The following is a 57,671-nucleotide window of genomic DNA, read 5'->3' on the forward strand; positions in this document are numbered from 1 at the left end:
CAGCAGCAGTACCAGCCGCAGCAGCAATACCAGCCTCAGCAACAGCAGTACCAGCCGCAGCAGCAGCGTCAGCAGTACGCGCCGCCGCAGCAGCCTCAGCAACCCCAGCAGCCTGCTCAGCGCCCGCCCCGCGAGCCCAGGCAGCGCAGCGCCAACCCGATGAAGATCCCCGGCCTCGGCTGCCTCAAGGGCTGCCTGTTCACGCTGGTCCTGCTCGTCGTCGCGAGCTGGCTGATCTGGGAACTCACCCCGCTGAAGGACTGGATCGGCCAGGGTGAGAGCTACTGGCACGCGATCAGCGACGCCGCGAGCCAGGTCAGCGACTGGGTCTCGGCACTGGGTGGCAGCGGCAACTGACGGGACAGGACGGGGCGCCGCCGATCCGGGCTGGACGTCCCGTCAATTCTGTAGCTATATCGACTTCTGCGAACCAAATCCACGGCAATTCGTACGCAGAAGTGAAGGTTGGCGCCATCCAGGGCACGCAACCCCCCGATCGCCGCGTAACTTTGTCGACCGGGGGTTGTTGCGCGAGGGCCCAATCGCCAGCCGCTGAGGGAGCAGTCTTGGCACGGAATATCGGCAGCCGGTACACCGCCCACCAGATCCTGGGGCGCGGCAGCGCCGGCACGGTGTGGCTCGGCGACGGCCCCGAGGGGCCCGTCGCCATCAAGCTGCTCCGCGAGGACCTCGCGTCCGACCAGGAACTCGTCGGCCGGTTCGTCCAGGAGCGCACCGCCCTGCTCGGCCTGGACCATCCGCACATCGTCGCCGTCCGCGACCTCGTGGTGGACGGCAACGACCTGGCGCTGGTCATGGACCTGGTGCGCGGCACGGACCTGCGCACCCGGCTCGACCGCGAGCGCAGGCTGGCACCGGAGGCCGCCGTCGCGATCGTCGCCGACGTCGCGGACGGCCTCGCCGCCGCGCACGCCGCCGGGGTGGTCCACCGCGACGTCAAGCCGGAGAACATCCTGCTCGACATGGAGGGCCCGCTCGGGCCCGGCAACTCCCACCCCGCGCTGCTCACCGACTTCGGTGTGGCCAAGCTGATCGACACCCCGCGCCGCACCAAGGCCACCAAGATCATCGGGACGCCGGACTACCTGGCCCCCGAGATCGTCGAGGGCCTCCCGCCGCGCGCCGCCGTCGACATCTACGCCCTCGCGACGGTGCTGTACGAGCTCCTCGCCGGCTTCACGCCCTTCGGCGGCGGCCACCCCGGCGCCGTACTGCGCCGCCACGTCACCGAGACCGTCGTCCCGCTCCCCGGCATCCCCGACGAGCTGTGGCAGCTGCTGGTCCAGTGCCTGGCCAAGGCCCCGGCCTCCCGGCTGCGCGCCTCCGAGCTGGCCGCCCGGCTGCGCGAACAGCTCCCGCACCTCGCCGGCATCCCGCCGCTGGACGTGGACGAGCCGGACGACGAGCCCGAGCCCCAGCAGCACGGGCAGGGCTACGACGAGCAGCAGTACACCCCGGCAGCCGAGGAGCCCCGCCGCCGGGGCGCCGTCCCGCTGGTCCCCGGCTCGTCCCCCGACTCCAACCGGGACACCCACACGAGCATGCGCGTCCCGGCCCCGGACGAGCTCTCCGGCGGCCCCCGCGGCACCGCCCGCGCCCCACGCGCCCCCGGCCGGCCCCGCCCCGGCTCGGCCCGCAACAAGTCGGCGGCCATCCGCAAGCGCCGGATCACCCTGGGTGCGGCGGCACTGATACTCGTCGCGGCACTAGGTGTCGGCGGCTGGCTGGCGATGAGCGGCGACGACGCGGGGGCGAACCCCCAGGACACCCGGAATTCGGCCCCCGGCACGCCCTGAGCGAAGGGGTGGCGGGGTGGCGATGACGCGGCCCGAGGAACGTCCGCGCCGACAGCCGTTACGCTGGACCCGTGGCAGTCGTCGATATTTCCGAAGAGCTGAAGTCCCTCTCCTCGACCATGGGGTCGATCGAGGCCGTCCTGGACCTGGATGCGCTGAGGGCGGACATCGCCGCGCTCGAGGAGCAGGCGGCGGCGCCGTCTCTCTGGGATGACCCGGAGGCGGCGCAGAAGATCACCAGCAAGCTTTCGCACATCCAGGCCGAGGTCCGTAAGACGGAGGCCCTGCGCGGCCGCATCGACGATCTCGAAGTCCTCTTCGAGCTCGCCGAGGACGAGGGCGACGCCGACGCGCTCGCGGAGGCCGAGTCCGAGCTGACCTCCGTGAAGAAGGCGCTCGACGAGATGGAGGTCCGCACCCTCCTCTCCGGCGAGTACGACGCCCGCGAGGCGCTCGTCACGATCCGTGCCGAGGCCGGTGGCGTCGACGCCGCCGACTTCGCGGAGAAGCTCCAGCGCATGTACCTGCGCTGGGCCGAGCGGCACAACTACAAGACCGAGGTCTACGAGACGGCGTACGCCGAGGAGGCCGGCATCAAGTCGACCACCTTCGCCGTGGAGGTGCCGTACGCCTACGGCACGCTCTCCGTCGAGCAGGGCACCCACCGGCTCGTCCGGATCTCGCCCTTCGACAACCAGGGCCGCCGCCAGACGTCCTTCGCGGGCGTCGAGGTGCTGCCGGTCGTCGAGCAGACGGACCACGTCGAGATCGACGAGTCCGAGCTCCGCGTCGACGTGTACCGCTCCTCCGGCCCCGGCGGCCAGGGCGTCAACACCACGGACTCCGCGGTCCGGCTGACCCACCTGCCGACCGGTATCGTCGTCTCCTGCCAGAACGAGCGCTCGCAGATCCAGAACAAGGCGTCCGCGATGAACGTCCTCCAGGCGAAGCTCCTCGAGCGCCGCCGCCAGGAGGAGCAGGCGAAGATGAACGCGCTCAAGGGTGACGGCGGCAACTCCTGGGGCAACCAGATGCGCTCCTACGTCCTGCACCCGTACCAGATGGTCAAGGACCTGCGTACGGAGTTCGAGATGGGCAACCCGGAAGCGGTCTTCAACGGCGAGATCGACGGTTTCGTCGAGGCGGGCATCCGCTGGCGCAAGCAGAACGAGAAGTAGCCTCACTCGCTGAGCAGTTGAGCCCGGACGGTCATCACCGTCCGGGCTCCTTCGCGTTCCGGGCGGGGAGTTGAGGGGATGGCGTGGTGAGTGCGTCACAGTCCGGATGCCGAATGAAGGTCAATTGGCTCCAAAACGCCGCACATTGCCTGGATCGGCCTTGACGTAGTCCTTAACTCTGGACAGGCTGCTGGAGCAGCATGCGTATGTCTGGGACGGGTGTGATCGGGGGCGGGCGGCACGGCCGCGGTACTACGCCGGCCGGCGTTCGGAGCAAACCCCGCAGGGCCGTGGCCCCGCATATGGCTGCTCCATTGACGAGAACAGCTACTGGGGGTAGCAGCACATGACGAAGAAGACGCGCGTACGCGTCGCGCGGATAGCCGCGAGTGCGGTCATTGCCGCAGGTGCCTCGCTCACCGCCGCCGGTGCGGCGCAGGCCTTCACCGGCGGGGGCGACCACGCCGGTGTGAGTACGAAGGACGCCGAAGGCGATGACGGCGGCCTGCTCGGCGGCCTGCTCGGCGGCGTGGACGCCGGTACGGATGCCGGTACCGACGCCGGCACGGACGCTGGTACGGATGCCGGGACTGACGCCGGTACCGACGCTGGTACGGATGCCGGGACCGACGCCGGTACCGATGCAGGCACGGACGCCGGTACCGACGCTGGCACGGACGCCGGTACCGACGCCGGGACCGACGCCGGTACCGATGCGGGTACGGACGCCGGTACGGATGCCGGGACTGACGCCGGTACCGATGCGGGTACGGACGCTGGCACCGACGCCGGTACCGATGCGGGTACGGATGCCGGGACCGACGCCGGTACCGATGCGGGTACGGACGCCGGGACCGACGCTGGCACCGACGCCGGTACGGATGCCGGAAGCTCGACCAACGGCTCCAGCAACGGCTCGACCAACGGTTCGAGCACCGGTTCCACCACGGGCTCGACCACCGGTTCCAGCGGTTCCACCGGATCCACGGGCTCCACGACGGGTTCCGCGGGTTCCACCGGTTCCACCGGGGACGCGGGCACCTGCACCGTCGACCTCAACGGTGCCGAGTGCGCCGACAACACCGACACCGACTCGGTCGGCAACCAGCCGGCCGAGCAGGGCAAGGGCAAGGACGAGCTCGCCGAGACCGGTGCGGCCGAGACCACGTTCCTGCTCGTCGGCGCCGCGACGATGATCGCCGGAGGCATCGGCTTCCGGATCCTCCCGCGCCTGGTGAACGGCCGCACGGCCGCCTGACGGCACTGAGCGGTACGTGAACGACCACAGGGACCCGGTCCGCCTCGGCGGGCCGGGTCCCTGTGCGTGTCACTGGGCCCGCTTGCGTGCCGCAGGCCCTCCGTGCCGCCTGAGAGCCCTCGGGCGTGCTCTGCCGTAGGAGATCGCCCACCGGGCGCCGTCCCGCTGCGGGAACCGGCAGCAAGGGGCGTCCCGGGGCGACGGGAGCATGCGGTGGCCCGGCCACCGCGGGGTTCAGGCAGCGGCTCGGTCGCTCCCGGTCACGCCGCCTGGTGGGCGAGCAGCGCCAGCGCGCACAGCAGCACCACCAGCAGGGCGATCAGCATCATGGGGTTCATCCCGCCGAAGGGGCCCTGGCCCTGTCCCTGCTCCTCCAGCCGCGCACGGCTGGCCCGGCACACGGGGCAGCGGCCCTCGGCCACGGGCGCCGCACAGTTCGCGCACACCAATCGGTCATAGGTCATGCGCTTTCCTCCTCCCGCGCGGCGGAGCCGCACAAGCCTTCTCTCCGCACAACGCTCACGGAAACGCGACCGTTCCCCCTACCACTGTGCCAGCTCGCGAGGATTTCGGCGCGGCCCGCCGGACAGGTCACGGAAGCTCCCGGTTCGCGCTCGCTTGCGTTCCGCCATAAATCGCCCATCCCGGTACGCGCGCCTGCACGCGTCAGTCCGGTTCGCGTATGGTCACGCTCACCTACTCCCGGCCGACCGTGGTGCATCCGTGATCCGATTCGACAACGTCTCCAAGACCTACCCCAAGCAGAGCCGTCCCGCTCTACGGGATGTGTCTCTCGATATCGAGAAGGGCGAGTTCGTCTTCCTGGTGGGCTCCTCCGGCTCCGGCAAGTCCACCTTCATGCGACTCATCCTCCGTGAGGAGCGCGCCAGTCAGGGCATGGTCCACGTCCTGGGCAAGGACCTCGCGCGCATGTCCAACTGGAAGGTGCCGCACATGCGCCGCCAGCTGGGCACCGTATTCCAGGACTTCCGGCTGCTTCCCAACAAGACCGTCGCGGAGAACGTGGCGTTCGCCCAGGAAGTGATCGGCAAGCCGCGCGGCGAGATCCGCAAGGCGGTCCCGCAGGTCCTCGACCTCGTCGGTCTCGGCGGCAAGGAGGACCGGATGCCCGGTGAGCTCTCCGGTGGTGAGCAGCAGCGCGTGGCGATCGCGCGGGCCTTCGTGAACCGGCCCATGCTGCTGATCGCGGACGAGCCGACCGGCAACCTCGACCCGCAGACCTCGGTCGGCATCATGAAGCTGCTGGACCGGATCAACCGGACCGGCACCACCGTGATCATGGCGACCCATGACCAGAACATCGTCGACCAGATGCGCAAACGCGTCATCGAGCTCGAGCAGGGCCGTCTCGTACGCGACCAGGCGCGCGGCGTCTACGGCTACCAGCACTGAGCACCCAGCACTGAAAGGACGCCATGCGCGCCCAGTTCGTCCTGTCGGAGATCGGCGTCGGCCTCCGTCGCAACCTCACGATGACCTTCGCCGTCGTCGTCTCCGTCGCCCTCTCGCTTGCCCTGTTCGGCGGCGCGCTGCTCATGCGCGAGCAGGTCAGCACGATGAAGGACTACTGGTACGACAAGGTCAACGTCTCCATCTACCTGTGCGGCAAGGGTGATGCGGAGACGGTGGTGCAGTGCGCCAAGGGTGCTGTCACCGCGCAGCAGAAGAAGGAGATCGAGGGCGATCTCAATAAGATGGACGTCGTCGAGACGGTGACGTACGAGTCGTCCGACGAGGCGTACAAGCACTACCAGGAGGAGTTCGGCGACTCCCCGATGGCCGGCAACATCACGCCGGACCAGATGCCGGAGTCGTTCCGGGTCAAGCTGCACGACCCGACGAAGTACAAGGTCGTCGCCACCGCCTTCGCCGGCCGCAACGGGGTGCAGTCCGTCCAGGACCAGAGAAGCATCCTGGACAACCTCTTCGGGCTGATGAACGGCATGAACGTCGCCGCGCTGTTCGTGATGGCGCTGATGCTGGTCATCGCGCTGATGCTGATCGTGAACACGGTCCGGGTGTCCGCGTTCAGCCGACGGCGTGAGACGGGCATCATGCGGCTCGTCGGCGCCTCCGGCTTCTACATCCAGATGCCGTTCATCATGGAGGCCGCGTTCGCCGGCCTGATCGGCGGCGTGCTGGCCTGCGTGATGCTGCTGGCCGGGCGCTACTTCCTGATCGACGGCGGTCTCGCGCTGCAGGACAAGCTGAACCTGATCGACTTCATCGGCTGGGACGCGGTCCTCACCAAGCTGCCGCTGGTACTGGCGATCGGCCTGCTGATGCCCGCCGTTGCCGCGCTCTTCGCGCTCCGCAAGTACCTCAAGGTGTGACGTGCGCCCCGTGCGGCGCGCGGCCAACAGCCCGTGCGCCCCGGGGCGCTTGTCCTAGACTCGGCGCCATGTCTGGCCCTGTTCACCGTGTAGGGCCCCGCGGACTCTGCCGCGGGGCGGCCCTGACATTGGTTTTCGCGAGTGTGCTCGCCACCGGCGCCGCCACCGGTGCGCTGCCCCGCGGCGACGGGCGGGGCCGGGACACCGGCACCCGGCCCGTCGCCTCCGTCGCCGACCGCGACGCGGTGGCCGACGCAGCGGCCGAGGCGGTGGCGGACGGCAAGTCCGGTACGGAGGCGGCCGAGGAGGTCGTCAGCCGCAGCGGTGACCGCTGGGGCGCGGTCTACGACGAGCGGGCGTACCAGGAGTTCGAGCAGGCCCTCGACGGCTCGTACACGGGCGTCGGGATCGCCGCCAGACGCTCCGCCGACGGGCTGGTCGCCGTCGCCCGGGTCCAGCCGGGCAGCCCCGCCGACCGGGCCGGTGTCCGCTCGGGCGACCTGATCCGCACGGTCGACGGCAGCCGGGTCGACCGGCGCCCGGTCTCCGACGTGGTGGCCCTGCTGCGCGGTGACCGTACGGGCGCCGCCGCCGGGAGCCCCGTCGTGCTGGGGGTGCAGCGGGGATCCGTCAGCCGGACCGAGACGCTGCGCCGGGCCCGGCTCACCACCGAGACCGTCACCGTGCGGCGGCTCGGCCCTGCCCGGACCGGTGCCGGCGCGGCCGTCCTGATCGAGGTCGGCTCGTTCACCAAGGGGTCGGGCGCCCGGGTCCGTGACGCGGTCCGGGACGCACCGGCGGGCGCCGGGGTGCTGCTGGACCTGCGCGGCAACTCCGGCGGCCTGGTCACCGAGGCGGTCACCGCGGCCTCCGCCTTCCTGGACGGCGGCCTGGTCGCCACCTACGACGTGCACGGGGAGCAGCGAGCCCTGTACGCGGACGGCGGGGGCGACACCGCGCGCCCCGTCGTCGTCCTGATCGACGGCGGCACGATGAGCGCGGCCGAGCTGCTGACCGGCGCGCTGCAGGACCGGGGCCGCGCGGTCACGGTCGGCTCGCGCACCTTCGGCAAGGGCTCCGTGCAGATGCCGAGCAAGCTCGCGGGCGGTTCGGTGGCCGAGCTGACCGTGGGCCACTACCGCACTCCGGCGGGCCGCAGCGTCGACGACCGGGGCATCACACCGGACCTCGCGGTGAGCTCGGGGGCCCAGAAGAGGGCCGAGACGGTATTGAGTGGCCTCGGGGGTGGGTCGTAGTGCGAAAATGGCCGCACTATGGCTAAGGAAAAGGACCCAGAGCGCAAGATCATCGCGCAGAACAAGAAGGCGCGCCACGACTACACCATCCTCGACACCTACGAGTGCGGCCTCGTGCTCATGGGTACCGAGGTCAAATCGCTGCGCATGGGCCGGGCCTCCCTGGTGGACGGCTTCGTGCAGATCGAAGGCGGCGAGGCGTGGCTGCACAACATCCACGTCCCCGAGTACGTCCAGGGCACCTGGACCAACCACTCCGCCAAGCGCAAGCGCAAGCTGCTGATGCACCGGGCCGAGATCGACAAGCTGGAGTCGAAGTCCCAGGAGACCGGGCACACGATCGTGCCGCTCGCCCTGTACTTCCGCAGCGGCCGGGTCAAGGTCGAGATCGCGCTGGCGAAGGGCAAGAAGGAGTACGACAAGCGCCAGACGCTGCGCGAGAAGCAGGACACCAGGGAGACGAACCGGGCGATCTCGGCGGCGCGCCGCCGCCAGCGGGCCGCCTGACCGGGCCGGACACGGGGCCGGCGGCCGGTCCGCCAGGAATACGCTGGCATCGGCGCACGTTGGTCACGTACGATGGCACTGCACCCCACGGGGTGTGTACCACCTTTGAAAAATCAACATGGGGATGATCGGTTTCGACAGCGGATGTCGAAGCAGGGGAAGCGAGTCGAGGAAGCGGCAATGATCTCGTTAACCATATGTCGCAACCAATAATCGCCAATTCCAAGCGCGATTCCTCCGCCTTCGCCCTCGCTGCCTAATTAGCAGCTAAGCGAAGACTCTGCGGAGTGTCAGCCCGGGGGTGATCCCGACCCGGATCCTGGCATCATTAAGGGATCTAAACTTCTAGGCCCGGTCACGGGGCCCTGAAGGAAATCAAACAGTGACTGGGCCTGTCGGAGGCTTGTTCGCGTGACCTCCGGGGCCGAGAAAAGCGCAGCGAACTGCACTCGGAGAAGCCCTGATTCCGCACCGTTGGACGCGGGTTCGATTCCCGCCATCTCCACAATTCCCATGTGAACGAGGACCCCGTTGCCACCGGCAACGGGGTCCTCGTTTTTGGCTGTCCGGAAGGCCCGCAGGCCACGACCGGCGCGCGGGGGCGCGCGTTCCGGAGTGCGGCGGAGTGCGAGGTAGAACAGGTGCACCCCTCACGATGAACAACACCGGACAGTAGGGTCGCGGCGTCCTCGGCGTGCGCTACATTCATCGTCCGGGTGCACTGTGGTGGGGGCGCGTGGACAGGGTGGGGGCCCGGTCCGGCGGCATATAACCGGTCAGTTGCGCGCACCCGATCTTGAGTGGGGGAAGTGCGTACAACAGTGGAAACTTGGCGTGAAGGTGCCCATGCGGGGCACACACACGAGCCGAATGAAGTCACCATCCAACTTGACGGTCTGGGACGCCAGCTCTCCGAGCTGCTCCCGGAACCCGGCGCTCCGGAAGGCTCCGACGGCCCTGTCTTCGTCGACGAGAGCGGGCGCCGGAGCAAGACACTCCGGCGCTTCGGCTGGGTGATCGCGGCGATCTGCGTCTGCTTCGCGGCGACGCTTGTCGCCACCGTGCTCGGCGGCAACTCCAGCGCTCCGTTCCTGCCGCTCTCCGGCCAGGAGGAGCACAAGACGGCGGACGAGGTCCAGGTCTCGCCCGTGCCGGACGCGAGCGTGAGCGCCCCGGTGACACCCGGCACGACGGCCGGCTCCTCGCCGTCCGCACCGGTGGCCGGAAGCAATGCCCCCGTGGTGCCGGGCAGTTCCGCCGACGCCGGCGCCCCGGCGTCCGGCACCGGCTCCTCGGCACCGGACGCCGTCGTACCGGCCGGGAACCGGTCCGAGTCCGCCGCCGGTGGCACCGCGCCGTCCTCCGGCACCACGGCATCCGCCCCGGCCACCGACGACACCGCACCGCCTCCCGCCGATACCGAGGCACCGCCGTCGGACCCCACGACACCGCCCCCCGCCGAGTCCTCGCAGCCCCCTGTGGAAGAGCAAGAAGGCGTCCAGTAAATGACCACCCCCGTCACACGGGGCAGGCACAACCGCAAGAAGCAGACCCGGCGGCGCAGGCTTCCCATGCGTTATCTGCTGCCGTTCCTGCTCCTCGTCGCCCTGCTCGCCATGCTGATGCTGCGCGGTTACGTGCACAGCGAAATCCTTGCCGACCACCGGATCCAGCCACCGGCGGCGACCGACCAGGTTCCCGAGCAGGTGCTCGAAGGCGGACCGGTCATCGACGCGCGCAGCGCGACCGAACCGGCCAAGACCCTGCGCATCCCCGACCACCGCATCGTGCTGACCTTCGACGACGGCCCGGACCCGGAGTGGACGCCGCGCGTGCTCGACAAGCTCAAGGAGTACGACGCGCACGCCGTCTTCTTCGTCACCGGCACCATGGCCTCGCGCTACCCCGAGCTCGTGGAGCGCATGGTCAAGGAGGGGCACGAGGTCGGGCTGCACACCTTCAACCACCCCGACCTCTCCTACCAGTCGCACACCCGCATCGACTGGGAGCTCTCGCAGAACCAGCTGGTGCTGGCCGGTGCGGCCGGAATCCGCACCTCGCTGTTCCGGCCGCCGTACTCCTCGTTCGCCGACGCCATGGACGACAAGTCGTGGCCGGTCACCCAGTACATCGGCAGCCGCGGCTACCTCACCGTCGTCAACAACACCGACAGCGAGGACTGGAAGCGCCCCGGCGTCGGTGTCATCAGCAAGAACGCCACACCGAAGCAGGGCAAGGGCGCCATCGTCCTGATGCACGACTCGGGCGGCGACCGCTCCCAGACCGTGGCGGCGCTCGGCCACTTCCTGCCCAAGATGCAGGCGAAGGGCTACGAGTTCGCCAACCTCACCGACGCCCTCGGCGCCCCCAGCGCGCACACCCCGGTCACCGGTCTCGCGCTGTGGAAGGGCAGGGCGTTCGTCTACGCGGTCGGCGTCTCGGACCACATCACCGATGTCATGGTGGCCGGTCTCGCCGTCATCGGTGTACTGGTCATCTCCCGCTTCGGGCTGATGCTGCTGCTCTCCTTCGCGCACGCCCGCCGGGTCCGCAGACGGGGCTTCGGCTGGGGCGAACCCGTCACCCGCCCGGTGACCGTCCTGGTGCCCGCGTACAACGAACGCGAGTGCATCGCCAACACGGTGCGCTCCCTGGTGGCAAGTGACTATCCGGTCGAAGTCATCGTGATCGACGACGGCTCCACCGACGGCACCGCCGACATCGTCGAGGCGATGTGGCTGCGAGACGTCCGGGTGGTGCGCCAGCGCAACGCAGGAAAGCCCGCGGCCCTCAACAACGGCATCGCGCACGCCCGCCACGACATCATCGTGATGATGGACGGCGACACCGTCTTCGAGCCGTCCACCGTCCGCGAGCTCGTGCAGCCCTTCGCCGACCCGAGGGTCGGGGCCGTCGCGGGCAACGCCAAGGTCGGCAACCGGGACTCGATGATCGGGGCCTGGCAGCACATCGAGTACGTGATGGGCTTCAACCTCGACCGCAGGATGTACGACCTGCTGCGCTGCATGCCCACCATCCCCGGCGCCGTCGGGGCGTTCCGCCGGGACGCGCTGGACCGGATCGGCGGCATGAGCGAGGACACCCTCGCCGAGGACACCGACGTCACCATGGCCCTGCACCGGGACGGCTGGCGCGTCGTGTACGCGGAGAACGCCCGTGCCTGGACCGAGGCGCCGGAGACCGTGCAGCAGTTGTGGTCGCAGCGCTACCGCTGGTCGTACGGCACGATGCAGGCCATCTGGAAGCACCGCCGCGCGGTCGTCGAGCGCGGACCCTCCGGCCGATTCGGGCGCGTCGGGCTGCCGTTCGTCGCCCTGTTCATGGTCGTCGCCCCGCTGCTCGCCCCCCTCATCGACGTCTTCCTGCTGTACGGAATCGTCTTCGGGCCCACCCAGAAGACGATCGTCGCCTGGCTCGGCGTCCTCGCCGTACAGGCGGTCTGCGCCGCGTACGCCTTCCGGCTCGACCGGGAACGCATGACGCATCTGATCTCGCTGCCCCTCCAGCAGATCCTCTACCGGCAGCTCATGTACGTGGTGCTGCTCCAGTCCTGGATCACCGCTCTCACCGGCGGCCGGCTGCGCTGGCAGAAGCTGCGCCGCACCGGCGTCGTGGAGGCGCCCGGCTCCATGCCCAGCCAGCGGCGCGGCAGCAGCAACGACCGGAGGCCCGTCGCATGACCCACCCGAGCCACCCCTCGGCCTACCCGCAGCAGCCGCCCGGGGAGCCGCACACGGTGCCGTTCCCGGCGCAGACCCCGTACGCCTCCACCGGGCAGGCGCCGTACCCGTACCCGCCCGCCGGTGTCCCGTCCGCGCTGCCGCCCGAGAAGGGGGCCGCGGTGCCGGCCCCCGCAGCGAAGGAGGCCCCCGCAGCGAAGGAGGCCGCCGCACCGAAGGCGGGCGGCCGCGACCGCTACCTCGACCTGCTCCGGGCCGTCGCGCTGGTCCGCGTCGTCGTCTTCCACCTCTTCGGCTGGGCCTGGCTGACCATCCTCTTCCCGTCCATGGGCGTGATGTTCGCGCTGGCCGGCTCCCTGATGGCCCGGTCGCTGGCCCGGCCCGCCTGGAGCGTCGTGCGCGGCCGGCTGCGCAGGCTGCTGCCGCCGATGTGGGCGTTCGCCGCACTCGTCGTACCGATGATGTTCGTGATGGGCCTCAAACCGGTGCGGGACGAGGGCATCTGGTGGTTCCTGAAGCTCGGCTGCTACATCCTGCCGGTCGGCTCGCCGCCGTTCCCCTGGGAGAGCGGGTCCGAGAGCGGGTTCCTGGAGCAGTCGTGGGCCGAGCAGGCGGTGGGTCCGCTCTGGTACATCCGTGCCTACCTGTGGTTCGTGCTGGCCTCACCGCTGCTCCTGAAGGCGTTCCGCAGACTGCCCTGGGCGACGATGCTCGCGCCGGTCGCCCTCACCGCCGTCGTCGGCACCGGCCTGGTCACCGTGGAGGGGGCGACGGGCGAGGCGCTCGTCGACTTCGGCACCTTCGGCGCCTGCTGGATCCTGGGCTTCGCCCACAACGACGGGCTGCTGAAGAAGGTCCCGCGCTACATCTCGGTCTCCTCGGCCGCGATCTTCATGGCCTTCGGCCTCTGGTGGGCGTCCGGACACCTCACCGAGGAGGGCTGGAACCTCGACGAGATCCCGCTCGCCCAGGCCACCTGGTCGCTCGGCTTCTGCGCGATCCTGCTCCAGTACGCGCCCTCGTGGCGGGAACTGCCCGGCAGGCTGGCCGGCTGGGACAGCCCGATCACCCTGGCCAACAACCGGGCCGTGACGATCTACCTCTGGCACAACCTGCTGTTCATGGCGACGATGCCGATCATCGACCAGCTGTGGAACGTCCCCTGGGTCGGTGACCACCTCGGTACGTACATCGACGCCTCGTACAACGTACTGATGCTGATCCTGATCTGGCCCCTGATCGGGGTGATGATCGTCGCGGTCGGCTGGGTCGAGGACGTGGCGGCGAAGCGGCGGCCCCGGCTCTGGCCCAACGGCGCCCCGAAGCGGACGAGCGGCCGGCGACGACCGCCCTCACCGGGGCGTCCGCGCCCCGGTGAGAGCAAGGTTGCGCACCGGTCACCTCACGGCACCACGACGAAACGCGCGCTCCCTAGGGTCGGGGACGACACCCCGACCCGTGGAGGCGCGTGATGGCTGGCCGTTGGATCGAGCAGTGGGAACCGGAGGACGAGACGTTCTGGCGGGAGAAGGGCGAGCGGATCGCCCGCCGGAATCTGTGGTTCTCCGTCCTCTCCGAGCACATCGGTTTCTCCATCTGGACCCTGTGGTCGGTGATGGTCCTGTTCATGGGACCGGAGTACGGGGTGGACCCGGCCGGGAAGTTCTTCCTGATCTCGACCGCGACACTGGTCGGCGCGGTCGTGCGGGTGCCGTACACCTTCGCGGTGGCCCGGTTCGGCGGCCGTAACTGGACCGTGTTCAGCGCGTTCGCCCTGCTGGTGCCGACCGTCGCCGCCTGGGTGGTGATGGAGCCCGGGACCTCGTACACCACGTTCCTGGTGGTAGCGGCACTGACCGGTATCGGCGGCGGCAACTTCGCCTCCTCGATGACGAACATCAACGCCTTCTTCCCGCTGCGCGAGAAGGGCTGGGCGCTCGGGCTCAACGCGGGCGGCGGCAACGTCGGGGTGCCCGTCGTACAGCTCGCCGGGCTGCTGGTGATCGGGACGGCGGGTGCCGCGCATCCGAGGATCGTGCTCGGCGCGTACATCCCGCTGATCGTCGTCGCCGCGCTGTGCGCCGCGCACTTCATGGACAACCTGGCGCCCGTGCAGAACGACACCGGGGCCGCCGGGAAGGCCGTCCGCGACCCGCACACCTGGATCATGGCGGTGCTCTACATCGGCACCTTCGGCTCCTTCATCGGCTACAGCTTCGCCTTCGGCCTGGTGCTCCAGACCCAGTTCGGCCGGACCCCGCTGGAGGCCGCCTCGCTCACCTTCATCGGCCCGCTGCTCGGCTCCCTGATCCGGCCGGTCGGCGGCCGGCTGGCCGACCGGTACGGCGGCGCCCGCATCACCATGGGGAACTTCGTGGCGATGGCGGTGGCGACCGGCGTCGTCGTATACGCCTCCGGCACAAAGTCGCTGCCCGTCTTCCTGACCGGCTTCACCGCGCTCTTCGTCCTGAGCGGGCTCGGCAACGGCTCGACGTACAAGATGATCCCCGGCATCTTCCACGCCAAGGCGATCGCCCTGGGACTGCGCGGCGAGCAGGCCGCGGCGCACGGGCGGCGGCTGTCCGGGGCGGCCATGGGCCTCATCGGCGCGGTCGGCGCACTCGGCGGGCTGGCCATCAACCTGGCCTTCCGGCAGTCCTTCCAGACCGCGGGCACCGGGACGGCGGCCTTCTGGTCCTTCCTGGCCTTCTACGGGGTGTGCTCCGTGCTCACCTGGGCGGTATACCTTCGCCCCACCGCGCCCCTCCCGGCGAAGCCGCAGCTCAGCTACGCCGAGGTGTGATGATGGCCCTGCCGTGTCGGGTGACGTAACGGGCGGGAAATACGGGCGAACCGAGCCTGTCACGCAGCGTTGGCAGTCTCGGTACTCCGCACCATCGAGCAGCGGGACGAGAGCCGGGTAGACCATATGCACGACGACGAACAGCACGGGCCCCTCGCCGGCTTCACGGTCGGCGTCACCGCCGCGCGCAGGGCGGACGAACTCGCCGCGCTGCTGCGGCGGCGCGGCGCCACCGTGGTGCACGCCCCCGCCCTGCGGATCGTGCCGCTCGCCGACGACAGCGAACTCCTCACCGCCACCAAGGAACTCCTCGACAGCGTCCCCGACGTGGTCATCGCCACCACCGCGATCGGCTTCCGGGGCTGGATCGAGGCGGCCGACGGCTGGGGGATCGGTGCCCAGCTGCTGGAGCGGCTGCGCGGCGTCGAACTGCTGGCGCGCGGACCCAAGGTCAAGGGCGCGGTCCGCGCCGCCGGGCTCACCGAGGCGTGGTCACCCGCCTCCGAGTCCATGGCGGAAGTGCTGGAACGGCTCCTCGCCGAGGGCGTCGAGGGCCGTCGCATCGCCCTCCAGCTGCACGGCGAACCGCTCCCCGGCTTCGTCGAGTCGCTGCGGGCGGCGGGCGCCGAGGTCATCGGCGTACCCGTCTACCGCTGGATGCCGCCCGAGGACATCGCCCCGCTCGACCGGCTCCTCGACCTCACCGCCGCACGCGGCCTGGACGCGCTCACCTTCACCAGCGCCCCCGCCGCGGCCTCGCTGCTGCGCCGCGCCGAGGAGCGCGGCATGCTTCCCGAACTCCTGGGCGCCCTGCGGGACGACGTCGTATCGGCCTGCGTAGGGCCGGTCACCGCCCTGCCGTTGCAGGCCCACGGGCTCGACACCGTCCAGCCCGAGCGCTTCCGGCTCGGCCCGCTCGTCCAGATCCTCTGCCGTGAACTTCCGGGCCGTGCGCGTACGTTGCCCGTCGCCGGACACCGGGTCGAGATCCGGGGCCACGCCGTTCTGGTCGACGACGAGCTGCGCCCGGTGCCGCCGGCCGGGATGGCCCTGCTGCACACCCTGGCGCGCCGGCCGGGCTGGGTGGTGGCCCGCGCCGACCTGCTGCGCGCCCTGCCCGGCAGCGGCACGGACGAGCACGCGGTGGAGACGGCCATGGCCCGGCTGCGCACCGCGCTCGGGGTGCCCAGGATCGTCCAGACGGTCGTCAAGCGCGGCTACCGGCTGGCCCTGGACCCGGCGGCGGACGCCAAGTACGCGGACTCCTGAGGCAGCTGCCGTCCCGTCAGGTGGGCGGCCCGCAGCAGGAGGGCGAGCGCGGCGGTGCACAGGACCGCGCGCACGGCGTTCCAGGCGACCCACGCGTCCTCGAACCGGTCCCGTACGGCGGCCGGGCCGGCGATGCGCGCCGGGTCGCCGGCCCGCGCGAGCTCGTCGTTGAGCGGGACGTTGACGCCCGAGGTGAGCAGGAAGGCGACGGCGTACACCGCGAGCGCGGCGAAGAGCCAGCCGCGCGGGCCGGGGGAGCGGCGCTGCTGCCAGGCGGCCACCGCGGTGAGGATCAGTGCGCCCAAGAAGCCGGCGAAGAACACCGGGTTCTCTATGACGTCGTTGATGTTCTGCATGACCTCGATGAAGGTCCGGTCGTCGCTGCGGCCGAGGGCGGGCATGACCGCGCAGGAGAAGACGTAGAACGTGCCCGCGACGAGTCCGGTGGTGACGGCGGCGCCACCGATGACGAGATGGCGGAGGGCGTGGTGGGGCCGGTGGGCCTGGCTGGTTGTCATGGCACCAGTCAATTCGTCCGGCGGCCCCCGCTCCATCGCTCAGGCGCGCAGCTCCATACGCGGGCGTCCAAAGGCGGTGCGAGGCCCCGGGACGGCTGCGGCGGTGCCGGGTTACCGTGCTGGGATGATCAATGAAATCCACCGGCTCGACACGGGGATACGGCTCCGTCCCGCCACCGGGTCCGACGCCGCCTCCCTCGCCGCGGCGCTGACCCGCAGCCGTACCTACATGAGCGCCTGGGAGCCCCGGCGTCCCGACGCCTTCTACACCGAGCAGGGGCAGCGCGAGCGGCTGGCCGGGCTGCTGGCCGACCGTGGGGCGGGGCGCGTGATGCCCTGGGTGCTGGCGGACGAGGAGGACCGGGCGGTCGGCGGATTCACCCTCGACGCCATCGTGCTCGGGTCGTTCCGCAGCGCCTCGCTCGGCTACTGGGTGGGCGTCGAGTACGCGGGCCGGGGCCTGGCCACCACCGCGGTGCGGCTCATCTGCGACCTGGCCCGGGACGAGCTGGGGCTGCACCGGGTCCAGGCGGGAACGCTGCTGGACAACGTCGCGTCGCAGCGGGTGCTCGCCAAATGCGGCTTCGAGCAGTTCGCGCTGGCCCCGCGCTACATGCACATCAACGGCGACTGGCGCGACCACCGGCTCTTCCAGCGCATCCTGCACGACGGCCCGGTCACCGGGGCACCGTCCGCCGCCGGCGCCTGAGCGCCCCGGCCGCCCGCGCGGTGTCCGGGCGGCGGCGGGGGTTACGGGCGGGGTGCGGGACGGGCACTCTTGGGTGGACGTCGGCCGGACCCAAGGCGGTGGCATGCGCATGGCAACGCGCAAGGGATCGTGCGACTGGCGGTTCGACGCCGGGCGGCTCTGCCTCGACCTGGTGGCGACCGGGGCCGGCAGCGCCGACGCCCCCGACCCGCTGGACCGGCCCGAGCGGCTCGTCCACTGGCTGACGGCCTCCGGAGCCGTACCGCAGGGCACCAGGCTCGCCACCGTGGACCACAGCTGGCTGCTGCTCTTCCGTCAGCTGAGGACCGCCGTCGACCGGCTGCTGACCGCGCAGCTCGGCGGCCGGGCGGCCGAGGGCGCCCTGGAGCGCGTCAACGCGCTCGCCGCAGGGGCGCCGCCCGGAGTGCGCGCCGTGCGCACCGGGAGCGGCGCCCTGGTGCGCGGGCTCAGCGCCGAACCCGACTGCCGGGCACTGCTCGCCACCGTGGCCCGCGACGCGGTGGAGCTGCTGACCGACCCGGTGGCGCTGGGCGGGCTGCGCCGCTGCGAGGGCGACAACTGCCGCCGGATCTACCTGGACACCTCGCGCGGGCGGCGCCGGCGCTGGTGCTCCAGCGAGGTGTGCGGCAACCGCGAACGGGTCGCCCGGCACCGGCGGCGCCACGCGGACCCGGCCGGGCGGCCCGTGGCGCCCTGACCTCCCGGGGCCCGGCCGGACCGCCCCGGCCTCGCGGCGCCGGCGCGGGCGCGCGGGCCCGGCGGGCCCGCCCCGGGCCCCGGCAAGATCACATGCTCGTGGCAGGTGCGCGACGGGCCCCGCGTCGCATAGGGTTGACGGCTGCCCAATGCACGTCAGAAGGGGGTCTCGGTGGCCGCGCAGGATGCCGCTGTCGATTCGTTGCGGGACCGGGAAATCGGTGTCGAGCAGGAACATCTCGACCGTGTGTACCACCGCCTTGAGGAGAAGATCCACGAGGCGGAATTTCTCATGAGTGATGCCGTCAAACGCGGCCAGGTCGGGACACCGGGGGCACTCGCCGAACGCGACGCCCAGGTGTTCCGGGCCGGAATCCACCTCAACCGGCTGAACAGCGAGTTCGAGGACTTCCTCTTCGGAAGGATCGACCTGCTGCTCGGCAAGGACGGTGAGCGCGGCCCCGACGGCGCGTTCACCTCCGTGGAGCCGGCCGACGACGCAGTACGGGAGGACAGCACCGCCGATATCGCGGAGACGCTGCACATCGGCCGGATCGGGGTCCTCGACTCCGACTACGCGCCACTGGTCATCGACTGGCGGGCGCCGGCCGCCGCACCCTTCTACCGGTCCACGCCGAAGGAACCGGGCCGGGTGGTACGCCGCCGGGTCATCCGCTCCAAGGGCCGCCGGGTCCTGGGCGTCGAGGACGACCTGATGCGCCCCGAGCTGACCGGGCACCTGGGCGGCGAGAAGCTCGCCGTCGTCGGGGACGGGGCGCTGATGGCCGCGCTCGGGCAGGCCCGCAGCCACACCATGCGGGACATCGTCTCCTCCATCCAGGCCGAGCAGGACCTGGTGATCCGAGCGCCCGCCGCCTCCGTCACCGAGGTCTCCGGCGGCCCCGGCACGGGCAAGACCGCGGTCGCCCTGCACCGCGCCGCCTACCTGCTCTACCAGGACCGGCGGCGGTACGCGGGCGGCATCCTCGTCGTCTCCCCGACGCCGCTGCTGGTCGCCTACACCGAAGGGGTGCTGCCCTCGCTCGGCGAGGAGGGCCAGGTCGCGATCCGCGCGGTCGGCTCGCTGTCCGACGAGGCGGCGGGCATCGAGGGCGCCACCACCTACGACGAACCGGCCGTCGCCCGGATCAAGGGCTCCTCCCGGATCCTGCACGTGCTGCGCAAGGCGGCCCGCGGGGCGCTGGAGCAGCCGGTGGTCCGGCCGCCCGCCGAGGACGCGGGCCAGCTGGCGTTCGGGGACGCGGAGGAGGCCCCGCAGGAGGCCGCCACGCCCACCCGGCTGCGGGTGGTCGCCTTCGGCGCCCGGGTCGAGCTGAACGAGGACGAGCTCCGGCGCATCCGGAACAACGTCCTCAGCGGAACCGCACCGGTCAACCTGCTGCGCCCGCGCGCCCGCAAACTGCTGCTGGACGCGCTGTGGAGCAGGTCGTCCGGCCGGGGCCGCTACACCGATCAGGAGCTGGCCGCCGAGCTGCGCTCGTCGTTCGACGAGGACGTCTCCACCGAGACGCCGTTCATCGAGTTCCTGAACGCCTGGTGGCCCGAGCTCACCCCGCGCGGGGTGCTCGCCGCGATGGCCGACGAGAAGCGGCTCGCCCGCTGGGCTCGCCGGACCCTCAATCAGGGTGAGGTGCGCCGGCTCGCGCGCTCCCTGAAGCGCCTCGACAGCGCGGGGAGCGGGCCGCTGTCCGTCCACGACGTGGCGATGCTGGACGAGTTGCAGCATCTGATCGGCACCCCGAACCGGCCCAAGCGCAAACGGGAGTTCGACCCGCTGGACCAGCTCACCGGTCTGGAGGAGCTGATGCCGCACCGGGAGGAGACCCAGTGGGAGCGGGCCGAGCGGCTGGCGGCGGAGCGCACGGAGTACGCGCACGTCATCGTCGACGAGGCGCAGGACCTCACGCCCATGCAGTGGCGGATGGTCGGCCGCCGGGGCCGGCACGCCACCTGGACGATCGTCGGGGACCCCGCGCAGTCCTCCTGGTCCGACCCGGACGAGGCGGCCGCCGCGCGTGACGAGGCGCTCGGCAGCCGGCCGCGCCGCCGCTTCACCCTGACCGTCAACTACCGCAACCCGGCGGAGATCGCCGAACTCGCCGCCAAGGTCCTCGCGCTCGCGATGCCCGGCATGGAGTCACCGGCCGCCGTCCGCTCCACGGGCGTCCGGCCGCGCTTCGAGACCGTACGGGACGGCGATCTGGCCGAAACCGTGCGCGAGGAGGCGCGGCGGCTGCTGGGTGAGGTGGACGGCACCGTCGGCGTCGTCGTCGCGATGAACCGGCGTGCGCAGGCCCGCAAGTGGCTCGCGGAGCTCGGTGAGCGGGTGGTCGCGCTCGGCAGCCTGGAGGCCAAGGGGCTGGAGTACGACGCCACGGTGGTCGTCTCGCCCGCGGAGATCGCGGACGAGTCCCCGGCGGGGCTGCGGGTGCTGTACGTCGCGTTGACGCGGGCGACGCAGCAGCTCACGGTCGTCTCGGGGGAGCGGGACCTGCCCGACGAGGACGGGGTGCCGGACCTGCTGAGGGACTGACGCACCGCCGCCGCGGCTGCGGGCCGGGAGCCTTTTCCGGGTCAACCCGCACTGCGGGAATCACTTCTCCGGGGTGTTTGTTAGCCTGGAGTCGGCATCGGCTCGATCCAAGCCCCCGGGCCCAACCTTAGTCGCTTCGAGCGACCACTTGCCGCGAGGCGAGCATGGCGGGCCGGTGCCGCTCAACCGAAGAAGACAGACCCGCGTCACCCCCCGGTGGCGCGGGTCTGTTTCTGTTTACGGGGCCACGGGGTCTCTTCACGGGGCCGGTGCTCCGGGAGGCGGCCGCCGCCGGCGGTGAGCCGTGAGGGGTTCCGCTGGAGCCCTCATATCTCGTATGGTGGAAACTACTTTCCGAAGTGCGGCAGTCATTACCGGCTACCCACCGGTAGGTGCGAATATCTGAAGGCGTGTGCGGGACTGTTCCTGTTGACGGACCCGGCCGCGTAGCAATGAAGCTAAGGAAAGCGAAGGACTCGGCCATGGCAACGGCGCCCAGCGTCTCGTACTCGATGACGGTCAGGCTGGAGGTGCCCGCGAGCGGCACAGCGGTCTCCCAGCTCACCACGGCCGTGGAGTCCTCCGGTGGCTCGGTCACCGGCCTCGACGTGACCGCTTCCGGCCACGACAAGCTCCGGATCGACGTCACGATCGCGGCCTCCTCCACCTCGCACGCCGACGAGATCGTCGAAGGCCTGCGCGACATCGACGGCGTCGTCCTCGGCAAGGTGTCCGACCGTACGTTCCTGATGCACCTCGGCGGCAAGATCGAGATGGCGTCCAAGCACCCCATCCGCAACCGTGACGACCTCTCGATGATCTACACCCCCGGTGTGGCCCGGGTCTGCATGGCGATCGCGGAGAACCCCGAGGACGCCCGCCGGCTCACCATCAAGCGCAACTCCGTCGCAGTCGTGACGGACGGCTCCGCGGTGCTCGGCCTCGGCAACATCGGCCCGATGGCCGCGCTCCCGGTGATGGAGGGCAAGGCGGCCCTCTTCAAGCGGTTCGCCGGCATCGACGCCTGGCCGATCTGCCTGGACACTCAGGACACCGACGCGATCGTCGAGATCGTCAAGGCGATCGCCCCCGGCTTCGCGGGCATCAACCTGGAGGACATCTCCGCACCGCGCTGCTTCGAGATCGAGGCCCGGCTGCGCGAGGCCCTGGACATCCCGGTCTTCCACGACGACCAGCACGGCACCGCCATCGTCGTGCTCGCCTCGCTGACCAACGCGCTGCGCGTGGTGGGCAAGGCCATCGGGGACGTACGGGTCGTCATGTCCGGCGCCGGGGCGGCCGGTACGGCCATCCTGAAGCTCCTGCTCGCCGCGGGCGTCAAGCACGCGGTCGTCGCCGACATCCACGGAGTGGTGCACGCCGGCCGTGAGGACCTCGTCTCCGCCGACGCCGACTCGCCGCTGCGCTGGATCGCGGACAACACCAACCCGGAGTCCGTCACCGGCACCCTCAAGGAGGCCGTCGTCGGCGCCGACGTCTTCATCGGCGTCTCGGCCCCGAACGTCCTGGACGGGACCGACGTGGCGGCCATGGCGGACGGCGCGATCGTGTTCGCGCTCGCGAACCCGGACCCCGAGGTCGACCCCTCGGTCGCCCGCGAGACGGCGGCCGTCGTGGCCACCGGCCGCTCCGACTTCCCCAACCAGATCAACAACGTCCTGGTCTTCCCCGGCGTCTTCCGCGGACTGCTGGACGCCCAGTCCCGCACCGTCAACACGGAGATGATGCTCGCCGCCGCGCGCGCCCTCGCCGATGTCGTCGCCGAGGACGAGGTGAACGCGAACTACATCATCCCGTCGGTCTTCAACGACAAGGTCGCCGGAGCGGTCGCCGGAGCCGTCCGGGACGCCGCCAAGGCGGCCGGCGCGGCTGTGACGGGTCCCACGTCCGCCTGATGTCCGGCGCGTCGCGGGTCGCGGCGCCCCAAACGCCCCTTTAGGGTGGGCGGGCGACGCGTCCCGCAGAGTCCCGCACCCGCTGCGGACCGCTTTCGGGGAGTCGACGGAACGTCACCACGACGAGGCAGTGGCGCTTTTCGTGTGACTCCGGAGGGTGCCGGATTGGCTTTCCCGCCGCAGGTGGGGGCAGGATGCTTTCCCAAGGACTTGGTCCGGGGGGAGACCCCACGGGGCGCGAGGGTTCTCACACGGACCCGAGTCGGGGACTGTCCGAGTGCCCTGGCAGCATCGGCTTCGATCTCACGCCTCACAGGCAAGAAGAACACGGGAGTAACAACATGAACCGCAGTGAGCTGGTGGCCGCCCTGGCCGACCGCGCCGAGGTGACTCGCAAGGACGCCGACGCAGTGCTGGCCGCGCTCGCCGAGACCGTCGGTGAGATCGTCGCCAAGGGCGACGAGAAGGTCACCATCCCCGGTTTCCTGACCTTCGAGCGCACCCACCGTGCCGCTCGCACCGCTCGTAACCCGCAGACCGGCGACCCGATCAACATCCCGGCCGGCTACAGCGTGAAGGTCTCCGCGGGCTCGAAGCTCAAGGAAGCCGCCAAGGGCAAGTAACACCCCTTTGCACGACGCAGGGCGGTCACCCCGACCAAGGGTGGCCGCCCTTCGGCGTACGCGCCGCAGAAGGGCCGTTCTGTGCCTTCTGGGGCACACGGGCCGATTCCGTCCGGGTCCACAGGCGTCCGTGCGCGCCGTCCGGCCGCCGCCCGAACGCACCGGGGCCGGTTCCCGGAGGCCTTCGCCCCCGGGAACCGGCCCCGGCCGTGCCCTGCCGCGCCGCTCAGACGAGTGAACCGCCCGGCAGCTCGACCTTCGCGCCGAGCTTCTCCAGCTTGTCCATGAAGTTCTCGTAGCCGCGGTTGATCAGGTCGATCCCGTGCACCCGGGACGTCCCCTGCGCCGCCAGGGCGGCGATCAGGTACGAGAAACCGCCGCGCAGGTCCGGGATGACCAGATCCGCGCCCTGGAGCTTCGTCGGGCCGGAGACGACCGCGGAGTGCAGGAAGTTGCGCTGGCCGAAGCGGCAGTCGGAGCCGCCCAGGCACTCGCGGTAGAGCTGGATGTGCGCGCCCATCTGGTTCAGCGCGGAGGTGAAGCCGAGCCGCGACTCGTACACCGTCTCGTGGACGATCGACAGGCCGGCGGCCTGCGTCAGCGCCACGACCAGCGGCTGCTGCCAGTCGGTCTGGAAACCGGGGTGCACGTCCGTCTCCAGCGCGATGGCGTTCAGCGCGCCGCCCGGATGCCAGAACCGGATGCCCTCGTCGTCGATCTCGAAGGCCCCGCCGACCCGGCGGAAGGTGTTCAGGAACGTCATCATCGAGCGCTGCTGCGCCCCGTGGACGTAGATGTTGCCCTCGGTCGCCAGCGCCGCGGACGCCCAGGAGGCGGCCTCCAGGCGGTCCGGGATGGCCCGGTGGGTGTAGCCCTCCAGGCGGTCCACACCCGTGATCCGGATGGTCCGGTCGGTGTCCATGGAGATGATCGCGCCCATCTTCTGCAGTACGCAGATGAGGTCCTCGATCTCCGGTTCCACGGCCGCGTTGGACAGCTCGGTGACGCCCTCGGCCAGCACGGCCGTCAGCAGCACCTGCTCGGTGGAGCCCACCGACGGGTACGGCAGCCGGATCTTGGTGCCGCGCAGCCGCTGCGGGGCCTCCAGGTACTGCCCGTCGGCGCGCTTCTCGATCGTGGCGCCGAACTGGCGCAGCACGTCGAAGTGGAAGTCGATGGGCCGGCCGCCGATGTCGCAGCCGCCGAGCCCGGGAATGAACGCGTGGCCCAGCCGGTGCAGCAGCGGGCCGCAGAAGAGGATCGGGATGCGCGACGAGCCCGCGTGGGCGTCGATGTCGGCGACGTTCGCGCTCTCGACGTGGGTGGGGTCAAGGATGAGCTCGCCCGGTTCGTCACCCGGACGGACGGTCACGCCGTGCAGCTGGAGGAGTCCGCGCACCACCCGCACGTCGCGGATGTCGGGGACGTTGCGCAGTCGGCTGGGCCCGCTGCCGAGCAGCGCGGCGACCATTGCCTTCGGCACCAGGTTCTTGGCGCCTCGGACGCGGATCTCGCCCTCCAGCGGGGTTCCGCCGTGGACAAGCAGGACATCGTCTGTGCCGGTCATGAATCTCGCGTTCCGGAGTGGTCGGGCAGGGGGCCAATCGAAAGGGTAATGGCCGCGCACCCCCCTTCCGTAAGAAGGCGGGGGGTGCGCGAACGTCATGGATCCGCCACAACACGCTCCGCTTCCTGGATCTTGCGGAGGGTCACCGTCCGGATGGGTGCCCGGCCGTGCGCTCCCCGTGCCCCCGTGCGCCCTGAGCTGCGCTCGGGCAGCCGGGGCGGCGGCCGGGCCACTTGGCCCCCGCGAAAGGCGAAGATGCGGGATCATTTCTGGCATGACCGAGGTGTCCTCGCTCACAGGGCGGCTGCTCGTGGCCGCACCCGCCCTGGCGGACCCGAATTTCGACCGCGCGGTGGTGCTGCTCCTCGACCACGACGAGGAGGGCTCCCTCGGTGTTGTCCTCAACCGCCCGACCCCGGTCGGCGTCGCCGACATCCTCACCTCCTGGGCCGGTCTGGCCGGTGAACCCGGCGTCGTCTTCCAGGGCGGCCCGGTCTCCCTGGACTCCGCGCTGGGCGTCGCGGTGATCCCCGGCGAGGAGGGCCCGCTCGGCTGGCGCCGGGTGTACGGGGCGATCGGCCTGGTGGACCTGGAGGCGCCGCCCGAACTGCTGGCCCCGGCCCTGGGCTCGCTGCGGATCTTCGCCGGATACGCCGGCTGGGGACCCGGACAGCTGGAGGCGGAACTCTCCGAGGGCGCCTGGTACGTCGTCGAGTCGGAGCCCGGGGATGTCTCGTCCCCGCGCCCGGAGAGCCTCTGGAGGGCCGTCCTGCGCCGTCAGCGCAGCGAACTGGCCATGGTCGCCACGTACCCGGACGACCCTTCGCTGAACTGATCCCCCGGGCTTTCAGTAGGCTTGGCGGTTATGAGCACTCTTGAGCCCGATCGCGGGGCAGGTACGGGAACCCTCGTGGAGCCGACGCCACAGGTGTCGAACGGCGACGGCGACCACGAGCGCTACGCCCATTACGTCCAGAAGGACAAGATCATGGCGAGTGCCCTGGAGGGCACCCCCGTGGTGGCGCTGTGCGGCAAGGTCTGGGTACCGGGGCGCGACCCCAAGAAGTACCCGGTGTGCCCCATGTGCAAGGAGATCTACGAATCCATGGGCGCCGGCGGCGACAAGGACAAGGACAAGGGCAAGGGCGGCAAGGACAAGAAGTAGTCCGTACCAGCAGAACCGACCTGCCCGGAAGAACCCCCGGGGCACGCTGCCGCGTGCCCCGGGGGTTCTCTGCCGTCCGGGCGCGCCCGCGGTGGCCGGACGCGTTGCACGGGCTGCTTCCCCGGGTCACAGAGTGGTTGAGACCACTTGTCGGCGACTTCGTCTAGACCTACCCTCCTGCAAGTTGTGCAGAACGAAACGCGCGTTGCGCATGCTGCAACGCTTACCGGTAGGGGTCCCGGATGAAGCTTTCTGCCCGAATTGCCGCCCCGGCTGCGGCGCTTGTGCTGGCGGGACTCACCGCCACCGCCTGCGCGCCGCAGACCTCCGACACCGGTGCCAAGGGGGACGAGAAGACCGGCACACTGCGCGTCTGGCTGTTCCAGGAGGTGGGCAACAAGCCCAAGGAGAAGGTCGTCGACGCCGCGGTCGCGGACTTCCGCAAGGCCCACGAAGGCGCGAAGGTCGAGATCGAGTACATACCCGTCGACACCCGCGCCCAGCGCGTCAAGGCCGCGTTCAACGACCCCGAGAGCGCCCCCGACCTGATCGAGTACGGCAACACCGACACCGCCGGCTACGTGAAGGACGGCGGACTGGCCGATGTCAGCGAGGAGTTCGCCGCCTGGGCGGACGCCAAGGACACCGACCCGACGGCCAGGCAGTCGGTGACCGTCGACGGCAAGATCTACGGCGCCCCGCTCTTCGTCGGCGTCCGGGCGCTGTACTACCGCACCGACGTCTTCAAGGACCTCGGCATCGAGGCTCCCAAGTCCCAGGCGGAGCTGATCTCCACCGCCAAGAAGATCCACAAGAAGAAGCCGGACCTCTACGGCCTCGCGGTGGGCGGCGCGTACACCTACGGCGCCATGCCGTTCATCTGGGCCAACGGCGGCGAACTCGCCGAGGGCGGCGGGGCCTCGTACAAGGCGGCCATCAACAGCGAGAAGGCCCGCAAGGGCATCGCCGCCTACACCTCGCTCTTCGGCGACACCAACTGCCCGGCCGCCAAGTGCGCGGCCATGGGCGGCAACGCGACCGTCACCGCCTTCGCCTCCGGCAAGGCCGCCATGGCCATCGGCGGCGACTTCAGCCACGCGGCCGTCGAGGCGGGCACCGTGAAGGGCAAGTACGCGGTCGTGCCGCTGCCCGGCGTCGCCGAGGGCTCCATCGCCCCGGCGTTCGCGGGCGGCAACAACATCGGCGTGCTCAAGAGCAGCAAGCACCGCACCCTCGCCGTCGACCTGATGGAGTCGCTGACCGGCAAGGAGACCCAGGCGAAGATGTTCGACGCGATGGGCTTCCTGCCCACCTACACGGACGTGCTGGACGCGGCCGCGAAGAAGGAGCCGTTCGTCGAACCCTTCGTCAAGACGCTCGGCGCGGGCGCCAAGTTCGTCCCCGCGTCGGCGGCCTGGGGCCAGATCGACTCCTCGCTGATCCTGCCGACGATGTTCCAGGAGATCGTCAGCGGCCGTAAGGACGTGGCCGGCGCCTCGGACGACGCGGCGAAGAAGATGGACGCCGCGTTCGCCGCCGCGGGCTGACGATGACGGCGAACAGCACGGCGTACAAGGCGCCCGGCGCACCCGGTGCGGGCGGGGTCGCCTCCCGTCCGCGCCGGCGCCGCCCGTCGGTCTCCCCGGCCCGGCGGTCCGGCTGGACCCCCTGGCTCTACCTGCTGCCCGCGCTCGTCCTGCTGGGCGGGCTGCTGGTCTACCCGATCTACCAACTCGGCCTGATCTCCTTCCTGGAGTACACCCAGGCCCAGGTCAGCGGCGGCGAACCGACCACCTTCCAGGGCTTCGGCAACTACGCGACGCTCTTCCACGACAGCCAGTTCTGGCAGGTCCTCGCGGCCACCGTGGTCTTCGCGGGCCTGTGCGTGCTGGCCACCCTGCTGGTCGGCTGCGCGCTGGCCGTCCTGCTGACCCGGGTCAGGGCCCTGCCGAGGCTCGCCCTGATGATGGCCGCGCTCGGCGCCTGGGCAACCCCGGCGATCACCGGATCGACCGTCTGGGTCTTCCTCTTCGACGCCGACTTCGGACCCGTCAACCGGGTGCTGGGGCTCGGTGACTTCTCCTGGACGTACGGGCGCTACAGCGCCTTCGCGCTGGTGCTCCTCGAAGTGCTGTGGTGCTCGTTCCCGTTCGTGATGGTCACCGTGTACGCGGGCATCCGGGCGATCCCCACCGAGGTGCTGGAGGCGGCGGCGCTGGACGGCGCCTCGCAGTGGCGGATCTGGCGGTCGGTCATGGCGCCGATGCTGCGGCCGATCCTGATCGTCGTCACCATCCAGTCGATCATCTGGGACTTCAAGGTCTTCACGCAGATCTACGTCATGACCAACGGCGGCGGCATCGCCGGCCAGAACCTGGTGCTCAACGTGTACGCCTACCAGAAGGCGTTCGCGTCCTCGCAGTACAGCCTCGGCTCGGCCATCGGCGTCGTGATGCTGGTGATCCTGCTGGCGGTCACGCTGGTCTATCTGCGCCTGGTGAGGCGCCAGGGGGAGGAACTGTGAGCCTGCCGTCCCTGTCGCGCGTCCGCCGGCCCGGCCGGCTCGCCGCCGAGGCCGCGGCGCTGCTGATCGCCGCCGCCGTGGCCTTCCCGCTGTACTGGATGGTGCTCTCGGCCTTCAAGCCGGCCGGTGAGGTCCAGTCCGCGCACCCCAGGCCCTGGACGCTGTCGCCGTCCCTGGACTCCTTCCGCCGGGTCTTCCAGCAGCAGGACTTCGGGCGCTACTTCCTCAACAGCCTGCTCGTCGCCGGCACGGTCGTCATCGTCTCCGCGCTGATCGCCTTCCTGGCGGCGACGGCGGTGACCCGGTTCCGGTTCCGCTTCCGCACCACCCTGCTGATCATGTTCCTGGTCGCGCAGATGGTGCCGGTCGAGGCGCTGACGATCCCGCTGTTCTTCCTGATGCGGGACTTCGGCCAGCTGAACACGCTCGGTTCGCTGATCCTGCCGCACCTGGCGTTCTCGCTGCCGTTCGCGATCTGGATGCTGCGCGGCTTCGTCAAGGCCGTCCCGGACGCGCTGGAGGAGGCCGCGTACATCGACGGCGCGAGCCGGGCCCGCTTCCTGTGGCAGATCCTCTTCCCGCTGGTCTTCCCGGGACTGGTGGCGACCAGCGTCTTCTCGTTCATCTCGACCTGGAACGACTTCCTCTTCGCGAAGTCGTTCATCATCAGCGACACCTCCCAGTCGACGCTCCCGATGGCGCTGCTGGTCTTCTTCAAACCCGATGAGAACGACTGGGGAGGGATCATGGCAGCCTCGACGGTGATGACCGTTCCCGTGCTGGTCTTCTTCGTACTCGTACAGCGACGTCTGGTCTCGGGGCTGGGCGGAGCGGTTAAGGACTGACGTCATGGACATGGAACTGATCCCGGCACCCGTGCGCGCCGGCGACCGGGGCAGGTGCGGATTCGTCCTGGATCCGGCCACCGCCATCACGGCGGGCCCCGGCACCGAGACCACCGAACGCTGGCTGCGCGCCACCCTCGGCGCCGCCTTCGGCCTGTCCCTCGCGCCCAGCGCCGAGGGCGCCGAGCAGTCCGTCCGGCTGCTGACCGACCCGGCCCTGGAGCCCGAGGAGTACCGGCTGACCACCCTGCCGGGCAACAGCGTCGCCATCACCGGCGGCAGCCCCGCCGGGGTCTTCTGGGGCGCCCAGACGCTGCGTCAGCTGCTGGGCCCGCAGGCGTTCCGCCGGGCGCCCGTCGGCGAGGGAGCCCTGCCCGGCTTCGGGTTCACCGACATCGAGGACGGCCCGCGCTTCCCGTGGCGCGGCATGATGCTCGACGTGGCACGGCACTTCATGCCCAAGACCGACGTCCTGCGCTACCTTGACCTCCTCGCCGCGCACAAGCTGAACGTCTTCCACTTCCACCTCACCGACGACCAGGGCTGGCGCGTCGAGATCAAGCGCTACCCGCGCCTGACCGAGACCGCCTCCTGGCGCTCGCGCACCAAGCACGGGCACCGGGCCTCCGAACTCTGGGACGAGACCCCGCACGGCGGCTTCTACACCCAGGACGACATCCGCGAGATCGTGGCGTACGCCGCGGCCCGGCACATCCGGGTCGTCCCCGAGATCGACATCCCGGGCCACTCGCAGGCGACCATCACCGCCTACCCGGAGCTCGGCAACACCGACGTCATCGACACCGGGTCCCTCTCCGTCTGGGGCGACTGGGGAGTCAGCCCGAACGTGCTCGCCCCCACGGAGCAGGCCCTGCGCTTCTTCGAGGGCGTCTTCGAGGAGGTACTCGAACTCTTCCCGGCCGCCACCTCGCCGTTCATCCACGTCGGCGGCGACGAGTGCCCCAAGGACCAGTGGAAGGCGTCGCCCGCCGCCCAGGCCCGCATCAAGGAACTGGGCCTGGCCGACGAGGACGAGCTGCAGTCCTGGTTCATCCGGCACTTCGACGGCTGGCTCACCGCGCGGGGGCGCCGTCTCATCGGCTGGGACGAGATCCTGGAGGGCGGGCTCGCCGAGGGCGCGGCCGTCTCCTCGTGGCGCGGCTACGCGGGCGGCATCACCGCCGCCGAGGCCGGCCACGACGTCGTCATGTGCCCCGAGCAGCAGGTCTACCTGGACCACCGTCAGCACGGCGGCCCCGACGAGCCGATGCCGATCGGGTACGTCCGCACCCTGGAGGACGTCTACCGCTTCGAACCCGTGCCGCCGGGCCTCTCCGACGAGGCGGCCCGGCACGTCCTCGGCACCCAGGCCAACGTCTGGACCGAGGTCATGCAGAACCGGGCCCGGGTCGACTACCAGGTCTTCCCGCGCCTGGCCGCCTTCGCGGAGGTCGCCTGGTCGGCCCTGCCCCCCTCCGCGGAACGGGACTTCGCCGACTTCGAGCGCCGGATGGCCGCGCACTACGCGCGGCTGGACGCGCTGGGCGTCGACTACCGGCCGGCGGGCGGTCCGTTGCCGTGGCAGCGGCGGCCCGGCATCCTCGGCCGTCCGCTGGAGGGCGCGCCGCCGAACAAGTAGGGCCTCCCCCTTCCCGGTCCTCCCGGACCCTCCCGTCCGACTCGTCCGTTCAACCTCCCGTGGAACGGAATAAGTCGTACAAGCTCGCTGAATAGTGGCAATTCGCACTCTGCTCCGAAGAGGTGCGAATCGGGATCATCCCCCTGGCCAGGGACGGATACTCCCTTCGCGGACCCTCGCGTCGGGCCGGTCCGAAGATGTGCCAGAGTTGCCACGTCCAGGCTTTGAGCACGTACCGTACGGCGAAACAGACGGGACAGCCGGGACACCGGGAAGGGGCAGCTGGGTTGACCACGCAAGCACCGCAGGCGACGCAGTCCGTCACGCTGCCCGCCTCGCTGGACGAGGCAGTGGCGGCACTGGGCGCCATGCCTGCCGCCGTCCCCGTGGCGGGCGGCACGGACCTGATGTCGGCCGTCAACAAGGGCCTCCTGCGCCCCTCGGGGCTGGTCGGCCTCGGCCGGATCAGTGAACTCCGCGGCTGGCACTACCAGGACGGCCACGCCCTCCTGGGCGCCGGTCTCACCCACGCCCGCATGGGGCGCCCCGACTTCGCCGCACTCATCCCGGCCCTGGCCGCCTCCGCGCGCGCCGCGGGGCCGCCCCAGATCCGCAACGCCGGGACGCTCGGCGGCAACATCGCCACCGCGGCCCCGACCGGTGACGCGCTGCCGGTCCTGGCCGCGCTGGAGGCCGAGCTGGTCATCGCGGGCCCGGACGGCGCCCGCCGCGAGATCCCGGTCTCGCACCTGCTGGCCGGCCGCGAGATGCTGGAGCCCGCCGAACTCATCGGTTTCGTCCGCGTCCCGCTGCTGCACGCCCCGCAGGTCTTCCTCAAGGCCACCGGGCGCACCGGCCCCGGCCGCGCCACCGCCTCCGTCGCGATCGTCCTCGACCCGGCCCGGCGCGGCGTGCGCTGCGCGGTCGGCGCCATCGCGCCGATGCCGCTGCGGCCGCTGGAGGCGGAACGCTGGATCGCCTCGCTGATCGACTGGGACGGCGAACGGGGCCTGGCGCCCGACGCGCTGGCCGCCTTCGGCGAGTACGTCGCCGCGGCGTGCATCCCGGACGAGCCACCGCCCGCCGACGGGGGAGAGGCGCCACCGCTGTCCCCCGCAGTACTGCACCTGCGGCGCACCGTCGCCGCGCTGGCCCGACGCGCGCTGGGGAGGGCACTGTCGTGAGCAACGAGGACCACACCGAACAGCACGGGGGATGGGAGCCGATCCCCCAGAGCGGCGACTACGACGCCGAGGCGACCGCCTTCGTCCACCTGCCGCCGGAGGACCTGGCGAACATCCCGCTGGCCGCCCCCGGCCAGGGCTACGTGCCGCCGATGATCCTCCCGCTGACCCCGGCCGCCGGGCTCGATCCCGCGGCCACCGGCAACTGGGTCGTGCAGACGCCGAGCCGGCAGGACCGGCCGGACCACGGCACCGACGCGGAGCAGCCCGCCCCCGAGGCGGTGCACTGGCCCGACCCGAACCAGCAGCAGGCGCCGTACGGATACCCGCAGACCCCGTACCAGCCGCAGCCGCCCGGGGAGCAGTACCCGGACCGGTACCGCGAGGACCGGGCCGAGACCGGCCAGTGGAACTTCGCAGAGTCCGCCGAGTCCGCGGAACCTGCCGGGCACACCGGCCAGTGGCAGATCCCGGTCGCCGACGGCGATCTCCCGGAGGAGTCCGGCGAGTTCTCGGCCTCCGCGCTTGCCGCCGGCTGGTACGCGGACCGGACCCCGCCGGCCACCCTGCCCGGTGGCGCGCCCGCCCCCTGGGCGACGCGCGAGCCGGAGCCCGGGGCCGGGGACAGCGCCCCGCCGCAGGGGACGGACCACGGCACGGCACCGGAAGCGCCGGACACCGCGGCGGCGGAGGACGGGCCCGAGGACACGCACGAGGTCCCGCCGGACGCATCCCACCAGGACGCCTCGCAGCCTGCCGGCCCCGACATCCCCGCCGTCTCCGACACTCCGGCCGTCTCCGACGCTCCCGCCGTTTCCGACGCGCCCGCCATGGAGCACCCCGGTACGGCCGGACCGGACGCCGGACCGGACGCCGAGCCGGTCGCCGGGCCGGTCGCCGAGGAGGCGCCGGACACCGCGGCCACGGACGATGCCGCGACGGACCCCGACGCGACGGACGCGGACACGGCCGTCGGCGCCACGGACCTCGGCGTCACCGGCCTCGCCCCGGAAACCGGTCCCGACGCACCCGCACCCGACACCGGCCCCGACCCCACCGACGCGGCTCCGGCCCCCCGGCTGGACCTGCCCAGCGAGCACCCCTCCGCCTCGTACGCGCTGCACGTGAACGGCGTCGACCGGCCCGTCACCGACGCCTGGATCGGCGAGTCGCTGCTCTACGTGCTGCGCGAGCGCCTCGGCCTCGCCGGGGCCAAGGACGGCTGCTCGCAGGGCGAGTGCGGTGCCTGCAACGTCCAGGTGGACGGCCGGCTCGTCGCCTCCTGCCTGGTCCCCGCGGCCACCGCGGCGGGCAGCGAGGTCCGTACCGTCGAGGGCCTGGCCGTCGACGGCGAACCGTCCGACGTCCAGCGGGCCCTGGCCGACTGCGGCGCCGTCCAGTGCGGCTTCTGCATCCCCGGAATGGCGATGACCGTCCATGACCTGCTGGAGGGCAACCACGCCCCCAGCGAACTGGAGACCCGCCAGGCGCTCTGCGGCAACCTCTGCCGCTGCTCCGGCTACCGGGGCGTGCTCGACGCCGTGAACGAGGTCATCGCGGGCCGCGAGGCGGCCTCCGCGCCCGCGGAGCACGACGCGGAACAGGACGGGGCCCGCATCCCGCACCAGGCAGCCCCCGGTGCGGGTAGTGTGCAGGCCCATCTGCAGGACGGAGGCATGGCGTGAGCAACGACGCAGCCACCGCGGCCGGCGCGACCCACACGGCGATCAGCATCCCCTCGCTGGACGGCCCCGACGGCCCCGAGGGCGAGCAGCCGATGTTCGGCCTCGGCGCCTCGCTGCCGCCGGCCGACGCCCGCCCCAAGACCGAGGGCACCTTCCCGTACGCCGCCGACCTGTGGGCCGAGGGACTGCTCTGGGCGGCGGTCCTCCGCTCCCCGCACCCCCATGCCCGCATCCTGTCGATCGACACCTCGGCCGCCCTCGAAATGCCGGGCGTGCGCGCGGTCGTCACCCACGAGGACGTCCCCGGCGAGAGCTCCTACGGACGCCGCGTCGTGGACCGCCCCGTCTTCGCCTCCGACCTGGTCCGCCACCACGGCGAGCCGATCGCCGCCGTCGCCGCCGACCACCCCGACACGGCCCGGCTGGCCGCCGCCGCCATCGCCGTCGAGTACGAGGTACTGGAACCGGTCACCGACCCGGAGAAGGCCTTCGCCGCCGAACCCCTGCACCCCGACGGCAACCTGATCCGCCACATCCCGCTGCGCTACGGCGACCCGGAGATCGTGGGCGAGGTCATCGTCGAGGGCCTGTACCGCATCGGCCGCCAGGACCCGGCGCCCATCGGCGCCGAGGCCGGGCTCGCCGTACCCCGCCCCGACGGCGGCGTCGAGATCTACACCGCCTCCACCGACCCGCACACCGACCGCGACCTCGCCGCCGCCTGCTTCGGCCTCGAACCGGACCGGGTGAAGGTCGTCGTGACCGGCGTCCCCGGCGCCACCGGCGACCGCGAGGACCCCGGATTCCAGCTCCCGCTGGGGCTGCTCGCCCTGCGCACCGGCTGCCCGGTCAAACTGGCCGCCACCCGCGAGGAGTCCTTCCTCGGCCACGCGCACCGCCACCCGACGCTGCTCCGCTACCGCCACCACGCGGACGCCGAGGGCCGCCTGGTGAAGGTCGAGGCGCAGATCCTCCTCGACGCGGGCGCGTACGCCGACGACTCGTCCGAGTCGCTGGCCGCCGCCGTCGCGTTCGCCTGCGGCCCCTACGTCGTCCCGCACGCCTTCATCGAGGGCTGGGCCGTCCGTACGAACAACCCGCCGTCCGGCCATGTCCGGGGCGAGGGCGCGATGCAGGTCTGTGCCGCGTACGAGGGCCAGATGGACAAGCTGGCCGGCAAGCTCGGCATCGACCCGGCCGAACTGCGGCTGCGCAACGCCCTGTCCACCGGCGACATCCTGCCCACCGGACAGACCGTGACCTGCCCGGCCCCCGTAACCGAACTCCTGTGCTCGGTGCGGGACTTCCCGCTGCCCTCGCTCCCCAAGGACTCCCCGGAGGACGACTGGCTGCTCCCGGGCGGCCCGGAGGGCGCGGGCGAACCCGGCGCGGTGCGGCGCGGGGTCGGCTACGCGCTGGGCATGGTCCACATGCTCGGCGCCGAGGGCACCGACGAGGTCTCCACCGCCACCGTCCGGGTCCACGACGGGGTCGCCACCGTCATCTGTGCCGCGGTCGAGACGGGGCAGGGCTTCTCCACGCTGGCCCGCCAGGTCGTCCAGGAGACCCTGGGCATCGAGGAGGTCCACGTGGCCTCCGTCGACACCGACCAGCCCCCTGCGGGACCGGCCACGCACGGCCGGCACACCTGGGTCTCCGCCGGAGCGGTCGAACGCGCGGCGAAGATGGTCCGCACCCAGCTGCTCCAGCCGCTGGCCCACAAGTTCGGCATGTCCACCGAACTGCTCCAGATCGCCGACGGCAAGATCACCAGCTACGACGGAGTGCTCTCCACGACCGTCACCGAGGCGATGGACGGCAAGGAACTCTGGGCCACCGCCCAGTGCCGCCCGCACCCCACCGAGCCGCTCGACGAGTCCGGCCAGGGCGACGCCTTCGTGGGCCTCGCCTTCTGCGCGATCCGTGCGGTCGTCGACGTCGACATCGAGCTCGGCTCGGTCCGCGTCGTGGAGATGGCCGTGGCCCAGGACGTCGGCCGGATCCTCAACCCGTCCCAGCTGGCGACCCGGATCGAGGCGGGCATCACCCAGGGCATCGGCACCGCCCTGACGGAGAACCTCCGCACCGCCCGCGGCCTGATCCGCCACCCCGACCTCACCGGCTACGCCCTGCCGACCTCCCTGGACGCGCCGGACATCCGCATCGTCAGACTCATCGAGGAACGCGACGTGGTGGCCCCGTTCGGCGCCAAGCCCGCCTCGGCGGTCCCCGTGGTGACCTCACCGGCGGCCGTGGCCGCCGCGGTCCGCTCGGCCACCGGCCGCCCCGTCAACCGCCTCCCGATCAGGCCCCAGGCAGCGGTGGCGGCGACCAGGTCCTGATGCCGTCCCCGGCCCACCGGTGACCGGGGACCTGGCAGGCCCCGGCGGCGTGGGGCGACCATGGGCGGATGCACATCTCCGAGACGGAACGCGCCGCCGACCAGGGCGGCCCCACGCTGGCGCAGCTCCTCGCGCTGATCGCCGCCGGGACGCTCGATGTCGTCGTGGCACCCCTCGGCACCGGCGTACCCGTGTCCGACGTGGTGCTGCACGACCCCGGTGAGGAGGGGGACGAGGACGCCTGGGCGGCCGCCGGACTGGTGCTGCTCGCGGTCGGGGTGGAGGCCGCCTCGCCCGAGGCGGTCGACGTGCTGCGTGCCGCCGACCGTGCCGGGGCGGCGGCCGTGGTGATGCGGCGCGGTGCGCGGGGGCCCCGGGCGGCGTTGCTGGAGGCGGCCGGGCGCGGGCGTACGGCGTTGCTGACCCGGCGGGCCGGGCAGGGCTGGACCGAGGTGCTCGGGCAGTTGCGGACGGCGCTGGTGCACAGCGTCCCGGACCGGTCCGGGGGCGCGGCCGGGGTGGACGGGCTGCGGCTGGGGGACCTGTCGGGTCTCGCCAACACCGTGGCGGACCTCGTCGGAGGCGCGATCACCATCGAGGACCCGCAGTCGCGGGTGCTGGCCTACTCGCGGATGGACCACGAGCCCGATCCGATGCGCCGGCTCACGATCCTCGGCCAGGAGGTGCCCCGCTGGCGGGTCGTCGAACTGCGCGAGAGCGGCTTCTTCCAGGCGCTGTGGAACACCGACGACGTGGTGCGGCTCCCCGCCGACGAGCGGTACGCCGAACGGCTGGCCGTCGCGGTGCGGCACGGCTCCGAGGTGCTCGGCTCGATCTGGGCGGCGGCCGACGGGCGGCCGCTGGCCGAGGACGCGGTGGCGGCGCTGCGCACGGCCGCCCGCGCCGCGGTCCCGCACCTGTCGCACCACCGGACCTGGGGCCGGGCGGCGGCGTGGGCGCGCGAGGGTTCGGTGCACGCGCTCCTGGCGGGCAGCGGGCAGCCGGCGCACGACGTGGGGATCGTGCGGGGCCGGCCGTACGCCGTGATGGTGGCGGAGGCCCACGACGGCCCGGAACCCGCGCCGGGTGACACCGGGCAGCGGGTGCAGCGGGTCCTCGACGTACTGGCGCTGCGGGCCGCCGCCTACCGCCCGGGGTGTGTGACCGCCAGGTCCGGGCAGCGGCTGTACGTCCTGGTCCCGGCCTCGGACGGCGAGCGGGACCCCGCCCGCACCCTGCTGGCGACGGCCCGTTCGGTGCCCCGGGGCGTGGTGTTCGCCGGAGCCGGGCCCGTGGTGCCGGACCTGGCGGAACTGCCCGCGTCCCGGGACGCCGCGGAGCTGGTGGTGCGAGTGCTCCGGGAGCGCGCCGCGCGCCTGCCCCCTGCCGGGGCCGGGTCGGCGGTGGCGTCGTACGAGGAGGTCGCGGCCGAGGCCGCGGTGCTGCGGCTGCTCGACCGGGTGGAGCCGCTGTGGGAGAAGACGGCGGGGCCGGTGCACGCGATGCTGGAGCACGACCGGTCGCACGGGGCGTGTTACGGCGAGTCCGTCGCCGCGTACCTCGACGCCTTCGGCGACACGGCCGCCGCCGCGCGACACCTCAACGTGCACCCCAATACGCTGCGGTACCGGCTGCGCAGGGCCCGGGAGCTGTTCGGCGTCGACCTGGCCGACCCGGCCGTGCGGCTCCTGGCGGAGATCGGACTGCGCCTCGGGCCCACCCGGCCACGGTCCTGACCCGGGGCCTGGTCCGGATCCTGGTCCGGGCTCCCTGTTCCCGTTCCTGTTCCCGTTCCGGTTCCGGTTCCCGTTCCGGTTCCGGCCCGGCGGGTGACGGGGGGCCTCGTCATCATGATCGTTTACTTGTCGGACTGGACAGGGAGACCGGTCGGTCCTGGTGCCGGACGACGAAGACATGCCGGGCTCCGCACCCCGAAGCTGGGCACAACAGCCCGCGGTCCGACGGGGGCGGTGCATGAGCGACCCATCACGTAGGAGTGTGGTTCAGGTGACTTCCGGTCCGGCCCCCCAGCGCAAGCGCGCCCGTGAGGCGGCGCTCGCCCGTGCCGTCGAGGACGGACTGCTCGGCCCCGGTACGCCCCTGGTCGGCCTGCTCGACGTCGACGGGGTGCTGGCCGCGGTCGACGCGCTGAACGAGGCGTTCGAGGGGCCGGCCACCGTCCACCACACGTTCGCGGCCAAGGCCTGCGGCCTGGTGCCGGTGCTCCGGCTGCTCGCCGAGGCCGGTATGGGCTGCGAGGTGGCCTCGCCCGGCGAGCTGGAGCAGGCACTCGCCGCGGGATTCGGTTTCGACCGGCTGGTCTTCGACAGCCCCGCGAAGACGGTCGAGGAGCTGGAGTTCGCCCTGGAGCACGGCATCGCGATCAACCTGGACAACTTCCAGGAGCTCGCACGCGTCGACCGGCTGCTGGCCGGCCGCGAGCCCGCCGGGCCCATCGGACTGCGGGTGAATCCCCAGGTCGGGGCCGGTGCCATCGGCGCGATGAGCACGGCCACCGCGACGTCCAAGTTCGGCGTCGCGCTGCGCGACCCGGGAGCCGTCGACGCGGTGATCGACGCCTTCACCACGCGCCCCTGGCTCAACCGCCTGCACGCACACGTCGGTTCCCAGGGCTGCCCGCTGCCACTCATCGCCCGGGGCGTCGGCGCCGCGTACGAACTGGCGGAGCGGATCAACAAGCAGCTGGGGCAGGCCAGGATCACCGGCCTGGACATCGGCGGCGGCCTGCCCGTCAACTTCGACAGCGAGGACGACCGCCCCACCTATACCGACTACGTCAGCGAACTGCGCGCCGCCGCCCCCGGCCTCTTCGACGGCCGCTACACCCTCGTCACCGAGTTCGGCCGCTCGCTGCTCGCGAAGAGCGGCACCATCGCCTCGGTCGTCGAGTACACCAAGTCGGCCGGCGGGCGGCGGATCGCGGTCACCCACGCCGGTGCCCAGGTGGCCACCCGCACCGTCTTCATGCCGGACTCCTGGCCCCTGCGCGCCGGCGTGTTCGACGCGGCGGGGCGCCCCAAGGAAGGGCCGCTCCAGGTCGTGGACATCGCCGGACCGTGCTGCTTCGCCGGTGACCTCACCGCGAGCGCCCGCGAACTCCCGGCCGTCGAGCCCGGGGACCTGGTGGCGCTGTACGACACCGGGGCGTACTACTTCTCGTCCCACTTCTCCTACAACTCCCTGCCCAGACCCGCCGTGTACGGCTACCGCACGGATTCCGCCGGACAGGTCCGCCTCGCCATGGTCCGCGAGGCGCAGAGCGTGCGCGAAGTCGTCCAGGAGAGCGGCCTCGTTCACGTGGACGCGCTCGTCGCCCTGTGCGCGCGGGGGCCGGAGCAATGACCGCAGAAGCAGGTGGCGGGATGAAGCGCGTCCTCATATCCGCCGACATGGAAGGGGCGACGGGCACCGTCTCTCCGGCGGACGTCAAGGCCGGGACACCGCGCTACGAACGCTTCCGCCGGCTGCTCACCCAGGACGTCAACGCCGCTGTCGCCGGATTCGCGGACGCCGGCGCGGAGGGGATCGTCGTCAACGACGCGCACTGCGGCATGGACAACGTGCTCATCGAGGAACTCGACCCGCGCGCCGTCCTGATCGTGGGCCGCCACAAGCCGCTCGGCATGCTCGAAGGCCTGGAGGAGGGGCTCGACGCGGTCGCGTTCGTCGGCTACCACACCGGCGCCGGCGAACAGGGCGTCCTCGCGCACACCTACCTCTCGCACAGCATCCTCGGCGTCCGCGTAGACGGCGAGCCCGTCGGAGAGGGCGGGTTCAACGCCCTCGTCGCCGCCGAGGCCGGCGTCCCCGTCGTCCTGGTCACCGGCGACGACGTGACCTGCCGCGAGGCCGCCGCGTACGCGCCCGGCTGCCGGACCGTCACCGTGAAGCGGGCGATCTCCCGGCACGCCGCCGTCTGCCGTACCCCGGCCGTCACGGGCGCCGACATCCGCCGCGAGGCCGAGGCGGCCCTCTCTGCCCCGCCGCCCCGCCCCACCGCGCGCCCCGCCCCGCACGTGGTGGAGGTCGACGTGGACAGCCCGCACCTCGCGGACCGCGCGAGCGCCCTGTCCGGAGTCGAACCCTCCGGCCCCAGGACCGTCCGCATGGACACCCCCGACGCCATGACGGCGCTGCGCCGCTTCCGGGCGCTCACCTGGGTGATCGGCGGCGGTCGCGAGGGCGACTGGACCTGAGGAACGAGCGGTCCGGCGGCCCGGCGCCGCCCGAACGCCGCTCCGACGGCGCGCACGCCCCCGCCCCCGCCCTGTACGACGTCTGCCCATGACCTGGAGCTTCCATGACTTCCCCCGTACCGCAGAGAACTCCGCAGAACACGCGACAGAGCCCGCAGCCGGAACTCAGCCGCTCGCTGCGCAACCGCCACATGTCCATGATCGCGATCGGCGGTGCGATCGGTGCCGGGCTGTTCGTCGGCAGCGGCTCGGTGATCAAGACCGCCGGGCCGGCCGCGATCGTGTCCTACTGCCTGGCCGGCGCGCTCGTGCTGTGCACCATGCGGATGCTCGGTGAGATGGTCGTGGCGAGGCCCTCCTCGGGTTCCTTCGCCGACTACGCCCGTACCGCCATCGGGCCGTGGGCGGGCTTCACCATCGGATGGCTGTACTGGTACTACTACGTCATCATCGTGGCCGTGGAGGCCGTCGCGGGTGCGGCGATCCTGCACGCGTGGATAGGGCTGCCGCTCTGGGCGCTGGCCATGGGCCTGATGGTCGTGATGACCGCGACCAACCTCCTCTCCGTGAAGTCCTTCGGTGAGTTCGAGTTCTGGTTCTCCTCCGTCAAGGTCGCCGCGATCGTGGCCTTCCTGATCGTCGGCGGCCTCTACGTCTTCGGCGGCTGGCCGGGCTCGTCCTTCGACTTCTCCAACCTGACCGCGCACGGCGGCTTCGCGCCGAACGGCTTCACCGCGATCTTCTCCGCGATCGTCGTGGTCATCTTCGCGTTCGGCGGGGCCGAGATCGTCACCATCGCCGCCGCCGAGAGCAAGGAGCCCGAGCGTTCGGTGGCCCGCGCCACCACCGGGATCATCTGGCGGATCATCCTCTTCTACGTCGGCTCCATCGTCCTCGTCGTCACCATCGTGCCGTGGGACAGCGCCAAGGTCCTGGCCAGCCCGTACGTCGCCGCCTGGAAGATCATCGGGCTGCCGGGCGCGGGCCTCGTGATGGACATCGTGATCCTCACAGCGGTGCTGAGCGTGCTCAACTCCTCGGTCTACGTCTCCTCGCGGATGCTGAGGGCGCTCGCCACCCACGGCGACGCCCCCACCTGGCTGGTGGCGACGAACAAGCGCCAGGTCCCGGCCCGCGCGATCCTCGCCGGAACCGTGGTCGGCTGGATCTCCGTACTGCTCGCCTACCTGTCCCCGGACACCGTCTTCACCTACCTGGTGAACTCCTCGGGCGCGATCGCCATCTTCATGTACCTCATGATCGGCGTCTCCCAGCTGCGCATGCGGCGCCGGCTCGAGCGCGAGGCACCCGAGCGGCTGACCCTGCGCATGTGGCTGTTCCCGTACCTGACCTGGGTGGTGATGGCCGGCTTCGCCGCGGTGCTGGTGGCCATGGCCGTCATCGGCGACCAGCGCACCCAGCTGTTCACCAGCCTCGGCAGCCTCGCCGTCGTCCTCGTCGCGTACGCGGTGCGCAGGGCGCGCGGCAGCCGTCCGGTGCCGGACGCAGCGGTCACCGGCTGACCCGGCACATGGAACCGCCCGCCCCCGCGTCTTCAGGACGAGGGAGCGGGCGGTTGCGTATACCGAGGCCGTGACCGGAATCGAACCGGTGTAACTCGAGTTGCAGTCGAGCCCCTGAGCCTCTCGGGCACACGGCCGTGCGTTGTTCTGGTCCCGACCGTAGGCGCCGCCGGCCACGGCCGCCAAGAGCACGGGCCGTCCCGCAACGCGACTGCCATACCGCGTTCATGAAAGGCCGCCCGGTCCTACGACCAAGGGACCAGAACGGGAGCGACTCAGGACAGGGGTCAGGGGGGATTTTGCCCCTTACTCTAGGGTTCATGACCGCCCTGGAACCGCCTGACGCCGAGATCTCGGCCGGCCACGAAGACACTGCTGACCTGCACAGAGCCGTTGCCGTCACGGCGGTGGAAGGGGTCCTGGGGCGGACCTACCGGGCGCTCAGCATCGGCATCGTCTCCGTCGTGTTCCTGATCGCCTTCGAGGCCACCGCCGTGGGGACCGCGATGCCGGTCGCCGCCCGCGAACTGCACGGCATCCCGCTGTACGCGTTCGCGTTCTCCGCGTACTTCACCACCAGCCTCTTCGCCATGGTGCTCTCCGGCCAGTGGGCGGACCGGCGCGGGCCGCTGGGGCCCCTCGCCGCCGGGATCACCGCCTTCGGGGCGGGCCTGCTGCTGTCCGGGACCGCGGGCACCATGTGGATGTTCGTCGCGGGGCGGGCCGTGCAGGGGCTCGGCGGCGGGCTGGTGATCGTCGCGCTGTACGTGGTGGTCAGCCGGGCCTACCCGGAGCCGCTGCGGCCCGCCATCATGGCCGGGTTCGCCGCGAGCTGGGTGATCCCGTCCGTCGTCGGTCCCCTGGCCTCCGGGAGCGTGACCGAGCACCTGGGCTGGCGCTGGGTCTTCGTCGGCATCCCGGTCCTGGTGGTCTTCCCGCTGGCGCTCGCGCTGCCCGCGATCCGGCGGATGGCCGCCGGGCCCGCCGACCCGGCGGCGCCCGTCGAGCCGTTCGACCGCCGGCGCATCGCCCTCGCGCTGGGCATCTCGCTGGGCGCCGGGCTGCTCCAGTACGCCGGGCAGGAGCGGAACTGGTTCTCGCTGTTGCCGGCCGCCGCGGGGATCGCCCTGCTCGTCCCGGCCGTCCGCGGCCTGCTGCCCCGGGGAACCGGGCGGGCGGCGCGCGGGCTGCCCTCGGTGGTGCTGCTGCGCGGGGTGGCGGCCGGGTCGTTCATCGCCGCCGAGTCGTTCGTGCCCCTGATGCTGGTCACCGAGCGCGGCCTGTCCCCGACGCTGGCCGGGCTCTCGCTCGCGGCCGGTGGCGGGACGTGGGCACTGGGTTCGTTCCTGCAGTCCCGGCCCCGTCTGGAGCCGCACCGCGAGCGGCTGATGGTGGCCGGCATGGTGCTGGTCGCCGTGGCGATCGCGGGGGCGCCCACCGTACTGATCGACGGGGTGCCGGTCTGGACGGTCGCCGTGGCCTGGGCGGTCGGCTGCCTCGGCATGGGCACGGTGACCGCGTCGACCAGCGTGCTGCTGCTGAAGCTGTCCGCCCCGCATGAGGCGGGGGCGAACTCCGCGGCCCTGCAGATCTCCGACGGCCTCTCCAACGCCCTGCTGCTGGCCGCCGGCGGCGCGGCGTTCGGGGCGCTCGGCGGCGGAGCGGTGGGGGCCGTGCACGAGGCCGTCGAGGCGGGCGCCTCCGGCTCGCACCCGGGGGCGTTCGTGGTGGTGTTCCTGCCGATGGCGGGGGTCGCGCTGGTGGGGGCGTGGGTGGCTACGCGGGTACGGGAGAAGTGAGTGCTGCCGGTCCGGCCCTGACGCCGGTACCGATCTGGCCCCATGCGACGGTACCGTTCCGGACGTCGTGGACAAGGCGGCCGCCCTGCTCCAGTCGCTGGCGATCAGCCGTCCGCTCTTCGACGGCAACAAGCGCACCGCCTGGCTGTCGTGCACGACCTTTCTCGCGATGAACGGCGTCGATCTCCGGCCGGACATCGACGCGGCGGAACGCCTGGTCATCGCGGTCGCCACAGGTGAGGCCGACGAGGTCAAGGTCATCTCCCAGGGGCTTCGCGACCTGATCGACGACCACGTGTGAGAGCCGTCCCAATTCGCCCCGGGGCGGCGGAGCCCAGGGTGGATCGCACCCCGCCCCCCGGTAGGGTGGCCCGGTTGTCGTATCGCGTGCGGGCCCGTCCCGGTCCGTGCGGACAGCACCCCACGTACCCGAGAGACCCGAACCGGAGACCGTGACTACTACCGCCTCCCACCACCTCTCACCCGCCTTTCCCGGCCGCGCCCCCTGGGGTACGGCCGGCAAGCTGCGAGCCTGGCAGCAGGGCGCCCTCGAGAGGTACATCCAGGAGCAGCCGCGCGACTTCCTCGCGGTCGCGACCCCCGGCGCAGGCAAGACCACCTTCGCGCTGACCCTCGCGTCGTGGCTGCTGCACCACCACGTCGTGCAGCAGGTCACCGTCGTGGCGCCGACCGAGCACCTCAAGAAGCAGTGGGCGGAGGCCGCCGCCCGGATAGGGATCAAGCTCGACCCCGACTACAGCGCCGGCCCCGTGAGCAAGGACTACCACGGGGTCGCGGTCACGTACGCGGGCGTCGGCGTCCGCCCGATGCTGCACCGCAACCGCTGCGAGCAGCGCAAGACCCTGGTGATCCTCGACGAGATCCACCACGCCGGTGACTCGAAGTCCTGGGGTGAGGCCTGCCAGGAGGCGTTCGACCCGGCGACCCGGCGGCTCGCCCTCACCGGCACGCCGTTCCGCTCGGACACCAACCCGATCCCGTTCGTCGCGTACGAGGAGGGCAACGACGGTATCCGGCGTTCCTCGGCCGACTACACCTACGGCTACGGCAACGCGCTCGCCGACGGCGTCGTCCGGCCGGTGATCTTCCTCAGCTACAGCGGCAACATGCGCTGGCGCACCAAGGCCGGTGACGAGATCGCCGCCCGGCTCGGCGAGCCGATGACCAAGGACGCCATCGGGCAGGCCTGGCGTACCGCGCTGTCGCCCACCGGCGACTGGATCCCCAATGTGCTCAGCGCCGCCGACAAGCGGCTGACCGAGGTCCGCAAGGGCATCCCGGACGCGGGCGGCCTGGTCATCGCGACCGACCAGGAATCGGCCCGCGAGTACGCCAAGATCCTCAAGAAGGTCACGGGCGAGAAGGCCACCGTCGTCCTGTCCGACGAGAAGGCGGCGTCCAAGCGGATCGACGCCTTCACCGAGGACGGATCGCGCTGGATGGTCGCGGTCCGGATGGTGTCCGAGGGCGTCGACGTGCCGCGCCTGGCGGTCGGCGTGTACGCCACCACCATCTCGACGCCGCTCTTCTTCGCCCAGGCCGTCGGCCGCTTCGTGCGCTCCCGCAGGCGCGGCGAGACCGCCTCGGTCTTCGTGCCGACGATCCCGATGCTGCTCGACTTCGCCAACGAGATGGAGGTCGAACGGGACCACGTCCTCGACAAGCCCAAGAAGGGCAGCGACGAGGAGAACCCGTTCTCGGAGGAGGACAAGCTCCTCGCCGACGCCGAGAAGCTGGAGGACGAGGAGACCGAGGAGCAGCTGCCCTTCGAGGCCCTCGAATCCGACGCGGTCTTCGACCGGGTGCTGTACGACGGTGCCGAGTTCGGCATGCAGGCGCACCCGGGCAGCGAGGAGGAGCAGGACTACCTCGGCATCCCGGGCCTGCTGGAGCCCGACCAGGTGCAGCTGCTGCTCCAGAAGCGGCAGACGCGGCAGATCGCGCACAGCCGCCAGAAGCCGGCCTCCGAGGCCGATCTGCTGGAGAAGCCGGCCGGTGACCGGCCGGTGGTCACGCACAAGCAGCTGCTGGGGCTGCGCAAGCAGCTGAACACGATGGTGTCCGCCTACACGCACCAGAGCGGCAAGCCTCACGGGGTCATCCACACCGAGCTGCGGCGGGTCTGCGGCGGGCCGCCGAGCGCGGAGGCCACGGCCGGGCAGATCGAGCAGCGGATCAAGAAGGTCCAGGAGTGGGCCACCCGCATGACGTGAGCCCGGCCCGCCGGAGACCGGAGCGCATGGGTACCGGCCCGGGGCGCAGGACAGCCGTCCTCGCCCCGGGCCGGTGTCATGAGACCCGGGCCGGTGTCATCGGTCCCGGGCCGGTGTCATGAGCGGGCCGGTGTCATGAGGTGGATACCGGTGTCATGAACGGGTCGTGGTCACCGGACGACGGTCGCCGTCACCAGACGAACGGTGCGGACTGGCTGGTCGTCGCCACGCACGGCACGGTGGCCGACGTCGGGGACGAGGCCACGATCCGCAGTGACCAGTTGGAGGTGGTCGGGGGAGAGGGCAGCACCGTGGAATTGGTGCTGTTCCCGGCCGCGAGGGTGCCCGAAGTGAGCTTCAGCGGGCCGAGGGTGATCGGGTTGCCGCCGCTCAGGCCGGGGTTGGTCTTCGCGGAGAACTGGACCTGACTGGTGACGCCGCCCGAGGTCTTGGTCAGGCTCAGCGTCGTGGTGATGCTGTTCGGGTCGGCGCTCGTGCCGGCCGGCATGGTGATCGCCGTTGAGGTGATCTTGATGGTCTTGTTCGTGCCCGAGTCGGCGGCGGTCAGGGTGGCGACGCCGGCGCCCCAGGAGCCGCAGTCGTAGCTCGCCGTGGCGGTGAGCGGGGTGACGGCCGAGGCCGTCGGGGACGACAGCGCGAGCATCGCGCCGACGGCGGACACCGTGCCCACCACCAGCGGCAGGCGTCTTCGGCTCGGGGTGTGGCGTGAGGAGATCGACATGACGGGTGGAACTCCTTCCGGTTGAATTCCGCAGATGCGCTGTAGTGGTACCAGCCTGCGGATCTGCGTGCCGGGCCCGGCATGTCGGGTGCAGTGAAACGGTGATCTTCGAAGATGTCAACGGATGCGCGGGAAACGCGTGCCGAAATGCTTTTCGGGCATTTCCGAAAGGATCAATTCGGTCTCTCTTGACTTCTCTGCACCTGACCTCCTCAATGTGCGCAATCAATGGGCCATGAAAGGGTGTCAGGTGATCCGACGACGAAGACCCGGGGTGACCGGTCTGCTCGCAGCCTGCTTCGTACTGTCGCTGGGCTGTGTCGGGGCCGCCGCGCCGCTTCCGCCGTACCACGCGAAGGCTGCAGCGGCCGCGGCCGGCACGGTGACCCCGACCGTCCACTGCACCCTGCCCGCGGGCCAGGGCGAGGCCACCGGGCCGCAGGAGATGAACGTCGAACTGTCGCCCCCGGTCGTCGCCCCGGGCGGCAAGGTGCACGCCAGGGTGACGCTCGGGGCGTCCCCCGCCACCAGCGCCATCGCCCTGGACGACGTGCCGACCATCCCGAGCCTCGACCTCGCGATGTCCGGCGGGGCCACCGGCACCGTGACCGTGCGGGGCGCCGAGTTCACCATGGACGTGCCGGCCGGGCAACCCATCGAGATTCCCGCGTACGAGGGCGACTTCCTGGTCCCGGTGGACGCCTCGGGAGAGATCTCGCTCGCCCCCGTCCGCACCCTCACCCAGACCAAGGTCCTCGGATCGGTCTTCGAGACACCGTGCGACGTCGTCGGTGACGTGGGCAGCGTGGGGACCGTCACGGCGGAGGGCACCACCTCCGAGCCCGCCACCCTGACCGCCCCGGCCGATCCGGTGCGGCCCAACACCTCGGTCAAGCTGCGCGGTTCGCGGTGGACCCCGGGCGCCACCCCCGTGCCGTCGCTCTGCGCGGCGGGCGGTGGCGGCTGCGATCCGCTGAAGTTCACCTCGAACACCCTGCGGATCGACTCCTACGGCACGCTCACCGGCACCGCGACCCTCGGCGAGGCCGGGGCGGTGCCCGACGGCGGTTACCAGGTGAAGGTCAACGACGGTACGAAGGAGGCCACCGCCCCCCTCACCGTCAAGGCAGTCGCGGCCGGGAACCGGGAGATCTCGCTGTCGTCGGACAGCGGGCCGGTCGGCAGCGTGATCACCGTCAGCGGCCGCAACTACAATCCGGACCGCTGGATCAACATCATCGGCCTCGACGCGGCGGGCACCGGGCTCGACGACAGCGCGGTCTACGTCAAGAGCGGCGCGGACGGCACCTTCGCCGTCGAGTTCACCGTCATCTCCGACGCCGTGGCCGCCGTCCAGGCCGACGAGGGCAACGACCCGGCGACCGTGCGCACGCTGCCGTTCACGGTGACCACCGAGGGCGGCGGCGGCGGCGGCACGGCCGAGCAGCGGCTGACCACCGAGGTCAGGGCCGGGACGCTGTCCATGACCCAGGCCGGTGACACCGTCGACTTCGGCACCACGGTGCTGGGCACGGACACCGGTACGCAGCAGGCCCGGCTCAACCGGGTCGAGGTGGAGGACGCCAGAGGCGTCAACAGTGGATGGTCGCTGACCGCCACCCTCACCGGCTTCAGGAGCGCCGACGGCAACACCATCCCGGCCGACGCCGTGCGGTGGACCCCCGCCTGCACCGCGCGGGCGGGGAGCGTGGGGGCGCCGGTGGCCGGATCGCCCGCCGCGCTGGGGAGCGAGGCGGCGAGCCTCTGCCGGATGAGTCCGGACGGATCACGTCCGTTCACCGGCGGCCGGTTCGACGCCGATGCCGGTCTCACCCTCACCGTTCCCGAATTCACCCGGCCCGGAGATTACAGCGCCACCCTGACCCTGACCCTGTTGTAACGGGAGTCGCCGGGAAAGCCCTTCCGGACGCCCGTCTGCTCCATACGGCAATGGAGCGGACGGGCGTTTCCCGTTCCGCACCGTATCCGCATTCGTGTCCGTGTCCGTCTTCGTGTCCCGCCTTCGCGTTCGTGCTCACTTTCTCATCATTCGGATCATTCGCATTCCGCTTCCTTTGGAGGAGCCGTATGTTCGCCCATCGCAGATCCGCCGCCACAAGAAGACCGGGCGGCCCGGCATTACGCCGTGCCGTCGCACTCGGCGCCACGACCCTGCTCGTCTGGACCGGCGGATCCGCCGCCCTGGCCCCCCTCGCGCACGCCGGTACGGTCACCCCGACCGTGCACTGCACCCTGCCGGCCGGCCAGGGCGAGGCCACCGGGCCGCAGCAGATGAACGTCGAACTCACCCCCGACGTCGTCGACCCGGGCGGCAAGGTCCACGCCAAGGTGACGCTCGGCCCGTCCCCCGCCACCAGCGGGCTCAGCCTCAGCGACGTACCCACCACCCCGAGCCTGGACCTCGCCATGTCCGGCGGCGCCACCGGCACGGTGACCGTCACCGGGCCCCAGGTCTCCCTCGACATCCCGTCCGGCAAACCGATCGAGATCCCGCCGTACGAAGGCGACTTCATCGTCCCCGCCAACGCGAGCGGCCCGGTCTCCTTCACCCCGCTGCGCAATCTCACGCGTACGAAGGTGCTCGGCGGCACCTACGAGACCCCGTGCGTCGTGACCGCGGGCGGCGGATCCGTCGGCACCGTCACCGTGGAGGGCAGCGCCGGACAGCCGGCCACGCTCATCGCGCCGGCCGCCCCGGTGCGGCCGTCCACACCGGTCACCCTGGCGGGCAGCCGGTGGACTCCGTCCGCCACCCCCGTACCGTCGCTCTGCGCGGCGGACGGCGGCGGCTGCGACCCCGCGAAGTTCGCCGGCTCCACCCTCGCGATCGACGGCTCCGGACAGCTGACCGGCAACGCCGTGCTCGCCGGGGCCGGCGGCGTGCCGGACGGCTCGTACCTCGTGAAGGTCGGCGACGGTACGAAGGAGGCGACCGCGCCCCTGACCGTCCGGGCCTACGTGCCCGACGGGCCCCGCGCGATCGCGCTGTCCCGGAACAGCGGACCGGTCGGCAGCGTCATCGCCGTCACCGGGACCAACTACTTCCAGGACCGGTGGATCAACACCGTCGGCCTCGACGCGAGCGGGGCCACCCTCGACGACACCGCCGTCTACGTGAAGAGCGGGCCCGACGGGAAGTTCAGCGTCGACTTCACCGTCTCGGACCCCGCGATCGCCTCGGTCCAGGTCGACGAGGGCAACGACCCGGCGACCGTGCTGACCACGCCGTTCACCGTGACCGAGGCCACCGCGACGCTCTCCGCGGGCGCGGCCAAGGTCAAGCCCGGCGGGTCCATCGGCGTCTCCGGCGACGGCTGGCCGTCCGGCGTCACCCCGGCCGCCGCGTTGTGCGCCACCGACGGCAGCGGCTGCGACGCGGCCCGGATCAGCGGCTCCACCCTCCGGATCACCGCCGACGGCAAGCTCACCGGCACGGTCACCGTCGCCGGGTCCACCCCGCGCGCCGTGTACGCGCTCCGTGTCACCGCCGGCAACGCGGAGGCCCTCACCCAGCTGACCGTCTCGCCGACGTATCTCGTCCTCACCCCGGCGGCCGGCCCGAAGGGCACCTCGGTCACCGTCCTGGGACAGGGCTTTGCGAAGGTGGCGACCGTGTCGATCGTCGGGCTGCGGGCGAACGGCTCGCAGACCTCCGACCCGGTGCGGACCAAGGTGGTCGGCCTCGACGGGGCGTTCTCGCAGACGTTCACCGTGAACGCGGCCGACACCGTCGCGATCCGGGTCCGCGAGGTCCTCGTCAACCCGCGCACCGAGACGGCCGCCTTCACCGTCCAGGACGGCACGGTCCCGGCCGGGCCGTCGTTCGCGCTCTCGCCGCCCGAGGGACCGGTCGGCACGGTGGTCCAGGTGACCGGCCGAGGCTTCGCGCCCGTCGCCACGGTCTCCGTGACCGGACGCACCGCGGACGGCAGGCAGACCTCCGACTCCTACGTCACCCGGATCATCGGCCTCGACGGCACCTTCGCCCTCAACTTCACCGTCCGGGACCCGGCGACGAAGTCGATCCGGGCCTGCGAAGTGCTCGTGAACGGTAAAACCGTGCAGCAATTGTTCACGGTGAGTTAACGCTGGTTCACCTCTGGTGTACGGAGCGTCGCGAGGGAGTCGGCCGACATGGACGCGCGTAGATGCGCGCCATCCGGCCGACGCCCCGCTGACCGGCACTTATGCTCGCGAGGCACAAGCGCTTTTCCGCAGGCGCCCGGATTCTGGACGAGGTCTTCCGCTGAGCGGACTGGCTCGCTACTGTCCCAAAAATGTGAACGCCCCGTGGCAACGCCGCCGCGGAGCGCAGCCGGTGCCTTGGCCAGGCCGGCGGCCTCTCCGTGCGTCGCCGCTGGGACCGGTGACGCACAATCCGTGGGAACCAGCCGCCGCCGCTCACCAAAGAGGAGAGGGCGTCGTGACCGCGGAGACCTCGCAGACGCTCGACCGAGGACTGCGTGTCCTCAAACTGCTTGCCGACACCGACCACGGACTGACGGTCACCGAGTTGTCCAACAAACTCGGCGTCAACCGCACAGTGGTCTACCGTCTGCTCGCCACCCTGGAGCAACACACCCTGATCCGACGCGACTTGGGCGGCCGGGCCAGAGTCGGCCTGGGCGTGCTGCGGCTGGGCCGGCAGGTGCACCCGCTCGTCCGGGAAGCCGCGCTGCCCGCGCTGCGCTCCCTGGCGGAGGACATAGGGGCCACGGCCCACCTCACGCTCGTGGACGGCACGGACGCGCTGGCCGTCGCGGTGGTCGAACCGACCTGGACGGACTACCACGTGGCGTACCGGGCCGGCTTCCGTCACCCGCTCGACCGGGGCGCCGCGGGACGGGCGATCCTCGCGGCCCGGCAGAAGCCGGTGGGCGAGACCGCGTTCACCCTCACCCACGGTGAGCTGGAGGCCGGGGCGAGCGGGGCGGCGGCCGCGCTGATGGGGGTGACGGGGGTCGAGGGCAGCGTGGGCGTGGTGATGCTCGCCGACGCGGTCCCGGAACGGGTCGGGCCGCGGGTGGTGGACGCGGCCCGGGAGGTCGCTGACGCGCTTCGCTAGCGCGGGCGGCGGGGTGCGGGTGCCTGGCGTGGGCCCGGTCCTTGGCCTTGCCCGGGTCCGGGGCGCGGGGTTCCGTCCTCAAGCGCCGGACGGGCTGGGTTTGTGCGGGGTTCCGTCCTCAAGCGCCGGACGGGCTTGATGTGGCGCGCGGGGTTCCGTCCTGGATCGTCGGACGGGCTCGATGTGGCGCGCCGGGCTCCGTCCTCGGTCGCCGGGCGGGCTTGAGCGGCGCGGGTCACCTCACACAGGTGGGGCCGGTTAGATTGGGCGGGTGCTCACACGTCTTTCGCGCCCCCGCACCCTCGCCCTCTGCGCCCTGCCCGTGCTCGCCCTCTTCGGCGTGGCCGCCTTCGCGCCGCTGCCGTTCACGCTGGCGCAGCCCGGTACGACGGCGAACGTGCTCGGGGACGATCACGGCGCACCGGTGATCACCATCGAGGGCACCCCGACCCGGCCCACCAAGGGCCAGCTGCGGATGACGACGATCGTGGCGACCGGGCCCGACGCCGAAGTCGGGATCAGTGACGTGATCGACAGCTGGTTCCGTACGGACCGGGCGGTCATGCCCCGCGACTCCGTGTACCCGACCGGCGGCTCCGAGAAGGAGATCGAGAAGCACAACCTCGACGACATGGTGCAGTCGCAGGACTCGGCCGTGGACGCGGCGCTGAACTACCTCGGCAGGAAGCCCGGCTCCGTCGACGTCACCCTGCACCTCGCCGATGTGGGCGGTCCCAGCGCGGGCCTGTTCTTCGCGCTCGGGATCGTCGACAAGCTCGACGGCGACGGCTCCGGGGGCGACCTCACCGGCGGCCGCAACATCTCCGGCACCGGCACCATCCAGGCGGACGGCAAGGTCGGCGCGGTCGGCGGCGTCTCCCTGAAGACCCAGGCGGCCCGCCGGGACGGGGCGAGCGTCTTCCTCGTACCGAAGGCGGAGTGCAAGGAGGCGCACGCCGAGCTCCCCGACGGGCTCCGGCTGATCCCGGTCACGACCCTGAAGGGCGCGGTTTCCTCGTTGCGGGCACTGGATCACGGGGGCGAGGTCCCGAGCTGCTGACCGGCGGCTCCGCAGAGCCCGGGGGCCCGTCCGTCCCCGCGCCCGGTTCGTCGTCCATCGTCCGCCAGGCCGGGAAGACCAGCGGGCTCAGCGTCGCGAGCAGGTAGCACCCGCCCATCGCCAGCAGCGCGCCCGAGGCGCCCGCGCTCTCCACCAGCAGCCCGGCCGCGAGGCCGCCGACCGGCATGGCCAGCTCGCAGCCGGCGGTGATCGCCCCGGAGACCCGGCTGCGCAGCGCGTCGGGGACGCTGCCGTAGATCACCGTCGTCAGGATCGGGTTCAGGACGCCGCCCGCGACCCCGCTCAGCACCATCGTCACGGCCAGCGGCAACGTCGTGCCGGTCAGCGCCGCGACCAGGAACCTCGGCGCCCCGCACAGGATCACGCAGACGCTGAACACGGCCCGCCGCGAGTAGCGGTGTCCCACCGCCCCGTACAGCAGCGCACCGGTCAGGCCGCCCGCCCCGAACAGCGCGGTGAGCAGTCCCAGGTCCCGGGCCCCGCCCAGTTCGTCCGAGGCGTGCACCGGCAGCAGTACGGCGTTCCAGCCCTGGTCGGTCCCGTTCATGAACAGAACCATCACCACGACGCCCAGCAGCAGCCGGTTCCCGAACAAGTAGGCGTAGCCCTCCCGCAGTTCACGCTTGTAGGTGGGCAGCGAGACCGGTTCGGCGGTCGTGACCGGCTCGGCCGCGCGCACGCCCCGCAGCCCCGCCGCGATGAGCGCGGCCGAGGTGAGGAAGGTGGCCGCGTCCAGCAGCAGTACGGTCTCCGCGCCGACCAGCGCGATCAGTACCCCGGCCAGCGCCGCGCCGACCATCCTGGCCCCGCGCGAGACCGCGTCGAAGAGGCTGGCGGCGCGGGGGAGCGTGGTGCCGGCGTGTTCGGCGAGGTCGGGGACCAGGACGTAGCGGGCGGTGTTGCCGGGCGTGTGGAACAGCCCGTTGACGGCCATCAGGGCGCAGAGCATCCAGAAGGCGAGCGCGTCGGCGTAGTGGAGCAACGGCACCGCCGCGACGGCGAGTCCGCACACCGTGTCGGAGGCGACGGAGACCCGGCGCCGGCCGATCCGGTCGATGACGGGCCCGCCGACCAGGGCGGACACGACGATCGGGAGGGTCGCGCAGAAGGCGACGACCCCGGCCCGGCCGGCGCTGCCCGTGGTTTCGAGGACGAACCACGGGACGCCGATCAGGGTGAGTGAAGTACCGGCGGTGGATATGGAGTTGGCGGCCAGCACCGCGACGAGCGGCAGGCGGTTGTGTGTGTTCTTCCCCCCGTCCATGGACTACGCCGGGCGAGGGGTGCGGGATGGCGAGCCGGACTGCTCCGGTAGCAGGCGCAGGCCCAACTCGACCATGGTCCAGCCCAGCCGGGACCGCATGTCCATGCGCGGGGCGGGAGGGGCGGCCTCGGTGTCGATGCCGGTACGGGGGTGGGCGCGGCGGAACTCCGCTGCGTGGCGCTGGAGTTCGGCGGAACGGATGGCGTGCAGCTGGAGGTGCGTCTCGGGATGCATGACTCGGTGGTCCCCTCGGTCGGTCAGGCCAGTCGGTCGGTGGGCCGGGTGCGCGGTCGCTCGTGCGGTCCGGCGTGCGGTCACTCGGTGGGACGGGGGAAGACGTGCAGGTGGGTGCGGACCACGGCGGATCCCTCGGTGCCCTCCGGGACCCGGTCCCGGTAGCTGTCGACGAGGTCGTGGATCGCCTCCGCCATTTCCAGGGAGAGTTCGGGCGTGAGGCGCACCTTGAAGTCGCTGAGGTCGTAGGAGCGGAGCCACTCCTCGGGCCAGTCGTGCATGGTGCCGAGCCAGGTGTTCAGCTCCTGGGTGTGCACGGTGGCGACCTCGTGCAGCACGACCCCCATGGCGCCGCGGATCTCCGGGTCGGGGTCGTGGAGGAAGTCCGCGGTGCTGTCGAAGGCGGTGCCCAGGTGGACGGCCTTCCACCAGCGCTCGCGGCCCTTGCCGCGCTCCGGGTCGTCCTCCACGAAGCCGTACGTGGCGAGCTGGCGCAGGTGGTAGCTGGTGGCGCCGCTCGACTCGCCGAGCCGGTCCGCGAGGCCGGACGCGGTGGCCGGGCCGAACTCCCGGAGGTTGTTCAGCAGTCGCAGCCGCAGGGGGTGTGCCAGCCCCCGCAGGGTGCGGGCGTTGACCATGTGGATGTTCGGGGTGCCTGTCGGAGCGCTGTCCGGGCTGCCGTCGGGGCCGGCCTCGTTGTCTGCCATGCCTCAACCATAGAGTTACAAAGAGACCTTTGCAACAGGCTCTTTGCAACATCTTCTTTGGAACTCGCCCCCGCGTTCGCCGGGCGCTTGCCCCGACGTTCGCCCGGTGCTTGCTCGCCACCCGCTCCCGCGGCGGTCAGCCCTCCTTGATGAACCCCTCCGCGACCAGCCAGTCCTTCGCCACCTCGTGCGGGTCGTCCCCGTCGACGTCCACCTTGGCGTTCAGCTCCTGCGCCACCTCTGTGGTCAGCCGCGCGCTGAGCGGGTCCAGCAGGGCAGCGATCACCGGGTACTTCTCGAAGGTCGGGGTGTGGATGACGGGCGCCGCGTTGTAGTTGGGGAAGAAGTGCTTGTTGTCCGTCAGCACGTCGAGGTTCATCGCCTTGATCCGGCCGTCGGTGGTGAACACCTCGCCCAGCAGGCAGGAGTTGGACTTCGACACCTGCGTGTAGACGATCCCGGCGTCCATCTTCTTGATGTTGCCGCCCGGGATCGACATCCCGTACGCCTTCTCCATGCCCGGCAGCCCGTCGTTGCGGGAGGCGAACTCGTTCTCCACGCAGATCGTCACGGCCGAGGGGTTCTTCTTCGCCAGCGCGGCGACGTCGGAGAGCGTCTTGAGGTGGTACTTCGCGTTGTTCTTCGTGCTGATGGCGAGCGCGTAGGTGTTGTTGAGAGTGGACTGCGGCAGCCACGTCACCCCGTTCTTCCGGTCCGCGTCGCGTACCGCCTCCCACTGCTTCAGCGGGCTGATGATCGGCTTCGAGTGGCCCAGATAGGTGATCCAGGCGGTGCCCGTGTACTCGTACATCGCATCGGCGTCGCCCTGGCGGATGGCCTCGCGCGCGCTGATCGATCCGGGCAGGTTCGTCCGGTCGAGCACCTCGGCCCCGGCGGCCTTGAAGATCAGGCCGATCATCTGGCCCAGGATGATGTTCTCGCTGAAGTTCTTCGAGGTGACGGTCAGCGAGGCGCCGTCCAGCGGCTTGCCCGCACCCACGGACCCGGGCTTCACGTCGTCGACCATCGGGGACCCGCTCTTGAGGCCGCATCCGGAGAGCACGAGGGCCAGCGCCACCGCCCCCACCAGCCCGGCCCGCACCCGCTGACCGGCCCGCACCCCGTCGCTCGTCCGTACCCCGTAACCCGTACGTTTCTGTCCCACCGGGCCCATCACCCCGCCTCCAGTCCGCGCGGCGTCAGCGCCACCTCGACCAGCGAGGCCAGCCAGTCCACCAGCAGTGCCAGCACCACCGTCAGGACGGAACCGAGCACCAGCACCGGCATCCGCTGGGTCTGGATGCCCGAGGTGATCAGGTCCCCCAGGCCGCCGCCGCCCCCGAACGTCGCCAGGGTCGCCGTGCCCACGTTGAGGACCAGGGCGGTCCGTACACCGGCCAGGATCAGCGGCACCGCGAGCGGCAGTTCGACCTTGGAGAGCGTCCCCATGGCCGACATCCCGATGCCGCGCGAGGCCTCCACCAGGGTCGGCTCGATCGCCTTCAGACCGGCGACCGTGTTGGAGAGCACCGGCAGCACCGCGTAGATCACCATGCCGGTGATCGCCGTCGACGGGCCGATGCCCAGCCAGATCACCAGCAGCGCCAGCAGCCCGATCGCCGGGGTCGCCTGCCCGATGTTGGCGATCGCCGTGACCACCGGGGCGGCCTTGTTCAGCCCCCGCCGGGTCAGCGCGATGCCCAGCGGAATGGCGATGATCAGTACCCAGAAGGTCGAGATGGCGGTCAGCCTGACGTGCTGCCACCAGCGCAGCTGGACCGTGTCGCCCGCGAGTGAGTTCTCCGCGATGGCGTCGAGGTGGACGTTGTTGATCCACACGTAGGTGACGATCAGGACCACCGCGAGCGCGGCGGGCACCGTCACCAGCTTGCGCCAGGTGATCCGGCGGGCAGGCCGGCCGGGGGGAGGGGGCGGTTCCTCCTCCTGGTCGCGGAAGGCGTGGCCCTTGACGTCGTGCTCGCCCGGCGGGCGGTCCCGGTCGGACGCGGGGACCGGGCCGGTGGGGCCGGAGCTGGAAGGGGAGGGGGAGCGAGAGCTGGGAGTCATACGTCCGCACCGCCCTCCAGCTCCTGCACGGTCTCGTGGCTGCGCAGCTCCTGGAGCTCGTGCTGGTGCTCGATGGCGGTGAGCCGGTCGGCCTCCAGCAGCTCGTGCACGGAGTTCATCAGGGTGTGCATGTCGACGACCCCGATGAACTCGCCGCGCCGCCCGGTCACCGCGACCCGGCCGCCGCTGTCGGTGAGCACTGCCTCCAGCGCGTCGTGCAGCGTCGCGTCCCTGGTCACCGTGTCGTGCACCAGCTGCCCGGCCCGCGCCAGTGAACCCCGGGCCCGCATCAGGTCGCCGCGCCGCAGCCACTTGTAGGGGCGGCTCCTGCGGTCCAGCATCAGCAGCTCGTTGTGCGGGCCGCTGCCCAGCTTGTTGAAGATCGACTGGAGCGGGTCGTCGACCGAGACCGTCGGGAACTCAGCCATCTCCACGTCCCGCACCCGGGTGAGGTTGAGCCGCTTCAGCGCCGCACCGGCCCCGACGAAGCCCGAGACGAAGTCGTCCGTCGGGTTGGTCAGGATGGCCTCGGGGGTGTCGAACTGCGCGATGTGCGAGTGCTCGCGCAGTACGGCGATCCGGTCAC

Annotated in this window: 47 protein-coding genes, 1 tRNA gene, 1 other RNA gene and 1 pseudogene (2 of these 50 cut by a window edge); 39 read left to right on the forward strand and 11 right to left on the reverse strand. The window is 71.5% G+C overall.

The genetic code is table 11. The features are described from left to right. The 4 genes from EDD93_RS15555 to EDD93_RS15570 all read left to right on the forward strand — a co-directional run. A protein-coding gene (locus EDD93_RS15555) for a serine/threonine-protein kinase (RefSeq protein ID WP_123525710.1) crosses the window boundary here: on the forward strand, positions 1 to 357 show its 3' end. Its footprint begins 1,284 nt before the window's first position; 357 of the gene's 1,641 nt are visible here — the last part of the coding sequence; the start codon falls outside the window, past its left edge; the stop codon is at positions 355 to 357. Positions 358 to 566: 209 nt separating this feature from the next. Further along, complete coding sequence (locus EDD93_RS15560; RefSeq protein WP_123525711.1) at positions 567 to 1,817, forward strand: serine/threonine-protein kinase; 1,251 nt, start codon at positions 567 to 569, stop codon at positions 1,815 to 1,817. 71 nt (positions 1,818 to 1,888) lie between these two features. Beyond that, entirely contained in the window at positions 1,889 to 2,995 is a 1,107-nt protein-coding gene (prfB, locus tag EDD93_RS15565; RefSeq protein WP_123525712.1) for a peptide chain release factor 2, read from the forward strand. 346 nt (positions 2,996 to 3,341) lie between these two features. After that, entirely contained in the window at positions 3,342 to 4,253 is a 912-nt protein-coding gene (locus EDD93_RS15570) for a hypothetical protein (RefSeq protein ID WP_123525713.1), read from the forward strand. Between the two features lie 260 nt (positions 4,254 to 4,513). Here the strand turns inward: EDD93_RS15570 and EDD93_RS15575 are convergent, their stop codons facing one another. Continuing rightward, positions 4,514 to 4,717 carry a hypothetical protein gene (locus EDD93_RS15575; protein WP_073738165.1) on the reverse strand — a complete coding sequence of 68 codons (204 nt, stop codon included), beginning with the start codon at positions 4,715 to 4,717 and terminating at the stop codon, positions 4,514 to 4,516. A gap of 259 nt (positions 4,718 to 4,976) precedes the next feature. On the opposite strand from EDD93_RS15575, the gene ftsE reads away from it, so the two are divergent. The 10 genes from ftsE to EDD93_RS15625 all read left to right on the forward strand — a co-directional run bounded on the left by ftsE (position 4,977) and on the right by EDD93_RS15625 (position 16,143). Continuing rightward, complete coding sequence (gene ftsE / locus EDD93_RS15580) at positions 4,977 to 5,666, forward strand: cell division ATP-binding protein FtsE (RefSeq protein ID WP_024489199.1); 690 nt, start codon at positions 4,977 to 4,979, stop codon at positions 5,664 to 5,666. Between the two features lie 23 nt (positions 5,667 to 5,689). Then, positions 5,690 to 6,607: a permease-like cell division protein FtsX gene (gene ftsX, locus EDD93_RS15585; protein ID WP_123525714.1), complete on the forward strand. Its 918-nt coding sequence runs from the start codon at positions 5,690 to 5,692 to the stop codon at positions 6,605 to 6,607. A gap of 68 nt (positions 6,608 to 6,675) precedes the next feature. Further along, complete coding sequence (locus EDD93_RS15590) at positions 6,676 to 7,863, forward strand: S41 family peptidase (protein ID WP_123525715.1); 1,188 nt, start codon at positions 6,676 to 6,678, stop codon at positions 7,861 to 7,863. 18 nt (positions 7,864 to 7,881) lie between these two features. Next, complete coding sequence (gene smpB, locus EDD93_RS15595) at positions 7,882 to 8,370, forward strand: SsrA-binding protein SmpB (RefSeq protein ID WP_123525716.1); 489 nt, start codon at positions 7,882 to 7,884, stop codon at positions 8,368 to 8,370. Between the two features lie 120 nt (positions 8,371 to 8,490). Continuing rightward, positions 8,491 to 8,878: a transfer-messenger RNA gene (ssrA, locus tag EDD93_RS15600) on the forward strand. A 301-nt stretch (positions 8,879 to 9,179) separates the two neighbouring features. Further along, the gene (locus EDD93_RS15605) at positions 9,180 to 9,875 is read left to right on the forward strand and encodes a hypothetical protein (protein ID WP_260255746.1); all 696 of its coding nucleotides are present in this window, start codon (positions 9,180 to 9,182) and stop codon (positions 9,873 to 9,875) included. Further along, a complete protein-coding gene (locus tag EDD93_RS15610; protein WP_123525718.1) occupies positions 9,876 to 12,071 on the forward strand; it encodes a glycosyltransferase in 2,196 nt (731 codons plus the stop codon). Continuing rightward, entirely contained in the window at positions 12,068 to 13,543 is a 1,476-nt protein-coding gene (locus EDD93_RS15615) for an acyltransferase (RefSeq protein WP_260255747.1), read from the forward strand. The genes EDD93_RS15610 and EDD93_RS15615 overlap by 4 nt, the downstream gene beginning before the upstream one ends. After that, entirely contained in the window at positions 13,543 to 14,874 is a 1,332-nt protein-coding gene (locus tag EDD93_RS15620; RefSeq protein ID WP_123525719.1) for a NarK/NasA family nitrate transporter, read from the forward strand. The genes EDD93_RS15615 and EDD93_RS15620 overlap by 1 nt, the downstream gene beginning before the upstream one ends. Positions 14,875 to 15,000: 126 nt before the next feature. Beyond that, a complete protein-coding gene (locus tag EDD93_RS15625) occupies positions 15,001 to 16,143 on the forward strand; it encodes a uroporphyrinogen-III synthase (RefSeq protein ID WP_123525720.1) in 1,143 nt (380 codons plus the stop codon). On the opposite strand, the gene EDD93_RS15630 is transcribed toward EDD93_RS15625, so the two are convergent. Next, positions 16,092 to 16,661 (reverse strand): DUF1772 domain-containing protein, encoded by a 570-nt coding sequence (locus tag EDD93_RS15630; RefSeq protein ID WP_123525721.1) that lies wholly within the window; start codon positions 16,659 to 16,661, stop codon positions 16,092 to 16,094. The genes EDD93_RS15625 and EDD93_RS15630 overlap by 52 nt on opposite strands. Positions 16,662 to 16,785: 124 nt before the next feature. On the opposite strand from EDD93_RS15630, the gene EDD93_RS15635 reads away from it, so the two are divergent. The 5 genes from EDD93_RS15635 to EDD93_RS15660 all read left to right on the forward strand — a co-directional run bounded on the left by EDD93_RS15635 (position 16,786) and on the right by EDD93_RS15660 (position 23,180). Next, complete coding sequence (locus tag EDD93_RS15635) at positions 16,786 to 17,370, forward strand: GNAT family N-acetyltransferase (RefSeq protein WP_123525722.1); 585 nt, start codon at positions 16,786 to 16,788, stop codon at positions 17,368 to 17,370. Between the two features lie 109 nt (positions 17,371 to 17,479). Next, positions 17,480 to 18,088 carry an ABATE domain-containing protein gene (locus tag EDD93_RS15640; RefSeq protein ID WP_123527794.1) on the forward strand — a complete coding sequence of 203 codons (609 nt, stop codon included), beginning with the start codon at positions 17,480 to 17,482 and terminating at the stop codon, positions 18,086 to 18,088. A gap of 171 nt (positions 18,089 to 18,259) precedes the next feature. Then, entirely contained in the window at positions 18,260 to 20,641 is a 2,382-nt protein-coding gene (locus EDD93_RS15645; protein ID WP_123525723.1) for a UvrD-helicase domain-containing protein, read from the forward strand. Between the two features lie 482 nt (positions 20,642 to 21,123). Beyond that, entirely contained in the window at positions 21,124 to 22,557 is a 1,434-nt protein-coding gene (locus EDD93_RS15650; RefSeq protein ID WP_123525724.1) for an NAD-dependent malic enzyme, read from the forward strand. A 341-nt stretch (positions 22,558 to 22,898) separates the two neighbouring features. Beyond that, positions 22,899 to 23,180: an HU family DNA-binding protein gene (locus EDD93_RS15660; RefSeq protein ID WP_003968811.1), complete on the forward strand. Its 282-nt coding sequence runs from the start codon at positions 22,899 to 22,901 to the stop codon at positions 23,178 to 23,180. Positions 23,181 to 23,406: 226 nt separating this feature from the next. Here the strand turns inward: EDD93_RS15660 and murA are convergent, their stop codons facing one another. Beyond that, complete coding sequence (gene murA, locus EDD93_RS15665; protein ID WP_123525725.1) at positions 23,407 to 24,747, reverse strand: UDP-N-acetylglucosamine 1-carboxyvinyltransferase; 1,341 nt, start codon at positions 24,745 to 24,747, stop codon at positions 23,407 to 23,409. A 274-nt stretch (positions 24,748 to 25,021) separates the two neighbouring features. On the opposite strand from murA, the gene EDD93_RS15670 reads away from it, so the two are divergent. The 13 genes from EDD93_RS15670 to EDD93_RS15730 all read left to right on the forward strand — a co-directional run bounded on the left by EDD93_RS15670 (position 25,022) and on the right by EDD93_RS15730 (position 41,871). Beyond that, positions 25,022 to 25,582 (forward strand): YqgE/AlgH family protein, encoded by a 561-nt coding sequence (locus tag EDD93_RS15670; RefSeq protein ID WP_123525726.1) that lies wholly within the window; start codon positions 25,022 to 25,024, stop codon positions 25,580 to 25,582. A gap of 30 nt (positions 25,583 to 25,612) precedes the next feature. Further along, the gene (locus EDD93_RS15675; RefSeq protein WP_123525727.1) at positions 25,613 to 25,912 is read left to right on the forward strand and encodes a DUF3039 domain-containing protein; all 300 of its coding nucleotides are present in this window, start codon (positions 25,613 to 25,615) and stop codon (positions 25,910 to 25,912) included. Between the two features lie 242 nt (positions 25,913 to 26,154). Beyond that, on the forward strand, positions 26,155 to 27,459 hold the full coding sequence (locus EDD93_RS15680) for an extracellular solute-binding protein (protein ID WP_123525728.1): 1,305 nt from the start codon (positions 26,155 to 26,157) through the stop codon (positions 27,457 to 27,459). 2 nt (positions 27,460 to 27,461) lie between these two features. Then, the gene (locus EDD93_RS15685; RefSeq protein ID WP_123525729.1) at positions 27,462 to 28,436 is read left to right on the forward strand and encodes a carbohydrate ABC transporter permease; all 975 of its coding nucleotides are present in this window, start codon (positions 27,462 to 27,464) and stop codon (positions 28,434 to 28,436) included. Continuing rightward, positions 28,433 to 29,281, forward strand: coding sequence for a carbohydrate ABC transporter permease (locus EDD93_RS15690; protein ID WP_123525730.1), 849 nt, complete (start codon positions 28,433 to 28,435; stop codon positions 29,279 to 29,281). Before EDD93_RS15685 ends, EDD93_RS15690 begins: the two co-directional genes overlap by 4 nt. Positions 29,282 to 29,285: 4 nt before the next feature. Continuing rightward, positions 29,286 to 30,920, forward strand: coding sequence for a beta-N-acetylhexosaminidase (locus EDD93_RS15695; RefSeq protein WP_123525731.1), 1,635 nt, complete (start codon positions 29,286 to 29,288; stop codon positions 30,918 to 30,920). Positions 30,921 to 31,207: 287 nt separating this feature from the next. Beyond that, positions 31,208 to 32,104 carry a xanthine dehydrogenase family protein subunit M gene (locus tag EDD93_RS15700; RefSeq protein ID WP_123525732.1) on the forward strand — a complete coding sequence of 299 codons (897 nt, stop codon included), beginning with the start codon at positions 31,208 to 31,210 and terminating at the stop codon, positions 32,102 to 32,104. Further along, the gene (locus EDD93_RS15705; RefSeq protein ID WP_123525733.1) at positions 32,101 to 33,789 is read left to right on the forward strand and encodes a 2Fe-2S iron-sulfur cluster-binding protein; all 1,689 of its coding nucleotides are present in this window, start codon (positions 32,101 to 32,103) and stop codon (positions 33,787 to 33,789) included. Before EDD93_RS15700 ends, EDD93_RS15705 begins: the two co-directional genes overlap by 4 nt. Beyond that, positions 33,786 to 36,131 (forward strand): xanthine dehydrogenase family protein molybdopterin-binding subunit, encoded by a 2,346-nt coding sequence (locus EDD93_RS15710; RefSeq protein ID WP_123525734.1) that lies wholly within the window; start codon positions 33,786 to 33,788, stop codon positions 36,129 to 36,131. The genes EDD93_RS15705 and EDD93_RS15710 overlap by 4 nt, the downstream gene beginning before the upstream one ends. Before the next feature lie 68 nt (positions 36,132 to 36,199). Then, complete coding sequence (locus EDD93_RS15715; protein ID WP_123525735.1) at positions 36,200 to 37,867, forward strand: CdaR family transcriptional regulator; 1,668 nt, start codon at positions 36,200 to 36,202, stop codon at positions 37,865 to 37,867. A 238-nt stretch (positions 37,868 to 38,105) separates the two neighbouring features. Next, positions 38,106 to 39,494 carry a diaminopimelate decarboxylase gene (locus EDD93_RS15720; RefSeq protein WP_185092331.1) on the forward strand — a complete coding sequence of 463 codons (1,389 nt, stop codon included), beginning with the start codon at positions 38,106 to 38,108 and terminating at the stop codon, positions 39,492 to 39,494. Next, a complete protein-coding gene (locus EDD93_RS15725) occupies positions 39,491 to 40,348 on the forward strand; it encodes a M55 family metallopeptidase (protein ID WP_260255748.1) in 858 nt (285 codons plus the stop codon). Before EDD93_RS15720 ends, EDD93_RS15725 begins: the two co-directional genes overlap by 4 nt. 104 nt (positions 40,349 to 40,452) lie before the next feature. After that, the gene (locus EDD93_RS15730) at positions 40,453 to 41,871 is read left to right on the forward strand and encodes an amino acid permease (protein ID WP_221217315.1); all 1,419 of its coding nucleotides are present in this window, start codon (positions 40,453 to 40,455) and stop codon (positions 41,869 to 41,871) included. Between the two features lie 65 nt (positions 41,872 to 41,936). Here the strand turns inward: EDD93_RS15730 and EDD93_RS15735 are convergent. Continuing rightward, positions 41,937 to 42,008: transfer RNA gene (locus EDD93_RS15735), tRNA-Cys, on the reverse strand. A 183-nt stretch (positions 42,009 to 42,191) separates the two neighbouring features. On the opposite strand from EDD93_RS15735, the gene EDD93_RS15740 reads away from it, so the two are divergent. From EDD93_RS15740 to EDD93_RS15750, 3 genes and pseudogenes are all read left to right on the forward strand, one after another. Next, the gene (locus EDD93_RS15740; protein ID WP_123525738.1) at positions 42,192 to 43,670 is read left to right on the forward strand and encodes an MFS transporter; all 1,479 of its coding nucleotides are present in this window, start codon (positions 42,192 to 42,194) and stop codon (positions 43,668 to 43,670) included. Positions 43,671 to 43,728: 58 nt separating this feature from the next. Next, a pseudogene (locus tag EDD93_RS15745) lies at positions 43,729 to 43,971 on the forward strand (type II toxin-antitoxin system death-on-curing family toxin); the annotation flags it as partial. A gap of 151 nt (positions 43,972 to 44,122) precedes the next feature. After that, positions 44,123 to 45,904 carry a DEAD/DEAH box helicase gene (locus EDD93_RS15750; RefSeq protein ID WP_123525739.1) on the forward strand — a complete coding sequence of 594 codons (1,782 nt, stop codon included), beginning with the start codon at positions 44,123 to 44,125 and terminating at the stop codon, positions 45,902 to 45,904. A 190-nt stretch (positions 45,905 to 46,094) separates the two neighbouring features. Here EDD93_RS15750 and EDD93_RS15755 read toward each other — a convergent pair whose 3' ends face one another. Then, on the reverse strand, positions 46,095 to 46,646 hold the full coding sequence (locus tag EDD93_RS15755; protein ID WP_123525740.1) for a hypothetical protein: 552 nt from the start codon (positions 46,644 to 46,646) through the stop codon (positions 46,095 to 46,097). 274 nt (positions 46,647 to 46,920) lie between these two features. Here EDD93_RS15755 and EDD93_RS15760 point away from each other — a divergent pair, with 274 nt between their 5' ends. From EDD93_RS15760 to EDD93_RS15775, 4 genes are all read left to right on the forward strand, one after another. Continuing rightward, entirely contained in the window at positions 46,921 to 48,546 is a 1,626-nt protein-coding gene (locus EDD93_RS15760) for a WxL domain-containing protein (RefSeq protein WP_123525741.1), read from the forward strand. Positions 48,547 to 48,734: 188 nt separating this feature from the next. After that, a complete protein-coding gene (locus EDD93_RS15765) occupies positions 48,735 to 50,753 on the forward strand; it encodes a hypothetical protein (protein WP_123525742.1) in 2,019 nt (672 codons plus the stop codon). A 337-nt stretch (positions 50,754 to 51,090) separates the two neighbouring features. Beyond that, positions 51,091 to 51,732 carry an IclR family transcriptional regulator gene (locus EDD93_RS15770; protein ID WP_024489166.1) on the forward strand — a complete coding sequence of 214 codons (642 nt, stop codon included), beginning with the start codon at positions 51,091 to 51,093 and terminating at the stop codon, positions 51,730 to 51,732. 271 nt (positions 51,733 to 52,003) lie between these two features. Next, entirely contained in the window at positions 52,004 to 52,792 is a 789-nt protein-coding gene (locus EDD93_RS15775; protein WP_123525743.1) for a S16 family serine protease, read from the forward strand. On the opposite strand, the gene EDD93_RS15780 is transcribed toward EDD93_RS15775, so the two are convergent. From EDD93_RS15780 to EDD93_RS15805, 6 genes are all read right to left on the reverse strand, one after another. Next, the gene (locus EDD93_RS15780) at positions 52,722 to 54,077 is read right to left on the reverse strand and encodes an MFS transporter (RefSeq protein WP_123525744.1); all 1,356 of its coding nucleotides are present in this window, start codon (positions 54,075 to 54,077) and stop codon (positions 52,722 to 52,724) included. The genes EDD93_RS15775 and EDD93_RS15780 overlap by 71 nt on opposite strands. Before the next feature lie 3 nt (positions 54,078 to 54,080). Beyond that, positions 54,081 to 54,311, reverse strand: a complete 231-nt coding sequence (locus EDD93_RS15785) for a hypothetical protein (RefSeq protein WP_123525745.1) — start codon at positions 54,309 to 54,311, stop codon at positions 54,081 to 54,083. Positions 54,312 to 54,391: 80 nt separating this feature from the next. Further along, complete coding sequence (locus EDD93_RS15790) at positions 54,392 to 55,018, reverse strand: winged helix-turn-helix domain-containing protein (RefSeq protein WP_123525746.1); 627 nt, start codon at positions 55,016 to 55,018, stop codon at positions 54,392 to 54,394. A 136-nt stretch (positions 55,019 to 55,154) separates the two neighbouring features. Next, positions 55,155 to 56,120 (reverse strand): glycine betaine ABC transporter substrate-binding protein, encoded by a 966-nt coding sequence (locus EDD93_RS15795; RefSeq protein ID WP_260255924.1) that lies wholly within the window; start codon positions 56,118 to 56,120, stop codon positions 55,155 to 55,157. 71 nt (positions 56,121 to 56,191) lie between these two features. Further along, on the reverse strand, positions 56,192 to 57,085 hold the full coding sequence (locus EDD93_RS15800; RefSeq protein WP_123525748.1) for an ABC transporter permease: 894 nt from the start codon (positions 57,083 to 57,085) through the stop codon (positions 56,192 to 56,194). Continuing rightward, positions 57,082 to 57,671, reverse strand: partial view of an ABC transporter ATP-binding protein gene (locus EDD93_RS15805; RefSeq protein WP_123525749.1) — the final stretch only. Its footprint extends 673 nt past the window's final position; the window shows 590 of its 1,263 coding nt (coding positions 674–1,263); the start codon falls outside the window, past its right edge; the stop codon is at positions 57,082 to 57,084. The genes EDD93_RS15800 and EDD93_RS15805 overlap by 4 nt, the downstream gene beginning before the upstream one ends.

Origin of the sequence: Streptomyces sp. 840.1 (genome assembly GCF_003751445.1) — a bacterium.
Classification (GTDB): Bacteria; Actinomycetota; Actinomycetes; order Streptomycetales; family Streptomycetaceae; genus Streptomyces.

Bases quoted from the DNA above. Each gene is read 5' to 3' on its own strand.
- EDD93_RS15570 (WP_123525713.1), top strand. From the start codon at position 3,342: ATGACGAAGAAGACGCGCGTACGCGTCGCGCGGATAGCCGCGAGTGCG.
- EDD93_RS15575 (WP_073738165.1), bottom strand. From the start codon at position 4,717: ATGACCTATGACCGATTGGTGTGCGCGAACTGTGCGGCGCCCGTGGCC.
- ftsX (WP_123525714.1), top strand. From the start codon at position 5,690: ATGCGCGCCCAGTTCGTCCTGTCGGAGATCGGCGTCGGCCTCCGTCGC.
- EDD93_RS15590 (WP_123525715.1), top strand. From the start codon at position 6,676: ATGTCTGGCCCTGTTCACCGTGTAGGGCCCCGCGGACTCTGCCGCGGG.
- smpB (WP_123525716.1), top strand. From the start codon at position 7,882: ATGGCTAAGGAAAAGGACCCAGAGCGCAAGATCATCGCGCAGAACAAG.
- EDD93_RS15610 (WP_123525718.1), top strand. From the start codon at position 9,876: ATGACCACCCCCGTCACACGGGGCAGGCACAACCGCAAGAAGCAGACC.
- EDD93_RS15615 (WP_260255747.1), top strand. From the start codon at position 12,068: ATGACCCACCCGAGCCACCCCTCGGCCTACCCGCAGCAGCCGCCCGGG.
- EDD93_RS15620 (WP_123525719.1), top strand. From the start codon at position 13,543: ATGGCTGGCCGTTGGATCGAGCAGTGGGAACCGGAGGACGAGACGTTC.
- EDD93_RS15625 (WP_123525720.1), top strand. From the start codon at position 15,001: ATGCACGACGACGAACAGCACGGGCCCCTCGCCGGCTTCACGGTCGGC.
- EDD93_RS15630 (WP_123525721.1), bottom strand. From the start codon at position 16,661: ATGACAACCAGCCAGGCCCACCGGCCCCACCACGCCCTCCGCCATCTC.
- EDD93_RS15635 (WP_123525722.1), top strand. From the start codon at position 16,786: ATGATCAATGAAATCCACCGGCTCGACACGGGGATACGGCTCCGTCCC.
- EDD93_RS15640 (WP_123527794.1), top strand. From the start codon at position 17,480: ATGGCAACGCGCAAGGGATCGTGCGACTGGCGGTTCGACGCCGGGCGG.
- EDD93_RS15650 (WP_123525724.1), top strand. From the start codon at position 21,124: ATGGCAACGGCGCCCAGCGTCTCGTACTCGATGACGGTCAGGCTGGAG.
- EDD93_RS15660 (WP_003968811.1), top strand. From the start codon at position 22,899: ATGAACCGCAGTGAGCTGGTGGCCGCCCTGGCCGACCGCGCCGAGGTG.
- murA (WP_123525725.1), bottom strand. From the start codon at position 24,747: ATGACCGGCACAGACGATGTCCTGCTTGTCCACGGCGGAACCCCGCTG.
- EDD93_RS15670 (WP_123525726.1), top strand. From the start codon at position 25,022: ATGACCGAGGTGTCCTCGCTCACAGGGCGGCTGCTCGTGGCCGCACCC.
- EDD93_RS15675 (WP_123525727.1), top strand. From the start codon at position 25,613: ATGAGCACTCTTGAGCCCGATCGCGGGGCAGGTACGGGAACCCTCGTG.
- EDD93_RS15680 (WP_123525728.1), top strand. From the start codon at position 26,155: ATGAAGCTTTCTGCCCGAATTGCCGCCCCGGCTGCGGCGCTTGTGCTG.
- EDD93_RS15685 (WP_123525729.1), top strand. From the start codon at position 27,462: ATGACGGCGAACAGCACGGCGTACAAGGCGCCCGGCGCACCCGGTGCG.
- EDD93_RS15695 (WP_123525731.1), top strand. From the start codon at position 29,286: ATGGACATGGAACTGATCCCGGCACCCGTGCGCGCCGGCGACCGGGGC.
- EDD93_RS15715 (WP_123525735.1), top strand. From the start codon at position 36,200: ATGCACATCTCCGAGACGGAACGCGCCGCCGACCAGGGCGGCCCCACG.
- EDD93_RS15720 (WP_185092331.1), top strand. From the start codon at position 38,106: ATGAGCGACCCATCACGTAGGAGTGTGGTTCAGGTGACTTCCGGTCCG.
- EDD93_RS15725 (WP_260255748.1), top strand. From the start codon at position 39,491: ATGACCGCAGAAGCAGGTGGCGGGATGAAGCGCGTCCTCATATCCGCC.
- EDD93_RS15730 (WP_221217315.1), top strand. From the start codon at position 40,453: ATGACTTCCCCCGTACCGCAGAGAACTCCGCAGAACACGCGACAGAGC.
- EDD93_RS15740 (WP_123525738.1), top strand. From the start codon at position 42,192: ATGACCGCCCTGGAACCGCCTGACGCCGAGATCTCGGCCGGCCACGAA.
- EDD93_RS15755 (WP_123525740.1), bottom strand. From the start codon at position 46,646: ATGTCGATCTCCTCACGCCACACCCCGAGCCGAAGACGCCTGCCGCTG.
- EDD93_RS15765 (WP_123525742.1), top strand. From the start codon at position 48,735: ATGTTCGCCCATCGCAGATCCGCCGCCACAAGAAGACCGGGCGGCCCG.
- EDD93_RS15780 (WP_123525744.1), bottom strand. From the start codon at position 54,077: ATGGACGGGGGGAAGAACACACACAACCGCCTGCCGCTCGTCGCGGTG.
- EDD93_RS15785 (WP_123525745.1), bottom strand. From the start codon at position 54,311: ATGCATCCCGAGACGCACCTCCAGCTGCACGCCATCCGTTCCGCCGAA.
- EDD93_RS15790 (WP_123525746.1), bottom strand. From the start codon at position 55,018: ATGGCAGACAACGAGGCCGGCCCCGACGGCAGCCCGGACAGCGCTCCG.
- EDD93_RS15800 (WP_123525748.1), bottom strand. From the start codon at position 57,085: ATGACTCCCAGCTCTCGCTCCCCCTCCCCTTCCAGCTCCGGCCCCACC.